49 protein-coding genes and 1 pseudogene (2 of these 50 cut by a window edge) are annotated in these 56702 nt (G+C 72.6%); 34 read left to right on the top strand and 16 right to left on the bottom strand.

Annotation, left to right across the window (positions count from 1 at the left end):
• The 4 genes from ABD241_RS11415 to ABD241_RS11430 form a co-directional block, all read left to right on the top strand.
• Nucleotides 1–120 carry the 3' portion of an exo-beta-d-1,3/1,6-glucosidase gene (locus ABD241_RS11415; protein ID WP_344062204.1) on the top strand. The gene continues 2169 nt to the left of window position 1, outside the view, so 120 of the gene's 2289 nt are visible here — the last part of the coding sequence; its start codon lies beyond the left edge, outside the window; it ends in the stop codon at nucleotides 118–120.
• Between the two features lie 9 nt (nucleotides 121–129).
• On the top strand, nucleotides 130–1101 hold the full coding sequence (locus tag ABD241_RS11420) for an NADPH:quinone oxidoreductase family protein (RefSeq protein WP_344062207.1): 972 nt from the start codon (nucleotides 130–132) through the stop codon (nucleotides 1099–1101).
• Between the two features lie 10 nt (nucleotides 1102–1111).
• On the top strand, nucleotides 1112–1942 hold the full coding sequence (locus tag ABD241_RS11425) for an SDR family NAD(P)-dependent oxidoreductase (protein WP_344062211.1): 831 nt from the start codon (nucleotides 1112–1114) through the stop codon (nucleotides 1940–1942).
• A gap of 124 nt (nucleotides 1943–2066) precedes the next feature.
• Nucleotides 2067–2300 (top strand): hypothetical protein, encoded by a 234-nt coding sequence (locus tag ABD241_RS11430; protein ID WP_344062214.1) that lies wholly within the window; start codon nucleotides 2067–2069, stop codon nucleotides 2298–2300.
• On the opposite strand, the gene ABD241_RS11435 is transcribed toward ABD241_RS11430, so the two are convergent.
• On the bottom strand, nucleotides 2272–2730 hold the full coding sequence (locus ABD241_RS11435) for an acyl-CoA thioesterase (protein WP_344062217.1): 459 nt from the start codon (nucleotides 2728–2730) through the stop codon (nucleotides 2272–2274). The two genes, ABD241_RS11430 and ABD241_RS11435, sit on opposite strands and share 29 nt — an antisense overlap.
• A 94-nt stretch (nucleotides 2731–2824) precedes the next feature.
• Here ABD241_RS11435 and ABD241_RS11440 point away from each other — a divergent pair, with 94 nt between their 5' ends.
• Both ABD241_RS11440 and ABD241_RS11445 read left to right on the top strand, forming a co-directional pair.
• Complete coding sequence (locus ABD241_RS11440; protein ID WP_344062220.1) at nucleotides 2825–6283, top strand: DEAD/DEAH box helicase; 3459 nt, start codon at nucleotides 2825–2827, stop codon at nucleotides 6281–6283.
• Between the two features lie 56 nt (nucleotides 6284–6339).
• Nucleotides 6340–6960 carry a superoxide dismutase gene (locus ABD241_RS11445; protein ID WP_344062223.1) on the top strand — a complete coding sequence of 207 codons (621 nt, stop codon included), beginning with the start codon at nucleotides 6340–6342 and terminating at the stop codon, nucleotides 6958–6960.
• 66 nt (nucleotides 6961–7026) lie between these two features.
• Here ABD241_RS11445 and ABD241_RS11450 read toward each other — a convergent pair whose 3' ends face one another.
• From ABD241_RS11450 to ABD241_RS11470, 5 genes are read right to left on the bottom strand one after another with little or no spacing between them, the layout of a single operon-like run.
• Nucleotides 7027–8463, bottom strand: coding sequence for a carboxylesterase/lipase family protein (locus tag ABD241_RS11450; protein WP_344062226.1), 1437 nt, complete (start codon nucleotides 8461–8463; stop codon nucleotides 7027–7029).
• A gap of 55 nt (nucleotides 8464–8518) precedes the next feature.
• Nucleotides 8519–9703 (bottom strand): galactokinase, encoded by a 1185-nt coding sequence (gene galK, locus ABD241_RS11455; RefSeq protein ID WP_344062229.1) that lies wholly within the window; start codon nucleotides 9701–9703, stop codon nucleotides 8519–8521.
• Nucleotides 9700–10869, bottom strand: coding sequence for a galactose-1-phosphate uridylyltransferase (galT, locus tag ABD241_RS11460; protein WP_344062232.1), 1170 nt, complete (start codon nucleotides 10867–10869; stop codon nucleotides 9700–9702). The genes galK and galT overlap by 4 nt, the downstream gene beginning before the upstream one ends.
• Complete coding sequence (locus ABD241_RS11465; RefSeq protein ID WP_344062236.1) at nucleotides 10869–11645, bottom strand: DeoR/GlpR family DNA-binding transcription regulator; 777 nt, start codon at nucleotides 11643–11645, stop codon at nucleotides 10869–10871. The genes galT and ABD241_RS11465 overlap by 1 nt, the downstream gene beginning before the upstream one ends.
• 2 nt (nucleotides 11646–11647) lie before the next feature.
• Nucleotides 11648–13642: a beta-galactosidase gene (locus ABD241_RS11470; protein ID WP_344062239.1), complete on the bottom strand. Its 1995-nt coding sequence runs from the start codon at nucleotides 13640–13642 to the stop codon at nucleotides 11648–11650.
• A gap of 341 nt (nucleotides 13643–13983) precedes the next feature.
• Here ABD241_RS11470 and ABD241_RS11475 point away from each other — a divergent pair, with 341 nt between their 5' ends.
• From ABD241_RS11475 to ABD241_RS11490, 4 genes are read left to right on the top strand one after another with little or no spacing between them, the layout of a single operon-like run.
• Nucleotides 13984–15336 (top strand): ABC transporter substrate-binding protein, encoded by a 1353-nt coding sequence (locus tag ABD241_RS11475; protein ID WP_344062241.1) that lies wholly within the window; start codon nucleotides 13984–13986, stop codon nucleotides 15334–15336.
• Nucleotides 15337–15352: 16 nt separating this feature from the next.
• Nucleotides 15353–16246 carry a carbohydrate ABC transporter permease gene (locus tag ABD241_RS11480; RefSeq protein ID WP_344062243.1) on the top strand — a complete coding sequence of 298 codons (894 nt, stop codon included), beginning with the start codon at nucleotides 15353–15355 and terminating at the stop codon, nucleotides 16244–16246.
• 1 nt (nucleotide 16247) lies between these two features.
• A complete protein-coding gene (locus tag ABD241_RS11485) occupies nucleotides 16248–17165 on the top strand; it encodes a carbohydrate ABC transporter permease (protein WP_344062246.1) in 918 nt (305 codons plus the stop codon).
• A 1-nt stretch (nucleotide 17166) separates the two neighbouring features.
• Nucleotides 17167–19386 (top strand): alpha-galactosidase, encoded by a 2220-nt coding sequence (locus tag ABD241_RS11490; protein ID WP_344062249.1) that lies wholly within the window; start codon nucleotides 17167–17169, stop codon nucleotides 19384–19386.
• 170 nt (nucleotides 19387–19556) lie between these two features.
• Here ABD241_RS11490 and ABD241_RS11495 read toward each other — a convergent pair whose 3' ends face one another.
• On the bottom strand, nucleotides 19557–20060 hold the full coding sequence (locus ABD241_RS11495; protein WP_344062252.1) for a Fur family transcriptional regulator: 504 nt from the start codon (nucleotides 20058–20060) through the stop codon (nucleotides 19557–19559).
• A 33-nt stretch (nucleotides 20061–20093) separates the two neighbouring features.
• Here ABD241_RS11495 and tdh point away from each other — a divergent pair, with 33 nt between their 5' ends.
• From tdh to ABD241_RS11530, 7 genes are all read left to right on the top strand, one after another.
• Nucleotides 20094–21131: an L-threonine 3-dehydrogenase gene (tdh, locus tag ABD241_RS11500; protein WP_344062256.1), complete on the top strand. Its 1038-nt coding sequence runs from the start codon at nucleotides 20094–20096 to the stop codon at nucleotides 21129–21131.
• Nucleotides 21132–21142: 11 nt separating this feature from the next.
• Nucleotides 21143–21820 (top strand): alpha/beta fold hydrolase, encoded by a 678-nt coding sequence (locus ABD241_RS11505; RefSeq protein WP_344062259.1) that lies wholly within the window; start codon nucleotides 21143–21145, stop codon nucleotides 21818–21820.
• Entirely contained in the window at nucleotides 21817–22206 is a 390-nt protein-coding gene (locus ABD241_RS11510) for a YrdB family protein (RefSeq protein WP_344062262.1), read from the top strand. The genes ABD241_RS11505 and ABD241_RS11510 overlap by 4 nt, the downstream gene beginning before the upstream one ends.
• Nucleotides 22207–22267: 61 nt before the next feature.
• A complete protein-coding gene (locus ABD241_RS11515; protein WP_344062265.1) occupies nucleotides 22268–23845 on the top strand; it encodes a Na+/H+ antiporter in 1578 nt (525 codons plus the stop codon).
• 12 nt (nucleotides 23846–23857) lie between these two features.
• Nucleotides 23858–24418: a dihydrofolate reductase family protein gene (locus ABD241_RS11520; protein ID WP_344062268.1), complete on the top strand. Its 561-nt coding sequence runs from the start codon at nucleotides 23858–23860 to the stop codon at nucleotides 24416–24418.
• A gap of 10 nt (nucleotides 24419–24428) precedes the next feature.
• Entirely contained in the window at nucleotides 24429–25409 is a 981-nt protein-coding gene (locus ABD241_RS11525) for an alpha/beta fold hydrolase (protein WP_344062271.1), read from the top strand.
• 61 nt (nucleotides 25410–25470) lie between these two features.
• Nucleotides 25471–26664 carry a glycine C-acetyltransferase gene (locus ABD241_RS11530; RefSeq protein ID WP_344062274.1) on the top strand — a complete coding sequence of 398 codons (1194 nt, stop codon included), beginning with the start codon at nucleotides 25471–25473 and terminating at the stop codon, nucleotides 26662–26664.
• 13 nt (nucleotides 26665–26677) lie between these two features.
• Here the strand turns inward: ABD241_RS11530 and ABD241_RS11535 are convergent, their stop codons facing one another.
• Nucleotides 26678–27106, bottom strand: coding sequence for a pyridoxamine 5'-phosphate oxidase family protein (locus ABD241_RS11535; protein WP_344062277.1), 429 nt, complete (start codon nucleotides 27104–27106; stop codon nucleotides 26678–26680).
• 128 nt (nucleotides 27107–27234) lie between these two features.
• On the opposite strand from ABD241_RS11535, the gene ABD241_RS11540 reads away from it, so the two are divergent.
• Both ABD241_RS11540 and ABD241_RS11545 read left to right on the top strand, forming a co-directional pair.
• Entirely contained in the window at nucleotides 27235–29277 is a 2043-nt protein-coding gene (locus tag ABD241_RS11540; RefSeq protein ID WP_344062280.1) for an NAD(+) synthase, read from the top strand.
• An 8-nt stretch (nucleotides 29278–29285) separates the two neighbouring features.
• Entirely contained in the window at nucleotides 29286–29798 is a 513-nt protein-coding gene (locus tag ABD241_RS11545; protein WP_344062283.1) for a GNAT family N-acetyltransferase, read from the top strand.
• A 43-nt stretch (nucleotides 29799–29841) separates the two neighbouring features.
• Here ABD241_RS11545 and ABD241_RS11550 read toward each other — a convergent pair whose 3' ends face one another.
• Nucleotides 29842–30903, bottom strand: coding sequence for a zinc-dependent alcohol dehydrogenase family protein (locus tag ABD241_RS11550; RefSeq protein WP_425580746.1), 1062 nt, complete (start codon nucleotides 30901–30903; stop codon nucleotides 29842–29844).
• A gap of 5 nt (nucleotides 30904–30908) precedes the next feature.
• A complete protein-coding gene (locus ABD241_RS11555) occupies nucleotides 30909–31376 on the bottom strand; it encodes an Hsp20/alpha crystallin family protein (RefSeq protein WP_344062286.1) in 468 nt (155 codons plus the stop codon).
• A 127-nt stretch (nucleotides 31377–31503) separates the two neighbouring features.
• Here ABD241_RS11555 and acsA point away from each other — a divergent pair, with 127 nt between their 5' ends.
• From acsA to ABD241_RS11580, 5 genes are all read left to right on the top strand, one after another.
• Nucleotides 31504–33381 carry an acetate--CoA ligase gene (gene acsA, locus ABD241_RS11560; RefSeq protein ID WP_344062289.1) on the top strand — a complete coding sequence of 626 codons (1878 nt, stop codon included), beginning with the start codon at nucleotides 31504–31506 and terminating at the stop codon, nucleotides 33379–33381.
• Nucleotides 33378–34391 carry a pyruvate dehydrogenase (acetyl-transferring) E1 component subunit alpha gene (pdhA, locus tag ABD241_RS11565; protein WP_344062292.1) on the top strand — a complete coding sequence of 338 codons (1014 nt, stop codon included), beginning with the start codon at nucleotides 33378–33380 and terminating at the stop codon, nucleotides 34389–34391. The genes acsA and pdhA overlap by 4 nt, the downstream gene beginning before the upstream one ends.
• 68 nt (nucleotides 34392–34459) lie before the next feature.
• The gene (locus ABD241_RS11570) at nucleotides 34460–35437 is read left to right on the top strand and encodes an alpha-ketoacid dehydrogenase subunit beta (RefSeq protein WP_425580772.1); all 978 of its coding nucleotides are present in this window, start codon (nucleotides 34460–34462) and stop codon (nucleotides 35435–35437) included.
• Nucleotides 35430–36755 carry a dihydrolipoamide acetyltransferase family protein gene (locus ABD241_RS11575; protein ID WP_344062299.1) on the top strand — a complete coding sequence of 442 codons (1326 nt, stop codon included), beginning with the start codon at nucleotides 35430–35432 and terminating at the stop codon, nucleotides 36753–36755. Before ABD241_RS11570 ends, ABD241_RS11575 begins: the two co-directional genes overlap by 8 nt.
• A gap of 5 nt (nucleotides 36756–36760) precedes the next feature.
• Nucleotides 36761–37027, top strand: coding sequence for an acyl carrier protein (locus ABD241_RS11580; RefSeq protein WP_344062302.1), 267 nt, complete (start codon nucleotides 36761–36763; stop codon nucleotides 37025–37027).
• A gap of 16 nt (nucleotides 37028–37043) precedes the next feature.
• Here ABD241_RS11580 and ABD241_RS11585 read toward each other — a convergent pair whose 3' ends face one another.
• Both ABD241_RS11585 and ABD241_RS11590 read right to left on the bottom strand, forming a co-directional pair.
• Entirely contained in the window at nucleotides 37044–39242 is a 2199-nt protein-coding gene (locus ABD241_RS11585; RefSeq protein WP_344062305.1) for a DEAD/DEAH box helicase, read from the bottom strand.
• 278 nt (nucleotides 39243–39520) lie between these two features.
• Nucleotides 39521–40270 carry a VIT1/CCC1 transporter family protein gene (locus tag ABD241_RS11590; RefSeq protein WP_344062308.1) on the bottom strand — a complete coding sequence of 250 codons (750 nt, stop codon included), beginning with the start codon at nucleotides 40268–40270 and terminating at the stop codon, nucleotides 39521–39523.
• A 264-nt stretch (nucleotides 40271–40534) separates the two neighbouring features.
• Between ABD241_RS11590 and ABD241_RS11595 the strand changes: the two genes are divergently transcribed.
• Nucleotides 40535–43858 carry a response regulator gene (locus ABD241_RS11595; RefSeq protein WP_344062311.1) on the top strand — a complete coding sequence of 1108 codons (3324 nt, stop codon included), beginning with the start codon at nucleotides 40535–40537 and terminating at the stop codon, nucleotides 43856–43858.
• Nucleotides 43859–43895: 37 nt separating this feature from the next.
• Here ABD241_RS11595 and ABD241_RS11600 read toward each other — a convergent pair whose 3' ends face one another.
• Nucleotides 43896–44606: a hypothetical protein gene (locus ABD241_RS11600; protein ID WP_344062313.1), complete on the bottom strand. Its 711-nt coding sequence runs from the start codon at nucleotides 44604–44606 to the stop codon at nucleotides 43896–43898.
• Nucleotides 44607–44743: 137 nt separating this feature from the next.
• Between ABD241_RS11600 and ABD241_RS11605 the strand changes: the two genes are divergently transcribed.
• The 4 genes and pseudogenes from ABD241_RS11605 to ABD241_RS20675 all read left to right on the top strand — a co-directional run.
• Nucleotides 44744–45481 (top strand): response regulator, encoded by a 738-nt coding sequence (locus tag ABD241_RS11605; RefSeq protein ID WP_142180872.1) that lies wholly within the window; start codon nucleotides 44744–44746, stop codon nucleotides 45479–45481.
• Complete coding sequence (locus ABD241_RS11610) at nucleotides 45459–47177, top strand: sensor histidine kinase (protein WP_344062319.1); 1719 nt, start codon at nucleotides 45459–45461, stop codon at nucleotides 47175–47177. The genes ABD241_RS11605 and ABD241_RS11610 overlap by 23 nt, the downstream gene beginning before the upstream one ends.
• 220 nt (nucleotides 47178–47397) lie before the next feature.
• Nucleotides 47398–49494: a glycosyltransferase family 39 protein gene (locus ABD241_RS11615; protein WP_344062322.1), complete on the top strand. Its 2097-nt coding sequence runs from the start codon at nucleotides 47398–47400 to the stop codon at nucleotides 49492–49494.
• 5 nt (nucleotides 49495–49499) lie between these two features.
• Nucleotides 49500–49907: pseudogene (locus tag ABD241_RS20675) on the top strand (GtrA family protein); the annotation flags it as partial.
• 18 nt (nucleotides 49908–49925) lie between these two features.
• On the opposite strand, the gene ABD241_RS11620 reads toward ABD241_RS20675, so the two are convergent.
• Together ABD241_RS11620 and ABD241_RS11625 are read right to left on the bottom strand one after the other, a co-directional pair.
• Nucleotides 49926–51023, bottom strand: coding sequence for an MBL fold metallo-hydrolase (locus ABD241_RS11620; protein WP_344062324.1), 1098 nt, complete (start codon nucleotides 51021–51023; stop codon nucleotides 49926–49928).
• A gap of 87 nt (nucleotides 51024–51110) precedes the next feature.
• Nucleotides 51111–52427 (bottom strand): MBL fold metallo-hydrolase, encoded by a 1317-nt coding sequence (locus ABD241_RS11625; protein WP_344062326.1) that lies wholly within the window; start codon nucleotides 52425–52427, stop codon nucleotides 51111–51113.
• A 114-nt stretch (nucleotides 52428–52541) separates the two neighbouring features.
• Here ABD241_RS11625 and ABD241_RS11630 point away from each other — a divergent pair, with 114 nt between their 5' ends.
• The 5 genes from ABD241_RS11630 to ABD241_RS11650 all read left to right on the top strand — a co-directional run bounded on the left by ABD241_RS11630 (nucleotide 52542) and on the right by ABD241_RS11650 (nucleotide 55469).
• Entirely contained in the window at nucleotides 52542–53117 is a 576-nt protein-coding gene (locus tag ABD241_RS11630; protein ID WP_344062328.1) for a toxin-antitoxin system HicB family antitoxin, read from the top strand.
• A gap of 45 nt (nucleotides 53118–53162) precedes the next feature.
• On the top strand, nucleotides 53163–54032 hold the full coding sequence (locus tag ABD241_RS11635; protein ID WP_344062331.1) for a DUF4097 family beta strand repeat-containing protein: 870 nt from the start codon (nucleotides 53163–53165) through the stop codon (nucleotides 54030–54032).
• Nucleotides 54029–54379: a hypothetical protein gene (locus ABD241_RS11640; protein ID WP_344062334.1), complete on the top strand. Its 351-nt coding sequence runs from the start codon at nucleotides 54029–54031 to the stop codon at nucleotides 54377–54379. Before ABD241_RS11635 ends, ABD241_RS11640 begins: the two co-directional genes overlap by 4 nt.
• Before the next feature lie 84 nt (nucleotides 54380–54463).
• Entirely contained in the window at nucleotides 54464–55126 is a 663-nt protein-coding gene (locus ABD241_RS11645; RefSeq protein ID WP_344062337.1) for an FMN-binding negative transcriptional regulator, read from the top strand.
• 40 nt (nucleotides 55127–55166) lie between these two features.
• A complete protein-coding gene (locus tag ABD241_RS11650; protein ID WP_344062340.1) occupies nucleotides 55167–55469 on the top strand; it encodes a hypothetical protein in 303 nt (100 codons plus the stop codon).
• A gap of 53 nt (nucleotides 55470–55522) precedes the next feature.
• Here the strand turns inward: ABD241_RS11650 and ABD241_RS11655 are convergent, their stop codons facing one another.
• Nucleotides 55523–56702, bottom strand: partial view of an NAD(P)/FAD-dependent oxidoreductase gene (locus ABD241_RS11655; protein WP_344062343.1) — the 3' portion only. It continues 521 nt past the right edge of the window; 1180 of the gene's 1701 nt are visible here — the last part of the coding sequence; its start codon lies off the right edge, out of view; the stop codon is at nucleotides 55523–55525.

Genomic DNA, 56702 nt, shown 5'->3' on the forward strand with positions numbered 1-56702 from the left:
GCCGCCGGCCGCCGCGTCGTGGAGCCAGGCGAGTTCGAGCTCGCGGTGGGACGCAGCTCACGTGACTCCGACCTGCTCCGTGCGAGCTTCACCATCACCCCCGTCCGGGCCGCGAACTAGGGTCGGGACATGAGAGCCGCGCGCATCACCAGCCTCGAGGGACCGACCGCCGTCACCGTCGAGGACGTGCCCGAGCCGACCCTCGAGGCCGGCGACGTCCTCGTCGACGTGCACGAGGCCGGGGTCAGCTTCCCCGACGTCCTCATGACCCGTGGGCTCTACCAGATGCGCCCCAACCTGCCCTTCGTGCCGGGCGCCGAGTGCGCGGGCGTCGTGCGGGAGGTGGGCGAGGGGACGAGGTTCCAGCCGGGCGACCGCGTGGCGGCCTTCCCGGTCCTCGGGGCGTTCGCCGAGACCGTCGCCGTCCCCGAGGCCATGGTCTTCGCGCTGCCCGACGACGTGCCGTTCGAGGTCGGGGCGGCCCTGCCGATGAACTACCTCACCGTGCACTTCGCGCTGACCCGGCGCGGACAGCTCGAGCGCGGCGAGGACGTCCTCGTCCAGGGCGGCGCCGGCGGCGTCGGCACGGCCGCCATCCAGCTCGCGCGCGCCATGGGCGCCCGGGTCATCGCCGTCGTCTCGTCCGAGGACAAGATCGAGACGGCCCGGGTCGCCGGGGCCCACAACATCGTCCTGGCCGACGGCTTCCTCGAGGGCGTCAGGGAGCTCACCTCGGGCCGCGGCGTCGACCTGGTCGTCGACCCCGTCGGCGGCGACCGCTTCACCGACAGCCTCCGCTCCCTGGCGCCGGAGGGACGGCTGCTCGTCATCGGCTTCACCGCCGGCCAGATCCCCGAGGTCAAGGTCAACCGGCTGCTCCTCAACAACCTCAGCGTCGTCGGGGTCGGCTGGGGCGCGTTCTGGACGCCCGACCCGTCCTACCTGCGCGAGCAGTGGGAGGCGATCCTGCCCCTCGTCACCAGCGGCCAGCTCGTCCCGCCCATCAGCACGCGCCACCCGCTCGACGACGTCGTGGCCGCGCTCAGCGAGATCGACGAGCGCCGCGCCCACGGCAAGGTGACGCTCACCGTCCGCGGCTAGGTTGGGCCGTATGCCGTCCCGAGCCCGCCGCACCCCCGTTCCCCACGCTCCCCGCCGCGTCCTCGTCACCGGAGGCGCCTCAGGCCTCGGGCTCGCCCTCGTGCGCGCGCTCGTCGCGAGGGGCGACGACGTGCTCGCGACCGACGTGCACGCCGACCGGCCCGACACGCTTCCGGACGCGGCGGCATACCTGGTGCTCGACGTGCGCAGCGACGACGCCTGGGCGGCCGCGCTCGCCCACGTCCGTGAGACGTGGGGCGGGCTCGACCTGCTCGTCAACAACGCCGGCGTCGCCGCGGGCGGCCGCATCGACGTCGCCACGATGGACGAGTGGCACTGGATCGTCGACATCAACCTGCTCGGCGTCGTCCGGGGCTGTCGCACCTTCACGCCGCTGTTCAAGGAGCAGCGCAGCGGCCACATCGTCAACACCGCCTCGCTCGCCGGGCTCGTCCACGCCCCCGGGATGGCCGCCTACAACACGGTCAAGGCCGGGGTCGTCGCGCTCAGCGAGACGCTCTCGCACGAGCTCGCCCCGCACGACATCGACGTCTCGGTCGTCTGCCCGTCCTTCTTCCGCACCAACCTCGGCGCCTCCTTCCAGGGCGCCGACACCGAGATGGAGGACGCCGGCCGCAAGCTGGTGAGCGGCTCGAAGCGCTCGGCCGAGGAGGTGGCCGCCATCGTCGTGCGCGGCATCGACGCCCGCCGCGACGTCATCCTCACCGACCGCGACGGGCACCTCGCCTGGCGCGCCAAGCGCTTCGCGCGACCCGTCTACACCGCGGCGATGCGCCGGGCCGCGCGTCGCACCGCCCGGGCGCCGCTCAGCTCCTCGTGACTCCCTCGGCGCCGACCCCACGGCGGGTTTGACACGAGGCCGCGGGACCCGGATGGTGGACGCGCTCGAAACCAGCGGGCTCGTTCGACCGGACGCACTCGGGCGTCCATCTGGAGGACCTTCGATGACAGCCACCGGACCGGGGCCCAGCGCCCGTGAGCTCATCCTCGAGCTGGTCGAGCTGCAGGACCGGATCGACGAGGTGCGCACCAGCGGCCCCGACGCCGAGCCCGAGTCCACCGCGGCTCCCGAGCCCCCCGAGCTGGTCGAGCTCGTCGAGCGCGAGGAGGAGGTCATCGCCGAGCTGCGCGACTACCGGCAGACCCAGCTCAGGCTTCCGGCACCGCCGCCTGCATGAGCTCGCGCAGGTGCGCGGGGATGGGCGTGGGCCGGCGGCTCACCGCGTCGATCTCGACGTGCACCCAGTGGCCCAGGGCCTTGATGCCCGGGTCCGGGGCAGGGCCCCGCTCCGGGTCGACGAAGAGCCCGAGCTGGTAGGTGACGCTGCTCGTCCCGAGCCGCACCACCCGGATGCCGACGACGAGGGGCGTCGGGAACGCCACCTCGGCGTAGAAGGCGCACGAGGACTCCGCGACGACGCCCTGCGTCGGGTCGGTCATCGGGTCGATGGTCAGGTGCTCGGCCTGCCAGCCGTTGATCGCGGAGTCGAAGAGCTCGTAGTAGACGGCGTTGTTGAGGTGGCCGTACATGTCGTTGTCGGACCACCGCGTCGTCACCGGGCGCTGCACGGGGAAGTCGGCGAGGGTCAGCGAGCGCGGGTCGGCCATGCGCCCATCTTGCCCGAGCCCCCGCGCGAGCTGCTCGGAGCCGAGCCTGTGGAGAGGTGCCGATCGTGTCGGTGCCCGAACGTAGAGTGCTCGGGTGGCATGGAGCGTGGGTCGAGCGACGTGGGTGGCTGACGTCACCGACCCCGACATCGCCCAGCAGGTCGGCTCGCGCACCTTCGAGCGCGGGATGGCGTATGCCGCCGAGCGCCGGGTGCGCTCGCTGGCCACCCGTCCCGACGGGATGATGCTGCTCGGCACCATCCAGGGCAGCGGCACCGAGACCTACCAGACGATCATCGAGGCACGCCCGCACCCGAAGGGCCGCTCGCACCTGTGGAGCGGGCGCTGCAGCTGCCCGGTCGCGGCCGACTGCAAGCACGTGGTGGCCCTCATGGTCACCGCGCGCGACGTCGCGCACGGTCGCGTCGTGGAGCCCCCGACCGGCGCAGACGCGACCGGGGGCGCCGAGCGGGTGCCCGAGCAGCAGGAGCCGGGAGTCGCCGTGCCGCCGCACTGGTCCGACGTCTTCGGCCACGTCCGCCCGCGCCCGGTCGAGGCGCCCGTCGCCTCGCGGCCCGAGCCGCGGGGCGACCTCATGCCGGCCGGGCTGTTCGTCGACACCGTCTACCGCGACCAGCGCGGCCGTCGGGGACTGCCCGAGCTGAGCTACGGCCTGCGCCCGACCCGCTGGACGCGCGCCGGCACGTGGCACCGCACGCTCTCGTGGCACGATGCCCTGCCGCAGTGGCGAGCCGGGATCCGTTTCCTGCCCGAGCACGAGCGCATCATGGGCCGCCTGCACGACGTCGCCCGGCAGGGCTCGGGCAGCACCACCTACTTCTCCGCGACCCCGCCCCTGTCGCTCGACGCCACCGCCGAGGTCTGGCCGCTGCTGCGCGAGGCGCGGGCCGCCGGCATCGAGATCCTGCCCGGCGAGGGCGTCACCGGGCCGGTCCGCATCGCCGACGACGGCGCCTCGCTCGTGCTGCTCGTCAAGCGCGCCGGCGATGGCAGCGGCGACCTCGACCTCGACGTCGAGATCGAGGGCCTGCCCGACGAGGCCGGGCACGACCCGGCCGGCGAGCGGCTCTACCTCGGCGACCCCGTCCACGCGGTGGCGGTCGAGGGCGACGACGGGTCCCTGACCTTCGTCCCCCTGGAGCAGGAGCTCGACCTCGGCCCCGACGCCCTCGCCGCGGCGCTCGCCGGGCTGCGGGTCCCCGCCGACGAGCGAGGGCGCTTCCTGCGATCGGTGGTGCCGGGCCTGCGCGAGCGGCTGCGGGTCCGCTCCGAGGTCCCGCTGCCCGCGCCCGACCTGCCCGCCGAGGCGCGCACCGAGGTCGTGACGGTGCACGTCCGGGTCGTCAGCGACGCGCCCGGGGAGGTGCGCATCGACCTCGGCCACGCCTACGACGGCACGCCTCGGCCCTTCACGACGACCCGGTTCGGCACCATGGGCGGGCGCGACCGTGACGCCGAGGCCGCCGCCGTGCAGGCCGCGACGTCACTGCGCTCGCTGCCGGGGGCGCTGCGCAGCGACATCGCCGGTCACCCCTACCTCGTCCCGCGCGTGGTCCTCACCGGCCTCGACGCCGCCCGGTTCGTCGCCGACGTCCTGCCGCTCCTCGAGGCCGACGAGCACGTCACGGTCGACGTGGACGACGACCTGCCCTCCTACGAGGAGGTGACGTCCGCGCCGGTGGTCCGGCTGGGGGCGACCGAGAGCCGCCACCGTGACGCGCGCACCGGCGACCAGCCCGACCAGCCCGACGACGAGCGCAGCGACTGGTTCGACCTCCACGTCTCCGTCGAGGTCGACGGGGAGGAGGTGCCGTTCGAGCCGCTCTTCGGCGCCCTCGCCCGAGGCGACGACATCATGCTGCTCGACTCCGGCGCGTTCTTCCGCCTCGACCGGCCCGAGCTGCGTCGCCTCCGCGACCTCATCGAGGAGGCCCGCGAGATCGCCGACCCCGACACGGGCGCACTGCGCCTCAGCGCCCACCACGCCGACCTGTGGGACGAGCTCGTGGCCCTCGGCGTCGTCGACGAGCAGAGCGCCCGCTGGGCGGCCAACGTCGAGGCCCTCGGCTCGCTCGAGGAGGGCCCGCTCGCCGAGCCGCCGCCCGACCTGCGCGCGACCCTGCGCCCCTACCAGCTCGACGGCTACCGCTGGCTCGCGCGGCTGTGGGACGCGCAGCTCGGCGGCATCCTCGCCGACGACATGGGGCTGGGCAAGACGCTGCAGGTCATCGCGGCCCTGGTCCGCGCCCACGACCGTGGCGAGCTGGGGGAGAGCGGCCCGCGCTCCCGGGGGCCGGTCCTGGTCGTGGCGCCCACGAGCGTCGTCGGCACGTGGATGGGCGAGCTCGAGACCTTCGCCCCGCACCTGCCCGCTGTAGCCGTGACCGCCACCGAGCGCAAGCGCGGGACGACCCTCGCCGAGACCGTGGCCGGCGCCGAGGTCGTCATCACCTCGTATGCCGTCCTGCGCCTCGACGACGCCGCCTTCCACTCCGTGCGGTGGGGCGGCGTCGTGCTCGACGAGGCGCAGTTCGTGAAGAACCGCCAGGCCAAGACGCACGTGGCCGTGCGCCGCCTCGGGGCGCCCTTCACCATCGCGGTCACCGGCACCCCGCTCGAGAACTCCCTGATGGACCTCTGGTCGCTGCTGTCACTGACGGCCCCGGGCCTCTACCCCCGGCCCGACGTCTTCACCAAGAGCTACCGCAAGCCCATCGAGTCCGGTGAGCGGCCCGAGCTGCTCGACCTGCTGCGCCGGCGCATCCGGCCCCTGATGCTGCGCCGCACCAAGGAGCAGGTCGCGATCGACCTGCCGCCCAAGCAGATCCAGGTCATGGCGCTCGACCCGCACCCGGTCCACCGGCACATCTACGACCAGCACCTCCAGCGCGAACGCCAGCGCGTGCTCGGCCTGCTCGACGACCCCGAGGCCAACCGCGTCGCGATCCTCGCCGCGCTGACCCGGCTGCGACAGCTCGCCCTCGACCCGGTGCTCGTCGACGACGCCCACGGCGGCAAGGCCACCGCCGCCAAGATCGACTTCCTCGTCGACCAGCTGCGCGAGCTCGCCGCCGAGGGGCACCGGGCGCTCGTCTTCAGCCAGTTCACCGGCTTCCTGCGCATCGTCGAGGCCGCGCTGACCCGCGCGGGGCTCGAGACGGCATACCTCGACGGGTCGACGACCGACCGGCAGTCGGTGGTGCGCGGCTTCCGCGAGGGCGAGGCCGTCGCGTTCCTCATCAGCCTCAAGGCCGGCGGCTTCGGGCTGACGCTCACCGAGGCCGACTACGTCTACGTCCTCGACCCGTGGTGGAACCCCGCGGCCGAGGCCCAGGCCATCGACCGCGCGCACCGCATCGGGCAGAACCGCCCCGTCACCGTCTACCGCCTGGTCTCCGCCGGGACCATCGAGGAGAAGGTGGTCGCGCTGCAGGAGCGCAAGCGCGACCTCTTCCAGCGGGTCGTCGACGAGGGCGGTTCGCTCTCCGGTGCCATCACCGCCGACGACGTCCGCGACCTGCTCGGTACGTGATCGTCACTCCGGCATAGAGTGGCAAGGGCCTATTGGTCTCCAGAAAGGAACGACACGTGGCTTACACGCTTCCCGAGCTCGACTACGACTACGCAGCCCTCGAGCCGCACATCAGCGCTCGCATCATGGAGCTGCACCACAGCAAGCACCACAAGGCCTACGTCGACGGTGCCAACGCCGCCGTCGCCAAGCTGGAGGAGCTGCGTGAGTCCGGCGACTACGCCGCGCTCAACGGTGTGGAGAAGAACCTCGCCTTCCACCTCGGTGGTCACACGAACCACTCGGTCTTCTGGAAGAACATGAGCCCCGACGGTGGCGGCCAGCCCGAGGGCGAGGTCAAGGCTGCGATCGACGAGTACTTCGGCGGCTTCGAGAAGTTCCAGGCGCACTTCGACGCCAACGCCAACGCGATCCAGGGCTCCGGCTGGTCCATCTGGGCGTGGGACACCATCGCCGAGCGGCCGCACATCATGCAGCTGTTCGACCAGCAGGGCAACATCCCCGTGGGCCAGATCCCGCTGCTGCAGCTCGACATGTGGGAGCACGCCTTCTACCTGCAGTACGAGAACGTCAAGGCCGACTACGTCAAGGCCTGGTGGAACGTCGTGAACTGGCAGGACGTCGCGCAGCGCCTCGAGCGCGCCAAGGCGACCAAGGGACTCATCCTCCCCGCCTGACCCGGCAGCGAGCGCAAGGTGGTCACCCCTTTCCGGGGTGACCGCCTTCGTCGTCTCCCGGGATGCTCAGACCAGGTCGAGCACCTCCGGGTAGTCCACCCAGACGTCTCGGGACACCTGCTCGGGGTAGTCGACGACGGCAGGCTCGACGTCGAAGATCCGGGTGAGGCCGGTGTCATGGGTGGGCCAGCCCGGATCGCCGTGGGTGGCGAACGCCGTCCAGGCATGACGCATCTGGTCCGAGACGCCCTGCGCCTCCGCGGTCGGCGGCCCCAGCAGCAGGGCCGGCTGGCCGGCCGTGAGGTTGCCGAACACCAGCGGCACGTCGAGACCGTGGCAGGCGCCGAGGCCGCCGCCCATGCCGGGAGCGGGCCAGGTCAGCTCGTAGAGGTATGCCGTGCCGCCGACCTCGAGCTGCGCCTGGGCGAGCTTCAGCGAGGGCATGCGGAAGAGCCAGTCCGAGCGCACGACCTCGTAGAGCTCCCCGGGGTCCGGGAAGCTCTCGCGGTAGCGCTGCGGGTCGGGGGCGAAGACGCGGGCTGTCTCATCGGCCTGCGACCGGGTGACCGCGCCGAGCATGCCGCTCAGAGCAGTCAGCAACCGCTGCTCGTGCCGCGTGTGGCCCACCAGGAGCTGCACCTTCCCGGTGAGTCCCAGCCACGGCGTCGTCGGCAGCACGCCGCCGTCGACGACGGGCGCGAGCGGGGTGGAGGCGTGCGCGGCCCGTCCCCAGCGCCCCACGAGGTCGCCCATCCTCGCCGCGACGGCGTCGGCCGCGGCCGGCAGCAGTCGGCGGTCGACGGTACGCAGCTGCGGCGGCGTGACGCCCAGCTCCGCGGCGCACTCCCGTGCGATGTCGGCCGCCAGCTCCGGCGTGAAGTAGGTTCCCGGGACGCTCTGGGCGATCGCCCGGCGGAACAGCCCAGCTGCCCGCGGCATCGCCAGCAGCGCGGCCACCGACCCGGCGCCGGCGGACTGGCCGAAGACGGTGACGCGACCGGGGTCCCCTCCGAACCCGCGGATGTTGTCCTGCACCCACTCGAGCGCGGCGACCTGGTCGAGGAGTCCGCGGTTCGGGACGGCCCCGTCGACCTGGCCGAAGCCCTCCAGCCCCACGCGGTAGTTGAAGGTCACCACCACGACGCCGTCCCGGGCCAGGTTGCCGCCGTCGTACTCCGGCAGCCCGGACATGCCGAACAGGTAGGCGCCGCCCTGGATCCACACCATCACGGGCAGCGCTCCGCCGAGGTCGGGCGACCACACGTTGAGCGTCAGCCAGTCGTCGCCGTCGTCGGCGGACTGCCGGTCCATGCCGAAGGCCGTCGACTGCGGCGGGGGAGGGCCGAAGCCGATCGCCTCACGTGGGCCGTCCCAGGGGTCCACCGGCCGGGGCGGCTCGAACGGCTCGGGCGGGGCGGCGTAGGGGATGCCGCGGAAGACCGCCAGGTCCTCCTCGGTCCGGCCGCGGACCACGCCACCGGCGACCGCGATGTCGAGGTGCACAGACCGATCATCCTCGCGCACCCGTCGGCCCACCAGCCGCCGCCGGCGGTCGGGTTCAGCGGTCCCGACGGGCGGAGCCGGATGCGGTCACGGCGAACGACGACGGGGCGGTGAAGCCCTGCTCCGCGAAGGCGGCGTCGATGGCCCGCGACACCCCGGCGACCGACTCCGAGCGCACGATCGCGATGCACGACCCACCGAAGCCGCCGCCGGTCATCCTGGCCCCGAGCGCGCCGTGCTGCCGCGCCGTCTCGGTGGCCACGTCGAGCTCCTCGCACGAGATCTCGTAGTCGTCGCGCATCGACACGTGGGAGGCGTCGAAGAGGCGCCCCACCTCCTCGAGGTCGCCGGCGCGCAGTGCCGCCACGGCCTGCTCGACGCGGTCGATCTCGGTGACGACGTGCTTGACCCGCCGCCGCATCTCGTCGGTGGGGAGCTTCTCGAGTGCGGCGTCCAGGCCCGACGCCGGCACCTCACGGAGCAGGTCGACGCCGAGGACCCGGGCGGCCTCCTCGCACGACTCCCGTCGCGAGCCGTACTGCCCGTCGACGAGCTCGTGGTGCGCGTGCGTGTCGGTGACGAGCAGCGCGTAGCCGGCCGAGGCCAGGTCGAAGGGCACCTGCTCGGTCTGCCAGCTGCGGCAGTCGAGCAGCAGGGCGGTGGCCTCGTCGGCCAGCAGCGCCGCCGACTGGTCCATCCCGCCGGTGGGGGCGCCGGCGATCTCGTTCTCGGCGCGGATGCACACCTGGGCCAGACGGGCCCGCGAGTCGGCGTCCTCGAGCAGGCCGAGACCGGCGAGGTCACTGACCGCCGCCGCGACCGAGCACTCGAGCGCGGCCGAGCTCGACAGGCCGGCACCGACCGGCACGGTGGAGTCGACGAACACGTCGAGCCCGGGCACGTCGTGGCCCTCCTCGCGCAGCGACCAGAGGACGCCGGCGACGTAGGAGCCCCAGCCGCCGGGCCGGTCCGGACCGATGTCGGCCAGGGGCACCTCCACGACGCCGTCCTGCTGGGCGGACGCCATGCGCAGGATCGCGTCGTCACGACGGGACGCGGCGGCATACGTCCGGTGCGGAAGGGCGATCGGCAGGCACAGACCGCCGTTGTAGTCGGTGTGCTCGCCGATGAGGTTGACGCGGCCCGGTGCCGACCAGACGCCCTCGGGCTCCTGGCCGTAGCGCTCGGCGAACCCGGCGCGGACGTTCTCGACGACCTCCTCGGGGGTGCGCTCGCTCACGGCGCCACCTCCCGCAGCCTCGCGGCGGCCCGCTCCGGGGCGACGTCGTTGATCCAGCCACCGACGCCCGACTCGGACCCGGCGAGGAACTTCAGGCGACCCGGCCCGCGCAGCACCGACATCACCTGCAGGTGCAGCCGCGACACGTCGCGGCCCGTCTTGGCCGGCGCCTGCTGCCAGGCGGCGATGTAGGGCAACTTGACCGGCGAACCGTCCTCTGCGACGTAGTAGCGGTCGAGGCGCCCGAGCAGGTCGCGGTAGACGACGGCGAGCTCGTCGCGCTCCTCGTCGTCGAGCGCCACGAGGTCGGGCACGTCACGGTGCGGCGCCAGGTGCACCTCGAGCGGCCAGCGGGCCGCGAAGGGGACGTATGCCGTCCAGTGCGTCCCCGAGACGACGACCCTCGAGCCGTCGGCCTGCTCGGCGGCGAGGATGTCGGCGCCGAGGAGCCGGCCGGTGCGCTCGTGGTGGCGCCGAGCCGCCTCGAGGAGGGACTTCGTGCGGTCGGGCAGGTAGGGGTAGGCGTAGATCTGGCCGTGCGGGTGGGGCAGCGTCACCCCGATCTCCTTGCCGCGGTTCTCGAAGGCGAAGACCTGCTCGACCTCGGGGATCGCGCCGAGGGCCTCGGTGCGCTGGGCCCAGGTGTCGATGACGGTGCGCACGCGCTCGACGGGCAGGTCCTTGAACGACGACTCGTGGTCGCTCGTGAAGCAGACGACCTCGCACCGGCCGACCGCGGGCCGCGTGCCGAAGATGCCCGACGGGTCGGGCACGTCGGCGCCGACGGAGGTGACGGCATACGACGGGAAGCGGTTCTCGAAGACGACGACCTGGTAGTCGCGCTCGGGGATCTCCGACGGGACGGAGCCCACGCCCGCAGGGCAGAGCGGGCACTCGTCCTTGGGCGGCATGAACGTGCGGTGCTGGCGGTGGGCGGCCACGGCCACCCAGTCGTCGACGAGCGCGTCGTGACGCAGCTCGCCGGACTGCACCCGCGGCTCGACCGGACGCGGGTCCTCGGCGGTGCGCTCGGGGGTGCCGGGCTCGTCGACGTAGATGATCTCGCGGCCGTCGGCGAGGTGCCTCGTCGTGACGCGGGCGGCCGGGTGCGCGGGGGAGTGCCCGGGGGTGGGGGTCGGGTCGGGAGCCGGGTTGGGCAGGGACATCAGGCCTCCGCGATCTCTAGGGAGCCGACCGTCTCGCGCACGGCCTCGCGGGCGCGCTCCGGGAAGGCGGTGTCGGTGACGAACAGGTCGACGTCGGCGAGGTCCGCGAAGGTGCTGAGTCCGACCGTGCCCCACTTGGAGGAGTCGGCGAGCACGCAGACCCGGCGCGCCGAGGCCACGAGCGCGCGGTTGGTCTCCGCCTCGACGAGGTTGGGCGTGGTCAGGCCGGCCCGGTCGTCGACGCCGTGGGCGCCGAGGAAGAGGATGTCGACGTGCAGGGACCGCAGTGCCGACACGGCGACCGGGCCGACGAGGGCGTCGGACGGGGTGCGCACGCCGCCGGTCAGCACGACGGTCTGGCCGGGGGCCCCGGACTCGTGGAGGAGCTGGGCCACCGGGATGGAGTTGGTGACGACCGTGAGTGCGGGCACGTCCTTGACGGCGCGGGCGAGCTCGTAGGTGGTCGTGCCCGCCGAGACGCCGATGGAGCTGCCGGCCTCGACGTGGCGCGCCGCGGCACGGGCGATCGCCTGCTTCTGCGCGAGCTGGAGCAGCGACTTGGCGGAGAAGCCCGGCTCGTCGCTGCTGCGGCTGCCGTCGAGCGCCAGCGCGCCGCCGTGCACGCGCTCGAGCAGCCCGTCGCTCGAGAGGCGCTCGATGTCGCGGCGGATCGTCATGTCGGACACGCCGAGGCGCTCCACGAGGTCCGACACCTTGACGGCCCCCGACTCCTGCACCAGCTCGAGGATGACGGAGCGCCGCTGACTGGCGAGCATCGTCAGTCCTCCCGGATCACGGCCACGCCACCCGCGACGAGGCGGACCGTGCCGTCGACAGGGGTGTCCGCGACGAGGTCGTACCCGGTCGCGGCCACGGCCTGCGGCTCGTCGGTGTGGTTGAGCAGGAAGAGCCACGAGCGCGAGCCGTCGCGACGGCGCGTGGCCTCGACGCCCGGTGGCAGGCCGGGCGTCGCCGGCTCGACGCCGGCCGCGGCGAGGACGTCGTCGAGGAGGGCTCCCAGGGTGGCGTCGTCAGGGAGGGTGCTGACGTACCAGGCAGCCCCGCCGTCGTGGAGGTCGCGACGCGTGACCGCGGGGCGGCCGGTGAGCGGGCCCGACGCGTACGTGCTCAGCACCTCCGTGCCGGGGAGCGCGGTCACGTCCTCGCTCCACCACCTGCCCGCGCCGTCGGAGAGGGCGACGGTGTCCGTGCGGCCCAGCGGGAAGAACTCCTCGACCCGCACGCCGAGCAGGTCGCGGAAGGCGCCCGGGTAGCCGCCGAGGCGCACGTGGTCGTCCTCGTCGCTGATGCCCGAGAAGTACGTGACCAGCACCTGCGCGCCGGCCTCGGCCGCCGCCGTCACGGCACGCGCGTGCTCGTCGCTGACGAGGTAGAGCTGCGGGACGACGACGAGGGCGTATGCCGTGAGGTCGGCCGACGGGTGCACGACGTCCGCCGTGACCCCGCGCTCCTGCAGCAGGCGGTGGACGGCGTGCGCGGCCTCGAGTGCGTCGAGCTCGGAGCTGGGCATGCACGGCCCCTCGGCCGCCCAGATCGCCTGGTAGTTGTGCAGGATCGCGACCCGCGACTCGACGCGGCTGCCCACGAGCTCGCCAAGCCGCCCGGCGATGCGGCCGAGCTCCTCGACCTCGCGGAAGCGGGCGCTGTCGGGCCCGGCGTGCGGCACGACGGCGCTGTGGAACTTCTCCGACCCGGCCCGCGACTGGCGCCACTGGAACCAGCCGATGGTGTCGGCGCCCCGGGCCACGTGCGCGAGCGCGTCGCGGATGGTCTGGCCGAAGTCCTTGGCGTGGTTGGTCGGCTGCCAGTTCACGGCGCTCGTCGAGTGCTCCATGAGCATCCACGGCGCGCCGCCGGCGAGGCCGCGGGTGAGGTCACCGCTGTAGGCGAGCTCGGCGCGGGGGTGGTCCAGGGCGTCGACGATGTAGTGGTCGGTGCTGACGACGTCGACGGTGGGGGTCCACTGCGAGTAGTCGAGGTGCCGGAAGCCCGTCAGCGTCATGAAGTTCGTGGTGACCGGCACGCCGGGGGAGAGCTCGTCGAGCACGGCGCGCTCGGCCAGCATGTGGTCGAGCAGGGCGTCGGAGCTGAACCGCTTGTAGTCGAGCACGTGGGTCGGGTTGTTGAAGGTCGTCGACCGGCGGGGCGGCAGGATCTGGTCCCAGGCGGTGTAGCGCTGGCTCCAGAAGGCCGTGCCCCAGGCGTCGTTGAGCCGCTCGAGGTTCGGGTACCGGTGCTGCAGCCAGGTGCGGAAGTGGCGGGCGCACTCGTCGCAGTAGCAGGGCAGGTTGTGGCAGGCGTACTCGTTGGACACGTGCCACATCGCGAGCGCGGGGTGCTCGTGGTAGCGGGTGGCCAGCTGCCGGGTGAGGGCGAGCGCGTACTCCTTGAAGACCGGGGAGGTCGGGCACCAGGCCTGCCGGCTGCCCGGCCAGAGGGTGTGGCCGTCGACGTCGACGGGCAGGATCTCGGGGTGCGCGGCCGAGAGCCACGGCGGCGGGGTCGCGTTGGCGGTGGCGAGGTCGACGGCGACGCCCCCCGCGTGGAGCTTGTCCATGATGGTGTCGAGCCACTCGAACTCGTACTCGCCCTTGGCCGGCTCCAGCCAGCTCCACGAGAAGATCCCGAGGCTGACGAACGAGATGTTGGCCCGCTGCATCAGCTCGATGTCCTCGTCCCACACCGACCGGGGCCACTGCTCCGGGTTGTAGTCGCCACCGAGTGCCAGGGTCTTCGTCGGCCATGAGCGCATGGGACACAGGGTGTCGCCTCTGCCGTCGCGATGTCAACATTTTCCAACACCCGAATCGCACGTGACTCGCCACCGCCAGGCTCACGGGAGCGGGGGGGTGGCGGCGCGCGGCGCCCGCCCCTCTGTGACAGACGAATTCCCTGCATCAGCACAAATCGCGTGTGCCTTCGGCGGGAAAGGTCTCGGTTCGGTCGCAGCTCCTCGCCGGTTTGCGGGAAAGCCTTGACACGCGATGGATGCCCCGACATTCTCTGTTTGTTGTTGGAGGATTCTGGTGACGCCTGTTCGACTCTGTCGCCATTCTCGACAACGGACCCGGCAGAGCGTCAAAGGAGATCGCAATGACCCGCCCCTCGAGTGAGGCCGAGTACCTGGCCCGCATGGTTCCCCCCTCCGTCCGCGGCGTCGACCGTCGGACCCTGCTGCGTGGCGCCCTCGGCGTCGGCGCACTCCTCGGGGCCGGTGGCCTCGCCGCCTGCGGCTCCAACAGCAACAGCAGCAGCGGCGCCCCGACTGGGGCTGTCACGGGCACCGTGACCGTCGGCTCCAACCAGTCGGACGCCGTGCCCAAGGCCGCCGTCCAGTCCTACATGGACGCCTTCGCCAAGGCGAACCCCGGCACCACGGTCAAGATCAACACCATCGACCACAACTCCTTCCAGGAGAACATCAACAACTACCTGCAGGGCTCGCCCGACGACGTCTTCACGTGGTTCGCCGGCTACCGCATGCAGTTCTTCGCCGAGAAGGGACTCGTCGGGGACATCTCCGACGTGTGGAAGAGCATCACCGGCATGAGCGACGCCCTGAAGAAGGCGTCCACCGGGGCCGACGGCAAGCAGTACTTCGTGCCGATCACGAACTACCCCTGGGCCATGTTCTACCGCCCGAGCGTCTTCAAGGCGAAGGGCTACCAGGTCCCGAAGACCCTCGACGACCTCAACGCCCTGGGCGCGCAGATGAAGAAGGACGGCCTCGTGCCGATCGCCTTCGGCGACAAGGACGGCTGGCCCGCCATGGGCACGTTCGACCAGATCAACATGCGCGTCAACGGCTACGACTTCCACATCAGCCTGATGGCCGGCAAGGAGTCGTGGACCGACCCCAAGGTCAAGAAGGTCTTCGACACCTGGGCGGGGATCCTCCCGCTGCACCAGCCCGACTCGCTGGGTCGCACCTGGCAGGAGGCGGCGCAGTCCCTCCAGCAGAAGAAGGCCGGGATGTACCTCCTCGGCTCGTTCGTCGCCCAGCAGTTCACCAAGGGTGCCGACCAGGAGGACCTCGACTTCTTCGGCTTCCCGGAGATCGACTCGACGATCGGCACGGACGCGGTCGAGGCCCCCATCGACGGCTACATGATGAGCGCCCGGCCCAAGAACGAGGCCGCCGCCAAGAAGCTGCTCCTCTACATCTCGCAGCCCGAGGCCCAGCTCCTCGCCCTCAAGGCCGACCCCAGCGTCATCGCGACGAACACCACCGCCGACACCAGTGGCTACACGGCGCTGCAGAAGAAGTCGCTCGAGTTCATCAAGAACGCCAAGTCGATCTCGCAGTTCATGGACCGCGACACCCGTCCCGACTTCGCCTCGACCGTCATGATCCCGGCCATCCAGTCGTTCATCAAGAACCCGAAGGACATCGACGGCCTCACCAGCAGCATCGAGGCCCAGAAGAAGAGCATCTTCGGTTCCTGAGCGAGAGGCGAGTCCCATGGCGGGCAAGCGCACGTACAAAGGCATCGACCAGCTCTCGACACGAGACAAGGTCGTCGTGGCCCTGATGGTGGTGGTGCCGACCGTCCTGGTCACCTGGCTGATCTGGCTTCCGGCGATCGGCTCGGTCCTGCTCTCCTTCACCAACTGGGACGGGATCGGGCCGCTCTCCAGCATCAAGTCGGTCGGGCTGAAGAACTACCAGGACATCGCCACCATCTACCCGCCGTTCTGGCCGGCGATCCAGCACAACCTGATCTGGCTGGCGGTGCTCTTCCTGATCGCCACCCCGCTCGGGATGCTGTTCGCGGTGCTCGTCGACCGTGGCGTGGCGGGCACGCGGTTCTACCAGACGAGCATCTACCTACCGGTCGTGCTGTCCGTGGCGCTGATCGGCTTCATCTGGCAGCTGATCTACTCCCGTGACCAGGGCCTGCTCAACGCCGTCACCGGTGGCACCACCGACTGGTACGGCGACCCCAGCGTCAACCTGTGGGCGGCCCTGGTCGCGGCGTCCTGGCGGCACGCCGGCTACATCATGCTGCTCTACCTGGCCGGCCTCAAGGGCGTGGACCCGTCGCTGCGCGAGGCGGCGAAGATCGACGGTGCGAGCGAGACGACGACCTTCTTCCGAGTCGTCTTCCCGGTGATGCGCCCGATCAACATCATCGTCCTCGTCGTCACCTTCATCGAGTCGCTGCGTGCCTTCGACCTCGTGTGGGTGATCAACAAGGGCCGCAACGGGCTCGAGCTCATCTCGACCCTGGTCACGGAGAACGTCGTCGGTGAGGCGAGCCGCATCGGCTTCGGCTCGGCCCTCGCGACGATCATGCTGGCGATCTCCAGCGTGCTCGTCATCGTCTACCTGCGCATCGCCATGAAGGAGGACTGACATGTCCGTCACCGCAGACCCGGTGCAGGACCGGACGGAGGCGCTGCTCAAGCCGCACGAGGGAGGGCCGAAGTCCGGGCGGCGCTGGCTCATGCCAGTGGTGCTGACCCTCATCTCGCTGATCTGGCTCTTCCCGCTGCTGCTCGCGCTCGTCAACTCGTTCCGCGACTACGCGTACACCGCGAAGAACGGCTACGTCTCCTGGGGCGGCTTCACGCTCGACAACTACAAGAACGCCTGGAGCCAGGGCGACTTCGGCCTGCACTTCTGGAACTCGTTCATCATCACGGTCCCGGCCGTGCTGCTGACGCTCTTCCTCTCGTCGTGCGTCGCCTTCGTCGTCGCGCGCTTCTCGTGGAAGATCAACATCGCCCTGCTGGGCTTCTTCCTGGCCGCGAACCTGCTGCCGCCGCAGGCGCTGCTCATCCCGGTCTACCGGATGTTCCGGGCGATCCAGGTGCCGTTCTGGTTCAGCGAGTCGGGCACGCTGCTCAACAGCTTCCAGGGCGTCATCCTCGTCAACGTCGCGTTCCAGACGGGCTTCTGCGCCTTCGTGCTCAGCAACTACATGAAGGCCCTGCCGAAGGAGCTCTACGAGTCGGCCGTCATCGACGGCGCGAGCGTGACACGGCAGTTCTGGCAGATCACCCTGCCGCTGTGCCGTCCCGCCCTCGCGGCCCTGGCCGTGCTGCAGACCACGTGGATCTACAACGAGTTCTTCTGGGCCACGGTGCTGTTCCAGCAGGGCGACAAGTACCCGGTGACGAGCTCGATCAACAACCTCCGGGGCCAGTTCTTCACCGACAACAACCTCGTGGCAGCGGGATCGATGATCATCGCCGTCCCCACGCTGGTGATCTTCTTCGTGCTCCAGAAACACTTCGTGGCGGGCCTCACGCTCGGCGCGACGAAGGGATGACGTGACCGACGACCTGACCGCTGCCGGCCTCCAGTCCGACGGCTCCCAGTCCACCGTCCACGTCGAGTCCGCCGGGACCGCGCTGGTGCTCCAGCCGCGGCCCGGCGGCTCGGGCCTGCCCGAGGTGGTCCACTGGGGCCCCGTGCTCGAGGGCGGGGCGAGCACGTATGCCGCCCTGGCCGCCGTCACGACGGCGCCGGCGCCGCCGAGCGCGCTCGACGAGGCGTGGCCGCTGACCGTCCTGCCCGGCGAGGCCGACGGCTGGTCGGGCACCCCCGGCTGGGCCGGGCACCGTGGCGGTGGCGCGAGCGCCGTCCGCTGGCAGGAGGCCGTGTGCTCCGCCGAGGGCACGACGCTCGTCACGCGCGCGACCTCGCGCGACGGCATACGGCTGGAGCTGCGGCACTCGCTCGACGAGCACGGCGTGCTGCGGGTCGACGCGTCGGTGACGAACGAGGCCGACGGCCCTGCGCCGCTCGACGTGTCGGCGCTGCGGGCGATCCTGCCGCTGCCGGTGCGCGCGGACGAGGTGCTCGACCTCACCGGGCGCTGGTGCCGCGAGCGCTCGCCGCAGCGCAGCCGCCTCGACCACGGCACGCACCTGCGGGCCAGCCGGCGGGGCCGCACCGGCCACGACGCAACCCTCCTCCTCATGGCCGGAACTCGCGGGTTCGACTGGGGCACAGGCGAGGTCTGGGCCGTGCACACCGCGTGGAGTGGCAACCACGAGCACCTCGTCGAGGCGCTGCCCGAGGGCGCAGGACGCCACCACGCCGTCCTCGGCGGCGGCGAGCTCCTCGCGCCGGGCGAGGTCCGCCTCGCGCCGGGGGAGACGTATGCCGCCCCGACCGTCGTCTTCGTCCACTCCACCGACGGCCTAGACGGGCTCTCCCGCCGCCTCCACCGGAGCCTGCGGGCGCGGCCGGGACACCCGTCGCGCCCGCGCCCGGTCGTGCTCAACACGTGGGAGGCCGTCTACTTCGAGACCGACCTCGACCACCTCAAGGCGCTCGCCGACACCGCGGCACGCATCGGGGTCGAGCGCTTCGTCCTCGACGACGGGTGGTTCGGCAGCCGCCGGCACGACCGCGCGGGGCTCGGGGACTGGGTGGTCTCGAGCGACGTGTGGCCGCAGGGCCTCTCGCCGCTCGTCGACCACGTCAAGGGGCTCGGGCTCGAGTTCGGCCTGTGGTTCGAGCCCGAGATGGTCAACGAGGACAGCGACCTCGTGCGCGCCCACCCGGAGTGGGTGCTGCGCCCGGCTGCCGGCTCACCGCGCGAGTGGCGCCACCAGCAGCTGCTCGACCTGACCCACGACGACGCGCGCGAGCAGCTGCTCGAGCGGATCAGCGCTCTCGTGGGCCAGTACGGCATCGACTACATCAAGTGGGACCACAACCGGGACCTGCTCGAGGCGGTGCACACCGTCGACCGGGCGGGCCGCCGGCGGATCGACGCCCCGGCCGTGCACGCGCACACGCTGGCCTTCTACCGCCTGCTCGACGACCTGCGGGCCCGTCACCCGCAGCTCGAGATCGAGTCGTGCAGCAGCGGCGGTGCGCGGGTGGACTTCGCGGTCCTGGACCGCACGGACCGCATCTGGACGAGTGACTGCAACGACGCCCTCGAGCGCGCGGGCATCCAGCGGTGGACCAGCCTGCTCGTGCCGCCGGAGCTGATGGGCACGCACGTCGGGCCGGCGACCGCACACACGACGCACCGCACGGTCGACCTCGGCTTCCGCCTGCTCATGGCCCTGCAGGGACACGCCGGGCTCGAGTGGGACATCACCGGCTGCTCACCCGAGGAGCTGGAGGCGCTGACGCGGTGGACGGCGCTGGCGCGCGAGCTGCGCCCGCTGCTGCACACCGGCGACCTCGTGCGGTCGGAGAGCCCGGACGGGACCGTCCTGGTGACCGGCACGGTCGACGCCGACCGCGGCCATGCGGCATACACCGTCGCCCGTCTGGTCACGGGTCGTGACGCGGTGGCCGGGGCGCTGCCCCTCCCGGGCCTCGATCCCGCCCGGTCGTATGCCGTCCGCGTCCGACCCGAGGCAGGCCTGCCCGCCGTGGTGCAGCAGGCCCCGCCCGCCTGGTGGGAGGCCGCGCTCTCGGCCGACGGTCTCGTCGTCCCGGGCTCGGTCCTGACGGGCGTCGGCCTGCCGGTGCCGGTCGTCGGACCGGCGCAGGGCTACCTGCTCGAGCTCCACGCCCGCTGACCCACCCCCGACCCACCCGTCGAGAGGCCACGTGTGGCCGCCTGGCCATCGTCGAGAGGCCACGAGTGGCCGTCTCGTCACCGTCGAGAGGCCACGTGTGGCCGCACTCCGTGGCCACACGTGGCCACTCGACGTGAGGCAGGCGGCGTGTCGTGGCCTCTCGACGGTTGTCAGGTGGGGCGGCAGTCGCGGCAGGTGCCGAGCAGGGCCGCATGGCCGGTGTCGAGCTCGAAGTCGAGCTCGGCGCGGAGTCGCTCCCGCACGTCGTCGAACAGCTCGGGCGGGACGTCGAGGACGCGCCCGCACTCGTGGCACTGCACGTGCGCGTGCTCGTGCTGGTGGTCGTGCGGCTGCGGGTCCTCCTCGAGGGACGCCGGCTCGGTCAGGTGGTAGATGGTCGCGGTGCCGCCGAGGTGCACGTGCGACAGCACGCCGGTCTCCACGAGCGAGGTCAGGGTCCGGTAGACCGTGGCGCGGTGGACGGCCGGCTCCGCCTCGGCGACCCGCGCCCCGATCTGCTCGGCGGTCAGGTGCTCGTCGGCGCGGTCGGCGGCGTCGACGACGCGCAGGACGGCATACCTCGCGGCCGTGACCCGCTCACCCGCGGACCGCAGCCGGGAGACGGCGCCGGTGACGCGGGCGCTGTCGGTCGGGTGGTCGGCGGAGGTGGCCACGTCCCCATTATCCGCAGTGGCAGACTCTCCCCCGTGCGCGCCCTCACGAAGCTGTCCGCAGGCCCCGGCCTCTCCCTCGTCGACCGTCCGGAGCCCGAGTGCGGGCCTGCCGACGTCAAGATCCGCGTGCTCCGCGCCGGCATCTGCGGCACCGACCTGCACCTCGCCGGCTGGGACGACTGGGCCGAGTCGACCCTGCGGCCGCCGCTCGTCATCGGCCACGAGTTCTACGGTGAGGTCGTCGAGGTCGGCGAGGACGTGGCCGGGGTGCAGGTCGGCGACCGGGCCTCCGGCGAGGGGCACATCGTCTGCGGCACCTGCCGCAACTGCCGCGCCGGCCGGCGTCACCTGTGCATCCGCACCCAGGGGATCGGCGTCAACCGCGACGGCGCGTTCGCCGACTACGTCGTCATCCCCGCGACGAACGTCTGGGTGCAGCCCGAGGACCTCGACCCCGACCTGGGCGCCGTCTTCGACCCGCTCGGCAACGCCACCCACACCGCGCTGCAGTGGCCCATGGTCGGCGAGGACGTCGTCATCACCGGCGCGGGCCCGATCGGTGTCATGGCGGCCGCGATCGCCCGTCACGCGGGCGCGCGCTACGTCGTCGTCTCCGACGCCAGCGACTACCGGCTCGCGCTCGCCGAGCACGCGGGCGCGGACCTCACGATCAACGTGACGCGTGAGAGCCTCGCCGACGCGCAGGCCCACCTCGGCATGAAGGAGGGCTTCGACATCGGCCTCGAGATGTCGGGCGCCGCGCCGGCCGTCACCGACCTCATCACCAACATGAACCACGGCGGCCGCATCGCGCTGCTCGGGCTGCCGCACCAGTCCTACGACCTCGACTGGGGCAAGGTCATCACCCACATGATCACGCTCAAGGGCATCTACGGCCGCGAGATGTACGACACCTGGTACGCGATGTCGCAGATGATCGCCACGTCCGAGCGCTTCCGCTCCGCCGTCACGCAGGTCATCACCCACCGCTTCCCCGCCGAGCAGTGGGAGGAGGCCTTCGACACCGCCCGCTCGGGCCAGTGCGGCAAGGTCCTCCTCGACTGGAGCTGAGGGGTTTCCGTATGCCGTCCGCCCCCGACCCCGACGCCCGGCCCCGCCCGCTGGTCCTCCTCCACGGCCTCGGCCAGTCGCCCATCGCGTGGCAGGACTTCGTGTCGGCCTACGGCGCGGGCCGCCCGATGAGCGCGCCGTGGATGCGCGGGCTCAAGCCCAAGGACCCGGTCGGCTTCGACCTCGGCGCGGCAGCGTCCGGTGTCGCCGACGAGCTCGAGCTGCAGGGGGTGAGGCAGGCCGACTTCGTCGGGGTCTCGGTCGGGGCCAGCGTGGCCCTGCGCCTCGCCGTCGAGCGCCCGGAGCTCGTGGGCCGCCTCGTCCTCGGCGGCGCGCTCGTGCGCCCGTCGAAGGGGGCGCTGCGGATGCAGCGGCTCGCGATGCGGCTCGTGCCCGAGGGCAAGCTCGTCGACGCCGGCGTCTCGCGGCCGCGGATGCTCGCCGTGCTCGACGCGCTCAAGGGCTTCGACGGCACGGAGTCGCTGCGCAGCGTGACCGCGCCCGTGCTCGTGGTCGCCGGGTCGCGCGACAAGGCCGGACTCGCTGCCGCGCAACAGCTCTCGGCGCAGCTGCCGGCGGCGCGCCTGCAGGTCATCGACGGCGCCGGCCCCCTGCTCAACACCGAGTCGGCACGCGAGCTCGCCGACCTCACCCACGCCTTCCTCGACGAGGACCGGGAGACGACATGACGGCGCGGCCGGAGACGCCGAGGCAGCCCGACAACGCCCCGGTCAACGCCAACGACCTCGTGGCCTTCGCCGTCGAGGTGCTCGCCGTCGTTCTGCTCGCCGTCTGGGGCGCCCACCTCGGCCACAGCACCGTCACCCACGTGCTCGGCGGCGTCCTCGTGCCGGGCGCCGCCATCGTCCTCTGGGGCTTGTTCGCTGCTCCTCGGGCCCGGGTCCGCGTGCCCGTCCTCGTCGTCGCCACCAAGGTGCTGGTGCTCGGGGCGGCCGTGGTGGCGGCGTGGTCCCTCCTGCCGCCGGTCTGGGCGGCACTGGTGACCGTGGTCGTCGTCGTCAACACGCTGCTCATGTGGGTCGGGCCCTTCGCCCATCCCCTGGGCAGGGAGTGATCCGCAGGACACGACCCACGGGCCTGCACCACGCCCGCGTCGACGCACGTAGGTTCGGACCGTGAGCACCCTCCTGCTGGTCCTCGTCGTCACGCTCGGCGTCATCGTGCTCACCCCGGTCTCGGATCGCATCCGGGTGCCGCAGCCGGTGCTGCTGACCATCTTCGGGCTGGCCATCGCCCTCGTCGCGCCGGGCAACCCGCTCTCCTTCGACCCCGCGCTCATCCTGCCCGTCGTCCTGCCGCCCCTGCTCTTCGCGGCCACCCAGCGCACGACGGTCACCGAGTTCCGCGAGCACGCCGGCGCGGTGTTCACCCTCGCCGTCGGGCTGACGCTCGCCACGGTCGCCGTGGTGGCCGTCGTCGCGCACGCCGTCGGGCTGCCGTGGTCGGTGGCCTGGGTGCTCGGGGCCATCGTGTCCCCGCCCGACCCGGTCGCGGCGACGGCCGTGGCGCGGCGGCTGCGGCTGCCGCACCGGCTCGTGACCATCCTCGAGGGCGAGGGCATGTTCAACGACGCGACGGCGCTCGTCGCGTACAAGGTGGCGATCGTCGCAGCAGTCACGGGCGGCATCTCCGGGGGGCAGGTCGCCCTCGAGCTCGTCGAGGCGGTCGCCCTCGGCGTGCTGGCCGGTGTCGTCCTCGGCGTCGTGTCGCGGTTCGTCCTCGCGAGGATCCACGACGCGTACGCCGAGACGACCGTGACGGTGCTCGTGCCGTTCCTGGCCTACGTCGGCGCCGAGCACGTCAACGGTTCCGGGGTGCTCGCCGTGCTGGCCCTCGGCCTCTACCTGCGCACCTACGGGCACGATGCGACGAGCTCCGGTGGCTGGCTGCTCGGCCGGGCGGTCTGGAGCTACGCCGACTTCCTCATCACCAGCCTCGTCTTCACGCTGCTCGGGTTCGAGCTCGTCGCCGTGATCCGCTCGACGGGCACGGGCACGGGCACGGGCACCGACACGGCGCGGCTGGCGCTGCTCGTCGTCGTGACTCTCGTCGTCTTCCGTGCGATCTGGATCTATCCCGCCGCCTGGCTCAGCCGGGTCCGGGCCCGGCGCCGGGACCTGCCCGTGCCGACCGGGTGGCGCGAGTCGACGGTCGTGGCCTGGGCCGGGATGCGTGGGGTCGTCACCGTCGCCACCGCCGTGGCCCTGCCCGAGGTGGTGGCCTCGGGGGAGCCGCTGCCCAACCGTGCCGAGGTCGTGACCGTCGCCCTCGTCGCCGTCCTCGTGACGCTCGTGGTCCAGGGCCTGACCCTGACGCCCCTGACGAAGTGGCTGCGCGTCGGCAGCGACGTGGACGAGGCGGCGGAGGTCGCGCAGCTGCGCCTGCGCGCCAGCGGGGCGGCGCTCGAGCAGATCCGCGACGAGGCCTCGACCCTCGACGAGGACGTGCGCGCCGCGGCGCTCGCGCAGTACGAGGGCTACGTGACGGCGCAGCAGAGCATCCACCAGGCGCGGGCCGGCGAGGACGAGGCGAGCGACCGGCGGGCCCTCGAGCTGGAGTCGGTGCTGCGCCGGGCGAGCGACGTCGAACGCCAGCTGGTCCTCGAGGCGCGCCGCCGCGGCGAGGTGTCGGCCGGCAGTGCCGACGAGGTCCTCCGGGACATCGAGAACCGGGCCCTGCGCGACTTCGCGTGACACAGTCGAGCCATGGGCCTGCTCGTCTACACCACCATCGCCTCGCTCGACGGCTACGTGAACGACACGACCGGCAGGTTCGACTGGGCCGCACCGGACCCCGAGGTGCACGCGTTCGTCAACGACCTCGAGCGCGACGTCGGCACCTACCTCTGCGGACGCCGCCTCTACGAGACGATGGTCTACTGGGAGACCGCCCCGGCCGACGGCCCCGGCGATGCCGTGGCGCAGGACTACGCACGCATCTGGCAGGCCGCCGACAAGGTCGTCCACTCCCGCACCCTGACGGCCGTGACGAGCGCCCGCACGCGGCTCGAGCGCGACTTCGACCCCGCGGCGGCGGCCGTGCTCGTGAGGGAGTCCGACCGCGACGTCAGCATCGGCGGCCCGACGCTCGCGGCCGAGGCGCTGCGCGCCGGCATCGTCGACGAGCTGCGCCTCCTCACCGTGCCCGCGCTCGTGGGCGGCGGCACCCGCGCGCTGCCCGACGGCATACGCCTGGACCTCACGCTCCTGGACGCGCGACGCTTCGCGGGCGGGACGACGTACGCGAGGTATGCCGTCAGGCGGTGACGGTGGTCTCGTGGATCTCGTCGATATCGTCCGCCTGCAGGCGCTGCGCCCCGAGCCGCACCGGGGGGCTCGCGCGTGGTTGCATGTGGCCATGCCCAGCCACGACACGCACCTCGTCCGCACCCCCGACGGCCGCGACCTCGAGGTTCTCGTCACCGGCCCGGAGGACGGCCTGCCCCTCGTCTTCCACCACGGGACGCCCCAGGCCGCCGGGCCCTTCGGCATCCTCGAGCGGCCGGCTACCGAGCGCGGGCTGCGCACGGTCTCCTACTCGCGGCCCGGCTACGGACGGTCCACCCCACGCTCCGATGCGGCGACGACCGCGACGGTCGCCGACGACGCCGCGGACACGGCGGTCGTGCTCGACGCGCTCGGCCTCGACACCTTCGTGACCCTCGGCTGGTCCGGCGGCGGTCCCCGGGCTCTCGCCTGCGCCGCGATGCTCCCCGGCCGGTGCCTGGCCGCGACCTCCGGAGTCGGCATCGCCCCGCCCGACGCCGAGGGAATCGACCTGACCGCGGGGATGGGCCCGGAGAACGTCGCCGAGTACGCCGCCGCGGCACAGGGCAGCGAGTCCCTGACGGCCTTCCTCGAGGAGCACGGGACGCCGCTGTTCTCGGCGACGGCCGACGACATCGCCCGCGAGATGGACGGCCTGCTGCCCCCGGTGGACAAGGCCGCGATGACCGGCGAGCTCGCCGAGTACCTCGCGGCCTCCATGCGCCACGCGGGCGCGCAGGGCATCGTCGGGTGGCGCGACGACGACCTGACGCACACCCGTCCGTGGGGCTTCGACCTCGGTGCGGTGCAGGTCCCGACAGCCGTGTGGCAGGGCACCGAGGACCTCATGGTGCCCTTCGCCCACGCCCAGTGGCTCGCGGCCCACGTCGCGGGCACCCGGGCGCACCTCGTCGAGGGCGAGGGCCACGTGTCGCTGCTCATGCGGATGCCCGACATCCTCGACGACCTGCTCTCCCTGGCGCGTCCGTAGGAGCCCGCCGGGCGGCATACGCTGGGGGCGCCAGCCGCCCCGCCACCAGCGAAGGACACCGATGTACGGCTCAGTCAAGGACGAGATCGCCGCGACCCTGCAGGAGATCCGCGACGCCGGCCTCTACAAGAACGAGCGCGAGCTGACCTCGCCCCAGTCGGCGCACGTCACGACGCTCAAGGCGGAGGCGCTGAACTTCTGCGCCAACAACTACCTGGGCCTGGCCGACGACGCGGGCGTCATCGAGGCCTCGAAGAAGGCGCTCGACGAGTGGGGCTTCGGCATGGCGTCGGTGCGCTTCATCTGCGGCACCCAGACGCTGCACACCTCGCTCGAGCACAAGATCAGCGAGTTCCTCGGCACCGATGCGACGATCCTCTACTCGTCGTGCTTCGACGCCAACGGCGGTGTCTTCGAGGTGCTCTTCGGCGCCGAGGACGCGATCATCAGCGACGAGCTCAACCACGCCTCGATCATCGACGGCGTGCGCCTGTCCAAGGCGATGCGCTACCGCTACAGGAACGCCGACATGGCCGACCTGCGCGCGCAGCTCGAGGCCGCCCGTGACGCCGGTGCGAAGCGCAAGGTCGTCGTCACCGACGGCGTCTTCTCGATGGACGGCTCCTACGCGCCGCTCGACGAGATCTGCGACCTGGCCGACGAGTTCGGCGCGCTCGTCTTCGTCGACGACTCCCACGCCGTCGGCTTCGTCGGCGACGGCGGCCGCGGCACGCCCGAGCTCTTCGGCGTCATGGACCGCGTCGACATCCTCACCGGCACGCTCGGCAAGGCCCTCGGCGGCGCGTCCGGCGGCTACGTCTCGAGCCACCAGGAGATCGTCGACCTGCTGCGCCAGCGCTCGCGCCCGTACCTCTTCAGCAACTCGGTCGCGCCCTCCGTCGTGGCCGGTTCGATGGCCGCGCTCGAGCTCGTCGAGAGGTCGGCCGAGAAGCGCGAGACGCTCAAGGCCAACACGGCCCTGTTCCACTCGCTCATGACAGAGGCCGGCTTCGAGCTGCTGCCGGGCACGCACCCGATCCGCCCGGTCATGTTCCCCGGCGAGGACGGGGCCCGGCGCGCGACCGAGATCGCCGACCACATGCTCGGCAACGGCGTCTACGTCATCGCCTTCAGCTTCCCGGTCGTGCCCCGCGGCAAGGCCCGCATCCGCGTGCAGCTCTCCGCGGCGCACTCCGAGGCGGACGTACGAGCGTGCGTCGACGCGTTCGTCGCCGCCCGCGACGCCGTCGGCTGAGCTACGGGCGGGGTCAGCCGGCGGGGAGGTCGCGCAGCCAGGGCCGGGTCAGGTCGAAGCGGCGTCCGGAGATCTCCTCGACCTGGATCGCCACGACGACCGACTTCGGGGTGTCGATCCACGGGCGGACCGGCAGGCGCTCGATGACGTATGCCGCCTGGCCCTCGAGCGTCTTGGCGCGGCCGCGGACGATGACGCTCGTCGCGCGATCCCCGACGATCTCGTCGACCTCGAAGGCGACGTCGCTGTTGGCCGTCACGCCGAAGAGCTTGCTGCCCTCGGCGGTCATGAAGATCAGGCGCTCGCCGTCGAGGGCGTAGTTGATCGGGACGATGTGCACCTCCCCGACGAGGTGGAAGGCCAGTCGGCCGAACTCGTGCTCGCGGAGGAAGCGCCAGGACTCCTCTGGGTGAAGGACGTGGACCGGGTCGCGGTCGGACATGGTGACCTCCTCGAGGACTCGTGAGGCAACCGCCTCGCTACTACCAATGGTAGTAACGCTTGGCCGTCCCTGCGAGTGGGCCGACGCGAGTCCCGCGTCACAGGGTCCCGTGCGATTGACTGTCCCCCATGGACTTCTACAGCTCCTGGGCCCAGGGATTCGCCCGCGTCGCCGCGTGCACCGTGCCGATCGTCGCCGTCGACCCGGAGCGCAACGCCGACGCCGTCCTGGCCCAGGTGCGCGAGCTCGACGAGGAGGGCGTGGGCCTCGCGCTGTTCCCCGAGCTGTGCCTGTCGGGCTACGCCATCGACGACCTGTTCCTGCAGGACCCGCTCCTGGACGCCGTCGACGACGCCCTCGCCCGCCTCGCCGAGGCCACCGCCGACCTGCGCCCGGTCGTCATCGTCGGCGCGCCCCTCGAGAAGGGCTCGCGGGTCTACAACTGCGCCGTCGTCATCCACCGCGGCCGGATCATCGGCGTGGCCCCCAAGTCCTACCTGCCCACCTACCGCGAGTTCTACGAGCGACGCCACTTCGCTCCCGGCGACGACCAGCGCGGCCAGACCATCGATGTCGCCGGCGACCGGGTGCCCTTCGGGCCCGACCTGCTCTTCCGGGCCACCGACGTCCCGGGTTTCGTGCTGCACATCGAGGTCTGCGAGGACTTCTGGGTGCCCGTGCCCCCAAGCCACGAGGCCGCCCTCGCCGGAGCCACCGTGCTGACCAACCTCTCCGGCTCGCCGATCACCGTGGCGCGCGCCGACGACCGCCACCTGCTGGCCCGCAGCGCGTCCTCGCGCTGCGTCGCGGCCTACCTGTATGCCGCAGCCGGCGAGGGCGAGAGCTCGACCGACCTGTCGTGGGACGGCATGACGATGGTCTACGAGAACGGCGCGCTGCTCGCCGAGAGCGAGCGCTTCCCGGACGGTGCGCGGGCCTCCGTCGTGGACATCGACCTCGACCTGCTCCGGCAGGAGCGCAAGCGGATGGGCACCTTCGACGACAACCGCCGCACCCTGGCGGCGCGGGTGGACGGCTTCCGCACCGTCGAGCTCGAGCTCGCCCCGCCCACCGGCGACCTGGGACTGCTCCGCAAGGTCGACCGGTTCCCGTTCGTGCCCGACGACGAGAGCCGCCTCGCCCTCGACTGCTACGAGGCGTACAACATCCAGGTCTCCGGGCTCGAGCAGCGGCTGCGCGCGATCGGCCAGCCGAAGGTCGTCATCGGCGTCAGCGGCGGTCTCGACAGCACGCACGCCCTCATCGTCGCCGCCAAGGCGATGGACCGGCTCGACCGGCCGCGCAGCGACATCCTCGCCTTCACGATGCCGGGCTTCGCCACGAGCGACCACACGAAGAGCAACGCCATCGCGCTCATGGAGGCGCTCGACGTGACGTGGGAGGAGCTCGACATCCGGCCCGCGGCCACCCAGATGCTGCAGGCGATGGGCCACCCGTTCGGCCGCGGTGAGCAGGTCTACGACGTCACCTTCGAGAACGTCCAGGCCGGCCTGCGCTACGACTACCTCTTCCGCATCGCCAACCAGCGCGGCGGCGTCGTCCTCGGCACCGGTGACCTGTCCGAGCTGGCGCTCGGGTGGTGCACCTACGGCGTCGGCGACCAGATGAGCCACTACGGCATCAACACCGGGGTGCCCAAGACGCTGATGCAGCACCTCATCCGCTGGGTCGTCTCGTCGGGCCAGTTCGAGGAGCACGTCAACGAGACGCTCACCTCGATCCTGCTGACCGAGATCTCGCCCGAGCTCGTGCCCGCCAAGCAGGGCGAGAAGCCGCAGAGCACGCAGGCCAGGATCGGCCCCTACGCGCTGCAGGACTTCACGCTCTACCACGTGCTGCGTCGCGGGTACCGGCCCTCGAAGATCGCCTACCTCGCGTGGAACGCCTGGTGTGACAGCGAGGCGGGCGACTGGCCCGCCGGCTACCCCCTGGCCGAGCGGACGGCATACGACCTCGCGGAGATCCGGCACTGGCTCGAGGTGTTCATCCGGCGCTTCTTCGCCAACCAGTTCAAGCGCTCCGCGCTGCCCAACGGCCCCAAGGTCGTCGCGGGCGGCTCGCTGTCGCCGCGCGGCGACTGGCGCATGCCGTCCGACGCCACACCGGTCACGTGGCTGAGCGAGCTCGACGCGAACGTCCCCGAGAAGTGAGGCACCGCATGACGGCACGGGTGACCGTCCGCGACTACGACGACGCGGACTGGCCACACGTCTGGCCGGTCATCGAGCAGGTCGTCCGCGCGGGCGACACGTTTCCGTTCCCGGCCGACCTCACCGAGGCCGAGGCCCGCTCCATCTGGCTGGAGAACGGCCCCGGCGGCCGCGTCACCGTCGCCGTCGACGGTGACGATGACGGCGCCCCGATCCTGGGCACGGCGAAGATGGGGCGCAACCGGCCCGGACCCGGATCGCACGTCTCGACCGCCAGCTACATGGTGGCTGCCGAGGCCCGGGGCGTCGGCGTCGGGCGTGCGCTCGTCGTCGACTCGCTCGACTGGGCGCGCGAGTCCGGCTATGCCGCAATGCAGTTCAACGCCGTGGTCGAGACCAACACCGGCGCGGTGAAGCTGTACGAGAGCCTCGGCTTCACGGTCGTCGGCACGGTGCCGCGTGCCCACGAGCTGCCGAGCGGGCAGCGCGTGGGCCTGCGGATCATGCACGTGGACCTCTGAGCCGAGCCCTCTGGCCCGAGCCCTCTGGCCCGAGGCCGGCGGGTCAGCTCGAGACGACCACCTTGAGGGCTCCGGTGTCGGCGGCCCGGGAGAACGTGTCGTAGGCCTCGAGGAAGTCGTCCATCGGGAAGCGGTGCGTCACGAACCGGGCGAGGTCCACCTGGTGCGTGGCGAGGAGCTTGAGCAGCGTCGGCGTGGAGTACGTGTCGACGAGGCCCGTCGTGATGGTGACGTTGCGGATCCAGAGGTTCTCCAGGTCCAGGCTGGCGGGACCACCGTGGACCCCGACGTTGGCGACCCGGCCACCGGGCCGGACCAGCGCGGCACACAGCTCGAAGGTCGCTGCGACCCCGACCGCCTCGATGGCGACGTCCGCGCCCAGGCCGTCCGTCAGGCCACGCAGGACCTCGACGGCGTCCTCGCGGGCGGGGTCGATGGTCAGGTCGGCCCCGAACTGCTTGGCCGCCTCACGTCGGGCATCGGCCAGGTCGATGGCCACGACGTGTGAAGGACTGAAGAGCTTGGCACCCATGATGGCGGAGAGCCCGACCGGGCCGGCGCCCACCACCGCTACGACGTCACCGGGCGAGACCCGGCCGTTCAGCACACCGACCTCGTAGCCCGTGGGCCCGATGTCGGCGAGCATGAGTACTTCCTCGTCAGTCACACCTTCGGGGACGGGATACGTCGAGGTGTCCGCGAAGGGGACCCGGACGTACTCCGCCTGTGTGCCGTCGATCCTGTGGCCGAGGATCCAGCCGCCACCGCCGATGCACTGGCCGTAGCTGCCCTCGCGGCAGAATCGGCACGAGCCGCAGGCGGTGATGCAGGAGACGAGCACGCGGTCGCCGGGACGGACGTTCTTGACGCCCGAGCCGACCTGCTCCACGGTGCCGACCGCCTCGTGGCCGAGGATGCGGCCGTCGGTCACGGCGGCGACGTCGCCCTTGAGGATGTGCAGGTCGGTGCCGCAGATCGTGACGCTGTCGACCTTGACGACGGCGTCGGTGTCCTCCTCGATGACCGGCTTGGGCACCTCCTTCCAGGCCTTCCGGCCGGGGCCGTGGTAGACGATCGCGTGCATGAGGGATCCATTGGCGGCCATGGGATTCAGCTGATCTCGATGTGGGTGGTCTTGGCCTCGCCGGCCTTGGGCATCGTCACGACCAGGACGCCGTCGGACAGCGACGCCGTCACGGCCTTGTCGTCGACGGCGACGGGCAGGATCGCCTCGTAGGCGAACGAGCCGGACGTACGCGTGGTGTGGCGCAGGGTGCCCTTGCCCTCCTTCTCGGTCGTCTTCGTGCCGCGCACGCTGAGCCGGCGGCCCGAGAACTCGATGGTGATGTCCTTCTTGTCGACACCGGGCACGTCGAGCTCGAGCATGAACGCGTCGTCCGTCTCGCGCAGCTCGCCACCGGGCGCGAAGTCGGTGCCGCCCATGACGGGCGACCACATCTGCTCGAAGAAGTCCTGCATCCGGCCGGCCCAGGGCGCCAGCTCGCTCCACGGCGACAGCTCCTCGCGCCGCTGCACGGAACGCCGTTCGGGGGCCTTCGCTCCTGAGTTCGTGGTCATGTGCTCCTCCTCCTGGGGACAGCCGCACGCCTCCTGCGGCTCCACCTCCAGTGGACGCCGGCAGGGCTCCCGGCAACAGGGCCGTTGGTCCCTACTGCCCCCGGTCCGGCCGCGGGATCGTGGTCCCATGGCCGAGATGGCAGTGCAGGGCAGCGCCCGCGACCGGCAGATCGAGCACGCCCCGGCGCTGCCACCGCTCGTCGGCGACTACGAGTCCCGGCGGCGCACCTTCAGCTGGGAGGTGGCGCGGTCGTGGCTGCAGGGCGACGAGGCGGGCCACCTCAACCTGGCGCACGAGGCGGTCGACCGCCACGCCTCCGGGCCGCTCGCCGACACCGTCGCCATCCGGTTCCTGGACCGGGCGGCGCCCACGACCGAGCTGACCTACCGGCAGCTGGGCGAGCGCAGCGACGTGACCGCGACGGCCCTGCGGCTGCTGGGGATCCGTCCTGGCGACGGGGTCTGCACCCTGCTGCCCCGCTCGCCCGAGCTCTACCTGACCGTCCTCGGCACCCTCAAGGCCGGCGCCGTCTACTGCCCGCTCTTCCCGGCCTTCGGCCCCGAGCCGGTGGTGGAACGCCTGCGGCTCGGGCATATCCGCCTGCTCGTCACCGACTCGCTGTCCTACACGCGCAAGGTGGCGCCGCAGCGGGCCTCCCTGCCGGACCTCGAGCACGTCCTCGTGACCGACGCCGACCAGTCCGGCGAGGACGGTGCCCCCGAGGGGACGACGGCCTGGGCGGACGCGCTCGGAGCCGGCGAGACGGCATACGACCCGGGCACCTTCGCGGTCGCGCCCACGCGGCCGGACGACCCGGCGCTGCTGCACTTCACGAGCGGCACGACCGGCAAGCCGAAGGGGGCCGTGCACGTGCACGAGGCGATCCTCGCCCACCACGTCACCGCGGAGTTCGCGCTCGACCTGCGCCCGGGTGACGTCTACTGGTGCACCGCCGACCCCGGCTGGGTGACCGGCACGTCCTACGGCATCCTCGGCCCGCTCAGCTGCGGCGTCACCATCGTCACCGACGCTGCCGACTTCGACGCGCGCCGGTGGTTCCGGATCCTCCAGGACGAGCGCGTCACCGTCTTCTACACCGCCCCGACCGCGCTGCGGATGCTCATGCGCGCCGGCGTCGGCCTGGCCCGGGAGCACTCGTTCCCGCAGCTGCGCCACGTCGTCAGCGTGGGGGAGCCGCTCAACCCGGAGGCGGTCGTGTGGGGGCTCGAGGCGTTCGGCCTTCCGGTCCACGACACGTGGTGGCAGACCGAGACCGGCGCGATCATGGTCAGCAACTTCCCGGGTATGCCGGTGCGCCCGGGCTCGATGGGACGTCCCGTCCCCGGGGTCGACGTCGCAGTCCTCCGGCAGGGAGCCGACGGTCGCGCGGAGGTCGTCGACGGCACGGTCCGGGTCCTCGGCCCGGGCGAGGTCGGCGAGCTGGCGCTGCGGCCCGGCTGGCCCTCGATGTTCCGCGCCTACCTCGACGACCCCGACCGCTACGCGAAGGCCTTCGCCGACGGGTGGTACCTCAGCGGCGACCTCGCCCGCACCGACGCCGACGGCTACGTCTGGTTCATCGGCCGCGCCGACGACGTCATCAAGTCGGCCGGCCACCTCATCGGTCCGTTCGAGGTCGAGAGTGCCCTGATGGAGCACCCCGCCGTCGCCGAGGTCGGCGTCATCGGCAAGCCCGATCCCCTCGCCGGAGAGATCGTCAAGGCGTTCGTGACGCTCAAGGTCGGGCACGAGCCGAGCCCGGCGCTGGCCCGCGAGCTCATCGCCTTCGGCCGGCACCGCCTCGGGTCGGTCGCCCCGCGCGAGATCGCCTTCGACCAGGCACTGCCGCACACCCGCAGCGGCAAGGTGATGCGTCGGCTGCTCCGGGCGCGCGAGCTCGGCCTGCCCGAAGGTGACCTGTCCACGGTGGAGACGAGCGTGTCGACCAGCGCGTCGACCAGTGCGACGACGAGCGCGTCGGCGAGTGGGGAGCCGCCGTCATGACGCGCGAGCTGTTCCTCGAGCTCTACACCGGCCTGCTCCGCGAGATGCTGCGGATCCGCCGCTTCGAGGAGAAGTGCGCCGAGCTCTACAGCCTGACGAAGATCCGCGGCTTCCTGCACCTGTGCATCGGCGAGGAGGCCGTCGCCGTCGGGGTCGTCGGTGCGCTGTCGGAGACCGACGCGATCGTGTCGACCTACCGCGAGCACGGCCACGCCCTCGCGCGCGGTGTGCCGATGGACTCGGTCATGGCCGAGATGTTCGGCCGGGCGACCGGCTGCAGCGGCGGGCGGGGCGGCTCGATGCACCTCTTCGACGCCTCGCGCCGCTTCTACGGCGGCAACGCCATCGTGGCCGGCGGCCTGCCCGTCGCCGTCGGGCTCGGCCTCGCCGACCACCTCACCGGCGACCCGGCCGTCACGGTCTGCCTCTTCGGCGACGGCGCGTTCGCCGAGGGCGAGTTCCACGAGAGCGCCAACCTCGCCGCGTTGTGGCACCTGCCGGTCCTCTTCTGCTGCGAGAACAACCGCTACGCGATGGGCACCGCCCTGGCCCGGGAGCACGCCGCCACTGACCTCGCGACCCGCGCCGCGGCATACGGCATGGTCGCGTGGTCGGTCGACGGGATGGACGTCCTCGCCGTGCGCGAGGCCACCGAGCGGGCGCTGGCCTACGTGCGCAGCAGCGGACGGCCGTGCTTCCTCGAGCTGCAGACCTACCGGTTCCGCGCCCACTCGATGTACGACCCCGACCGCTACCGCGAGAAGGTCGAGATCGAGCGCTGGAAGGAGCGCGACCCCATCCCGGCGCTCGGGGCGCGGCTCGTCGGCGAGGGGCTCATGAGCGCGGCCGACGTCGAGGCGTGGCAGGAGCAGGTGGAGCGCGAGGTCGACGCGGAGATCACCTCCGCCATCGCGTCCGCCGACGCGGCGCCCCTGGAGCCGGTCGAGGACCTGACGCGCTTCCTCACGACGCGCGAGGGCGACCCGGGCCGGATCGAGGCGATGTCGTGAGCAGGCACACCACGACGAGGGAGAAGTCGGCGGCGACGGCGCCGGTCGGGACCGTCGAGGACACGGTCGTGACGACGTACCGCGAGGCGCTGCGCGAGGCCCACCGGGAGGCGCTGGCGGCGGACCCGCGGGTGTTCCTCATGGGCGAGGACGTCGGTCGCTACGGCGGCTCCTTCGCCGTCAGCCTCGGCCTGCTCGAGGAGTTCGGTGACGAACGCGTCCGCGACACGCCCCTGTCGGAGGCCGCCTTCACCGGCGCCGGCATCGGGGCGGCCCTGCGCGGCCTGCGCCCGATCGTCGAGATCATGACGGTCAACTTCAGCCTGCTGGCGCTCGACCAGATCCTCAACAACGCGGCGACCCTGCGGCACATGTCGGGAGGACAGCTCTCGGTCCCGCTCGTCATCCGGATGACCACCGGCGCCGGCCGCCAGCTCGCCGCGCAGCACTCGCACAGCCTCGAGGGCTGGTACGCCTCGATCCCCGGCATCCGCGTGCTGGCCCCCGCCACCGTCGAGGACGCCCGCGGCATGCTCGCGCCGGCGCTCGCCGACCCGGACCCGGTGGTCGTCTTCGAGCACGGCTCCCTCTACAACCTCTCCGGCACGCTGCCCTCCGGCCCCGTGACCGTCGACATCACGAGCGCCGCCGTACGCCGTCGCGGCACCGACGTCACCCTCATCGCGTATGCCGGTGGGCTGGGCAAGGCGCTCGCCGCCGCGGACACGCTTGCGGCAGAGGGCATCTCGGCCGAGGTCGTCGACCTGCGGGTGCTGCGGCCGCTCGACGACGCGACCGTCATGGAGTCCGTCTCGCGCACCCACCACGTCGTCGTCGTCGACGAGGCCTGGCGCACCGGCAGCCTCGCCGCGGAGGTGTCCGCACGGATCACCGAGCAGGCGTTCTACGAGCTCGACGCACCCGTCGAGCGGGTTTGCGGCGCAGAGGTTCCCGTGCCCTACCCGCACCACCTCGAGGAGGCCGCGCTGCCGCAGGCTGCGGACATCGCGGCCGCGGCCCGACGGGCGGTGGGCCGGAATGGCTGAGTTCCGGATGCCGTCGCTCGGGGCCGACATGGAGTCGGGCACCCTCGTCGAGTGGCTCGTCAAGGTCGGGGACCCGGTGCACCGGGGCGACATCGTCGCGGTCGTGGAGACCCCGAAGTCGACCGTCGAGGTCGAGTGCTTCGACACGGGCACCGTCGAGGAGCTGCTCGTCGACGAGGGGCGGAAGGTGCCGGTCGGGACGGTGCTGGCAAGGCTCGCGGAGGGAGCGCTCGTCGGGGCGCCGCCGCGCCCGGCCCCCGAGCCGCTGGCGCCCGAGCGGATCTCGCCCGAGCCTGTGCCGCCCGAGCCTGTCGTCCCCGTCGCTGCGTCGCCCGAACCCGCTGCGCCCGCATCGGTGTCACCGGTGGTGGGCCACCCCAACGGGGACCGGGCCTCGGCTCGGGCCCGGGTGTCGCCGCTCGCGCGCCGGATCGCCGAGGAGGAGGGCGTCGACCTCTCGACCGTCACCGGGACCGGGTTCGGCGGCGTGATCCGCGCGGAGGACGTGCGCCGGGCCGGACGGCATACGGCTCCGGAGGCGACGACCGCAGAGGCGTCGGCCGGGCGGACGGCCGAGCCGCCGGTCCGGCCGCCCGTCGAGGCGCTGGGCGAGGCGGTGGGCGAGGCGGTGGCGCGCGCGCCGGCGGCGCAGCAGGCGGCCGACATGCGCAGCAGCATCGCGGCGCTCATGACGGTGTCGAACCGCGAGATCCCGCACTACCACCTCACGCACACCATCGACCTGCAGCGGAGCATCCGGTGGATGAAGGAGCGCAACCGCGAGCTCGAGATGTCCGAGCGGCTCGTGCCGGCCGTCCTGCTGCTGGCGGCGACCGCCCGGGCAGCACGTGCCGTCCCCGAGCTCAACGGGCACTGGGTCGACGGTGACTTCCAGGCGGCCGCCGGCGTCGACCTCGGGCTCATCCTGTCGCTGCGCAGCGGCGGCCTCCTCGTGCCGGTCATCGCGGGCGCGGACCGGCTCTCCGTCGAGGAGACGATGGCCCGCACCAAGGAGCTGACGCGGCGCGCCCGCTCCGGGAGGCTGCGCGGCTCGGACCTCGCCCGACCGAGCATCTCGGTGAGCAACCTCGGCGACCAGGGCGTCGAGAGCGTCCTCGGGGTCATCTACCCGCCGCAGGTCGCCCTCGTCGGCTTCGGCGCCGTCGTCGAACGGCCCTGGGCGGTGCACGGGCTGCTCGGCATCCGACCCGTGGTCACGGTGACGCTCGCCGGGGACCACCGGGCCACGGACGGGGCGACGGGGTCGCGCCTGCTCAAGACGATCGACCGCCTGCTTCAGGCGCCTGAGGAGCTCTGAGAGCCATGACCGACACTCCGACCGAGAACCCGAGGACGATGCTCGAGTCCGTCCTGCGCGAGATCGTGCCCGACGCCAGCCTGGAGGGGCTGGACGGCGGCGCCGACCTGCGCGAGACCTTCGAGCTGGACTCCCTCGACTTCGTCGAGCTCGTCGAACGGCTCGGCAAGCGGGCCGGCTTCCGCATCGAGGACGACGACGCCGACCAGCTGCGCACGATCGACTCGGCGACCGCCTTCCTCGCCCGCGGGTCGGCAGCGGCGAGCCGCTGACCGGCACGGAGCGGGCTCAGCGGGCGCCGACCTCCGTGAGCGCCGACCGCAGCAGCTCGACGAGGGCCTCGAGCTGGAGCGTGTCACCGGCGCTGACCTCCTCGTCGCTGCCGTCGAGGGCCCGAGCGGCGAGGCCCTGCTTGGCGTCGATGAGCTCGGCGATCTTCGAGTCGATGGTTCCGGACGCGAGGATGCGCCAGGCGGTCACGGGCTCGTCCTGGCCGATGCGGTGCACGCGGTCGATGGCCTGCTGCTGCTCGGCGGCCGTCCACGACAGCTCGGCCAGCACGACGTTGGAGGCCGCATGCAGGTTGAGGCCCACGCCGGCGGCCGTCAGGGAGCACACCGCGACGGCCACGTCGGGGTCCTTCTGGAACGCGTCGATGGCCTCCTGCCGCTGCTTGGAGGTCTGCTCGCCGCGCACCGACACGGTGCGGAGGCCGGCTGAGGCGAGAACCCTCTCCGCCGCGTCCATGACGTCGATGTGCTTGGCGAAGAAGACGACCTTGCCCACCGAGTGCGACAGCTGCGCGGCGTAGTCGGCGGCGAGCGTCGCCTTGGCCTGGCCGATGCGGCGCACGAGCGAGAAGACGTTGTCTCCGCCCTTGTCGGGCGAGGCCGACCGCAGCTCGGCCGCGGCGACGCGGCGCATGAGCGCGGCGTCGGGCTCGCCGTCCTCCTCGTGGCCATCGCCCTGGGCCAGCAGGGCACGGTAGCGCTCGGCGAGGCGGCGTCCGAGCGCCCGCTCCGCCTCGCGGATCGAGCGGCCCAGGTCGTCGTCGAGCTCGACGGTGATGTCGGCGATCCGCTTGTCGGGCAGGTCCTTGGCGACGTCGACCTTGCGGCGGCGCACCATGCCCATGTCGATGACGGCCCGCCGGGCCTCGGGGTAGAAGGGGCGGTCGGCGGGGGTGTAGCCGGTCTCGTCGAGGCGGCGCACGATCTCCGCCGACGGCTTGCCGTCCTTGATCCAGCCGAGGAAGCGCCAGATGGCGTCGAAGTCCTTGACGTCGTTGATCAGCGGCGTCCCGGTGAGGGCGATGAGCAGCGGGTTGCCACCGGGTGTGCCCTCGCGCAGGCGGTCGGCGAGCGCGAGCACCTGCTGTGAGCGCTGGGAGGTGAGGTTCTTGATGAAGTGCGCCTCGTCGACGACCATCGAGCGGAAGCCGAAGCTCGAGAGCCAGCCGAAGTGCCGGTCGAGGATCTCGTAGTTGACGACGAAGACGTCGGCGAACGCGTCGACGTCGTGGCCGTCGCCGTGAATCACGGTGACGCGGCGCTGCGGCGTCCACCGCTCGACCTCGCGGGCCCAGTTGATCTTCACGACGTTGGGCACGACGGCGAGCATCGGGTACGCGTTGGCGATCGAGGCCGCCATGACCGACTGCGCTGTCTTGCCGAGGCCCGGCTCGTCGGCGAGCAGGAAGGTGCGGTGGCCCTCCTGCACGCTCTGCAGGAACCGGGACTGGTGGACCATGAGCTGCGAGCCGGGAGGCGAGAACCGGTCGATGAGCGGCTTCGGCGGCAGCTCCATCGAGGCCGCCTCACCACCCGCGCCCTGCTCGAAGGCCCGGTAGAGCGGGCTCAGCAGGTCCCAGCCGGCGAGGCGGCCGGGGAGGTACTCGTCGTGGACGCGCGTCAGGTCCGGGGTGAGGAACGGGTTGGCGAGCGCGCGGGACGGGACGGACTGCGGCATGACCTGCCGGGCGGCGATCTGCGGCGGCACCACCGGCCGGGCCGGCTCGGGAGCCGCGATGACGAGGTCCTCCTCGGCGAGCTCGGCGCCGGACTCGACCAGCCAGTCGCGACGCATCTGCTGGGCCGCCGGGCCGGGCTTGGCGTTCGCGTCGAGGAGCGTCAGCAGGCTCGTGTCGCGGGCGGCGATCTGCGCCAGGATCGTGGCGATGCCGTCGAGGCGCTTGAGCAGGTCGGCGCGGGTGGCCGACGGGAGCGAGGCGTCCTCGCGGACGCGGGAGCGCTCCGAGCGCATGAGCAGCGCCACGACGAGGAACTTCGTGCGGTTGGTCGGGCTGGCCTTGCCCTTGCTGGAGACGCGGGCCTCCACCTCACGCACCCGGCGGGCGAGCACGGGGATGAGCGGCGCAGGGTCGTCCTTGCGGGGGCTCGCCTTGCGCTGTCGCGAGGCCTGCCCCTGCTTCTGCTCCTGCTTCTGGTCCAGGCCGTCGGTCGGACGGCGGCGGACGCGCGTTGCCATGTTCCTCCTGATGACGCGGCGGACGTGGAGCGGGGCCGGCTCGCGAGGACACCGTGGCGCGATGGCTCGGTGTCGGCGGCGGACTCCGCTCGAGTCCCGGTGGACGCGCCATGGCGCGCCCTGTGTCCCGTGCGCCGGACCGGCGCGTACGCCTGAAGAAGGGCGGGTGGGACACCACGACTCTACCGCCCGTTCACGGCAGATCGGGCCGTACGCCGCGTGGCGAGCCGGACGTCCGCGCACCGGAGGAGCGTGGCGGGCGTGCCCCGACCGTCCGCTCAGCCCAGGTTGACGCCCACCAGGGCACCGATCGCATACGTGACGCCCATCGCCAGCAGGCCCCCGGCGACGTTGCGGAAGATGGCGCGCTGGGCCGGGCTGCGGCCGAGGCGGGCGCTGATCCAGCCGGTCAGGGCCAGGGCGGCCGCGACGCTCACCACGGTGACGTGGATGCGGATCGAGGCGGGGCTGAAGGTGATGGTGAGCATCGGCAGGATCGCGCCGACGACGAAGGCGAGCATCGAGGCGCCGGCCGCGTGCCACGGGTTGGTCAGGTCGTCGGGGTCGATGCCGAGCTCGGCCTCGGCGTGCGCAGCCAGGGCGTCGTGGGCGGTCAGCTCGCGAGCCACCTCAGCCGCGAGCTCGCGCCGCATGCCCTTGGCCTGGTAGATCTGGGTCAGCTCCTCGAGCTCGCCGTGCGGGTCGTCGCGCAGCTCCTGGGTCTCGAGCTTGATCAGGGCCCGCTCGGAGTCGCGCTGGGTGCTCACCGAGACGTACTCGCCGGCCGCCATCGACATGGCACCCGCCGAGAGCGCGGCGATCCCGGCCAGCACGATCGCGCCCTTGTCGCTCGTCGCGCTCGCGAAGCCGACGACGACACCGGCTGTGGACACGATGCCGTCGTTGGCCCCGAGCACGCCGGCGCGCAGCCAGTTGAGGCGGCTACCGACCCCGGCGCCGTGCGGCTCCTCGCCGGAGTGGCTCGTGTCGGGCGGGTTCGACTCGCCGGACGCGCGGACCTCGGACATGGCTGCTCCGATCGACGGTTGGGGATGTCCCCGATCGTGACACCCCGGCACACCGGGTGTCACCGTAGGTGAGGCTTCCCTGCGCCCCGCCGGGCCGGCCCCACGAAACTGCGCCACGGCGCCGTTGCAGGCCCAGTCCGGTCCCGTCCATGGCCGAGACTGCGCCAGGGCGCGGTTGCCGACCAGCCCGATCCCGATCCCGTGCAGGGCAGAAACCGCGGGCGCCTCTGGGCCGAAGCGGCCGGCATACGCGAGGATCGTCACATGTCGGACGTTCCGGGCGTGCACGACGTGCACGGCGTGGCGGAGGAGGACCTCTTCCGGTGGATGGTGGCTGCCTCGCCCGACGGCCTCTGGGTCTTCGACGAGCACGGCCGCACGGTGTTCGCCAACGAGCGCATGGCGCAGCTGCTCGGCCGCGCCCCGGACGAGATGGTCGGCTTCTCGGTCTTCGAGGCGGTCGACGACGTCGGCAAGGAGCAGTTCCGCCAGCACCTCGCGGAGCTGCAGACCGAGGGGATCCCGGGCGACAACCTCGAGTGCAGCCTGCTCGATGCGAAGGGCAACCGGTTCTGGGCCCTGGTCTCGCACACGCCGCTCCTCGACGACGCCGGCGTGCGGCGCGGCTGGATGCACCGGGTCAGCGAGCACAGCGCCCAGCGCAAGCTGCTCGACCAGCTCGCCGAGGCCCAGGCGATCGCCCGCATCGGCAGCTGGGAGTGGGACGTCGTGAACGACCAGGTGTCGTGGTCCGACGAGCTCTCGCGGATCTATGGGTTGGCCCCCACGGAGGAGATGCCCACCGTGGCGGCCTTCATCGGCCGGATCCATCCCGACGACCGCGCCGAGGTGACCCGGACCATCCGGGCGGCCCTGGACTCCGAGGACTCCTTCGAGTTCGAGGCCCGGCTCGTGCGTGCCGACGGCGAGACGAAGTGGATCCGCGGGGGCGGCCGCGTGACCCGTGACCCGGACGGGCGCCCCGTGCGGATGGGCGGCACGACTCAGGACATCACCGAGCGCAAGGACGCCGAGGTCGCGCTCGCGATGGTGACCGCCATGGCGACGGCCGCCAACGAGGCCGCGACGCTGGACGAGGCACTGCCCGTGGTGCTCGAGCAGATCGCCACGCACACCACCTGGCGGCCCGTGCTCGCCTGCCTCGGCGCCGCCGACGGTGGGCTCCGGGAGCCGGTGCTGCCGCCGGAGGGCGTGGAGGCCAGCCCGCTCCCCGTCGAGGCCGGGGTGGCCCTCGCCGCCCGAGCGGCCGCCGAACGGGCCGTCGTCGTCGAGCCCTCGCCCGATGGGGCGCTGCTCGTGGCCGTCCCGGTGGTGAGCCACGACCGGGTCGCCTGCGTCGTCGTCCTCGACATGCGCACCTCCGCCCGGCCCGCCGAGTCCGACGTGGCGGCGATCGACCAGATCACGGCCCTCTTCGGCCGGGTGGCCGACCGCGAGCGCATCGCCGAGCACCTCGCCCAGGCGCGCGACGCGGCCATGGAGGCCTCGCGCGCGAAGTCGCAGTTCCTCGCCACGATGAGCCACGAGATCCGGACCCCGCTCAACGGCGTCATCGGCCTCGCCGAGCTGCTCGGCCGCACCGAGCTGACGCCGCACCAGCGGCGCCTGTCCGACGGCATCGACCAGGCCGGCCGCGTGCTGCTCGCCCTCGTCAACGACATCCTCGACCTGTCCAAGATCGAGGCCGGGCGGCTGGACCTGGAGTCGGTCGACTTCGACCCGACCGCGGTACTCGAGGGCAGCGTCGGGCTGCTCGCCGAGCGGGCCCGCGCCAAGTCGCTCGACCTCTCCGTGAGCCACGGGCCGAATGTGCCCGCGCTCGTCTCCGGCGACCCGGTGCGTTTCGGCCAGGTGGTCGCCAACCTCACCACCAACGCGGTCAAGTTCACCGACTCCGGCAGTGTCGTCGTCCACCTGGAGGTCGAGGACGGGGACGCCGGGCAGGGCGGCGCCCGAGGGCCGGTGCTGCGGGTCGAGGTGCGTGACACCGGGACCGGCATCACCCCGGAGGTGCGCTCGCGCCTGTTCCAGTCGTTCTCGCAGGGCGACTCCTCGACCACCCGCCAGTACGGCGGAACCGGCCTGGGCCTGGCGATCAGCCGGCAGATCGTCACGGCCCTCGGTGGCCGGATCGGCGTCGAGAGCGAGCCGGGGGAGGGCAGCACGTTCTGGTTCACCGCTGCGTTCGAACCGGCCACCACGCGAGCGCTGGGGCGCGGGACGGCATACGCGGCGTCGGTGTCGGGGCTGAGGGCCCTCGTCGTCGGGGCCGGTGGCTCCCACCTGGAGCGGCTCGTGGAGCAGCTGGACACGTGGTCCGTGCAGGTGGAGCCCGCCGCGACCGGCGTCGAGGGCCTCGTCCGGCTCGACCGGGCCCACCGGGACGGTGGTCCGCTCGACGTCGTGCTGCTCGACGACCCCGGCACGGGTGAGGGCGGCCTGCAGGTCGCGCGGATGATCCGCTCCGACAAGCGGTTCGATGGCGTACGCGTCGTACTCGTCTGCGCGAAGCTGCCGCCTCCCGATGCGGTGGCGGTGACCGACGCCGGCGTCGACGCCGTGCTGACCGCCCCCGTCATGCCGTCAGCGCTCTTCGACGCGATGGCCGACGTGGCCGGGCGCCACCTGGCGGCCGCCGGCACCGCAGGTGCGGGCCCGTCCGAGGCCGACCGCACAGCTGCGGACGAGGCGAGCGGACGGGGGGCGAGGGCCTGGGCCACCTCGACGACCTCGACGGCCTCGAAGGGCACGGACGCCGACGCCACGCTGGGGACGGTGCTCGTCGTCGAGGACAACGAGGTCAACCAGCTCGTGGCCCAGGGCATCCTCGAGAGCCTCGGCTACCCCGTGCGCCTCGCGGCCAACGGCATCGAGGGCGTCGCCGCCTACCGCGGCCACGGTCAGGACATCGTGGCCGTGCTCATGGACTGCCAGATGCCGCGCATGGACGGCTACGAGGCCACCCGCGCGATCCGCGCGCAGGAGGAGCCGGGCCACCGGGTGCCGGTCATCGCGATGACGGCGTCGGCGATCGCGGGCGAGCGGGAACGCTGCCTCCAGGCCGGGATGGACGACTTCCTGACCAAGCCCATCGACGTCGCGTTGCTCGCCGCGACGCTCCAGCGCTGGGTGCCCTCGGGGCCGGTGGCGGGTGCGGCCGTCGGGCGCGGGAGTGAGGACGAGGCGGACACTGCGGTGCGGGTGGATCCCGAGGTCCTGGATGCTCCTCGGCTCGAGGAGCTGCGAGACCTCGAGCCGGGCGACCCGTCGATGCTGCTGCGGTTCATCGACCGGTTCGGGACCGGTTCGCGCCAGCGGCTCGGGGAGCTGCAGGCCGCCCACCGCGACGGTGACGCCGCGGGGCAGGGACGGATCGCCCACGGGCTCAAGGGGTCTGCGTCCAACCTCGGCGCCGTGACGCTCGCCGCGGTGTGCAAGCAGGTCGAGGACCTCGGCAGCGCCGGGTGCCTCGCCGACGACGCGCTGCTCGAACGCGTCGCGAGCGAGGTCGACCGGGCGACGCAGGCCCTCGAGGAGTACGCCGCGGCCCTGCGTCGCTCGGCCTGAGCGCCGCTTCGCGGCCGGTCGTTCCGAGCGCCCCCGGTCAGGTGGTGTGGACGCCGCCCGTCGTGCCGGAGCCGCCCGAGCCGTCCGGCGCGGTCCCGTCGTGGTCGTGGTCGGGGTCGAGGCCCTGGTCGTCCTGGCCGAGCTGCTGCAGCTGCTGGAGCAGCTGCTGCGGGCTGAGCCCGCCCAGCTGGTCGGGGTCGATGCCGTTCAGGCCCTGCCCCGAGCCTCCGTCCTGCAGGTTCGGCAGCTGCTTCGGGAGGGTGCCCTGCTGGTTGGGCAGGCCCTGCTGGTTCTGCTGGTTGGGCAGGCCCTGCTGCCCACCTCGGAGGCCGAAGCCGTGCCGTCCACCGACGCCGCCGAACCCGCCGGGCCCGTGGAAGTCGCCGTCGTCGCCGACCGCGCCCTGGCGCAGCGCCGCCGCGGCCCCGACCGCGCCGACCGTGCCCAGCACGACGGCAAGACCGGCGGTCAGGGCGGTCCTCCGGCCGCTCCAGCGCCGGCTCTGCCTCCCGGCACCGCTGGGCGGCGGGGTGGACGCGGAAGCGGGCGCGGCGGCATACGCGTAGGGAGTGGTCGGCGGTGCCACGGGGTGGTCACCCGGGTGCGTGGCCCAGGCGGACGGGAGCAGCTGGGTGTCTCCCGGGCGCGGCTCGCCCGTGCGCGTGCCGGCCGGAGCGTCGGGGTCGAACTGCGGAAGCCCGGACCGCGCCGGCTCGGTCGGGCCCTGGTGCGTGGACTCGTTGCTCATGGCTCACACGGTCGGACCCGTGCCTGTGCAGCGGCTGTGGCGCAGCCGTCGGCGTGCTGGGACTGTGTGCCCAACTGCACAGGATCCGCACAGGAAGCCACTGGTCACGGCACAGGGGCGGGGGTTTCACTGGGACCATGAGCGAGAAGACCAAGCCGGCAACAGCGCGACTCCAGCGACTCGACGGCTCCCCGGTGCGGGTGCTCGTCGTCGACGACGAGGCGAACCTCACCGAGCTGCTCGGGATGGCCCTGCGCTACGAGGGCTGGGACGTCCGCGCGGCCGGCACCGGGATGGAGGCGGTGCGCGCCGCCCGCGAGTTCGACCCCGACGCGGTGGTGCTCGACATGATGCTCCCCGACTTCGACGGGCTCGAGGTGCTGCGCCGGATGCGCGCCGACAACAGCAACGTGCCGGTCCTCTTCCTCACCGCCAAGGACGCCGTCGAGGACCGCGTCTCGGGCCTCACGGCCGGTGGCGACGACTACGTCACCAAGCCCTTCTCGCTCGAGGAGGTCGTGGCCCGCGTGCGCGCCCTCATGCGCCGCACCACCGTCGCGGTCTCGTCCTCCGACTCGATGCTCGTCGTCGGCGACCTGACGCTCGACGAGGACAGCCACGAGGTGATGCGCGGCGGCGAGGAGATCCGCCTGACGGCGACGGAGTTCGAGCTGCTGCGCTACCTCATGCGCAACCCCAAGCGCGTGCTGTCCAAGGCCCAGATCCTCGACCGCGTGTGGAACTACGACTTCGGCGGCCAGGCCAACGTCGTCGAGCTCTACATCTCCTACCTGCGCAAGAAGATCGACGCCGGCCGTGAGCCGATGATCCACACCATGCGAGGGGCGGGGTATGTCCTCAAGCCGGCCGTCTGACCACGCCGAGCTCACCCACCCCAACCCGCCCGGCGACCAGCCCGACCCGGCCGACCTGCCCGACGTCGCCGCGACCGAGCCGGACGTCTTCGCACGCGGCGTCGGCTTCTCCGACGCCTCCGGCAGCTCCAGCGACTCCGGGAGTGCCAGCGACTCCGGGAGCCTCGGAGAGTCCGACCGGCCGACGATCCAGGACCGCCTCGCCGAGGTGCGAGGACGCATCCGGCCCTGGTCGGCCTGGACCCTGCGGGCCAAGCTCGTCGCCTCGATGCTCGCCCTCTTCACCGTGCTCAGCCTCGCCACGAGCGCGTTCACCGTCGTCGCCCTCGACCGACAGCTCATGAGCCAGGTCGACGACCAGCTGCGCACCTCGGTGTCGCAGCTGGTGAACGGCCGGCCCTTCGACACCGGTCTCGGCGACCGTGACGGTGGAGGTCCGCGGGGCCCCGGCGACGAGGGCCTCATCGCGTTCTTCCCGACGAGCCCGACGGCCGACGTGCCCGCTCCTGCCGGAACCGCGTCCGCCGGCGGACACGACCGCACCCCGCTGTCGTCGACGCAGCTGACCGACCTGAGCGCGGCGGGGGTCGGCATGGAGCCGACCACGGTGAAGCTGGGGGGCCTCGGTCCCTATCGCCTCGTCTCGTCGACCGGGTCGCTCGTCAACCCCCAGACCCGGACCGTCACCAGCGGCACGTTCGTCGTCGGCCTGCCCATCGAGCAGCAGCAGCACACCGTGCAGCGCATGGTCTTCCTCGCCATCAGCACGCTGTTGGGAGGCATCCTCCTCGTCGCGGTCCTCGGCACCTGGCTGGTCCGGCGCAACCTCGAGCCGCTGCGGCGGGTGGCGGCCACGGCCACCAAGGTCTCCCAGACGCCGCTGGCCTCCGGGTCGGTCGCCATCGCCGAGCGCGTCGACCCCGTCGACACCGACCGGCGCACCGAGGTGGGCCAGGTCGGCGCCGCGTTCAACGACATGCTCGACCACGTCGACGAGGCGCTCAACGCGCGGCACCGGAGCGAGCAGCGGGTGCGCCAGTTCGTCGCCGACGCCTCGCACGAGCTGCGCACCCCCCTCGCGTCGATCAAGGGGTATGCCGAGCTGTCCCGTCGCGAGCCCAACGCCGTCCCGCCCACGGTGACCCATGCGATGGGGCGCATCGAGTCCGAGGCGAACCGGATGGGCTCGCTCGTCGAGGACCTGCTCCTGCTGGCCCGGCTCGACGCCGGCCGGCCCCTCGAGGAGGCGCCCGTCGACATGTCGATGCTCGTCATCAACGCCGTGAGCGATGCCCACGCCGCCTCGCCGGGCCACCACTGGGACCTCGACCTGCCTCCCGAGCCGGTCGAGGTCAGGGGCGACAGCGCGCGCCTGCACCAGGTCGTGACCAACCTGCTGGCCAACGCGCGTACGCACACCCCCGACGGCACCCGGGTCACCACGTCGGTGCGTCCGGAGGGTGAGTGGGTGCGCGTGGCCGTCCACGACGACGGCCCCGGCGTGCCGGAGTCGCTGCAGCCCAACGTCTTCGAGCGCTTCGCCCGCGGCGACGACGCCCGCAACCGGGCGAAGGGGAGCACCGGGCTGGGACTGTCCATCGTCGCGGCCGTCAGCAAGGCGCACGGCGGCCGGGTCGAGCTCGACAGCCGTCCGGGCGACACCACCTTCTCGCTGCTGCTGCCCGCCGCGTCCTGACCCGAACCGCGCCGTGGCGCAGTTGCAGCCCGCTCCGGAATGGGTGCGCGACCGGAAGTGCGCCACGGCGCAGTTGCAGCCCGCTCCGGGGTGCGTGCGCGACCGGAGGTGCGCCATGGCGCAGTCTCAGCCCGGGATGGCGGGGGTGGCGGGATCCACTCATTCCCGTACCAAAGTCACGTCATAGGAAGGGCACAGAGCGGGACACGACGGTGTGGGCATGGACACGATGACCCTCACCTCACCGGGCGCGGCGGCGGACCCCCGCTCCACGACCCAGCAGCCGCCCCGCGCCCGCGCGGGTCGTCCGACGTTCGCCCGCCTGTGGCGCGGAGCCGAGGCCGACCCGTCGTGGGCCCGTCCTGCGCTCCTCGGCCTCCTGCTCGCCACCCTCGTGCTCTACACGTGGAACCTCACGGCGAGCGGCTACGCGAACTCCTTCTACTCCGCGGCGGTCCAGGCTGGCAGCGAGAGCTGGAAGGCGTTCTTCTTCGGCAGCTCCGACGCGGCGAACTCGATCACCGTCGACAAGCCGCCGGCCTCCCTGTGGGTGATGGCCCTGTCGGTGCGCCTCCTCGGTCTCAACTCGTTCGCCATCCTCCTGCCGCAGGCTCTCATGGGGGTCGCGACGGTCGGCGTCGTCCACACGACGGTCAAGCGCCAGTTCGGCGCTGCGGCGGGCCTGATCGCCGGGGCCGTCCTCGCGCTGACGCCGGTCGCCGCGCTCATGTTCACCTTCAACAACCCGGATGCGCTGCTGACGCTGCTCATGGCGCTCGGTGCGTGGGCGACCCTCAAGGCGATCGAGCAGGCCTCGCCGAAGTGGATGGTCATCGTCGGCGTCCTCATCGGTCTCGGCTTCCTCACCAAGACCCTCCAGGTGCTCCTCGTCGTGCCGTTCTTCGGCCTCGCCTACCTCGTCGCGGCCCCGACCACGCTGCGCAAGCGCATCGTCCACTCGCTCCTCGCAGTCGGCGCGATGGTGCTGTCCGCGGGCTGGTGGGTCGCCGTCGTCGAGCTCATCCCGGCCTCGGCCCGCCCGTACATCGGCGGCAGCCAGACGAACTCGTTCCTCGAGCTGACCTTCGGCTACAACGGCCTGGGTCGCCTGAGCGGTGACGAGACCGGCTCCGTCGGCGGTGGCGGCCCGGCGGGCGCCGGCGCCGCAGCCGGTGGCGGAATGTGGGGCTCGACCGGGCTCTTCCGCATGTTCTCCTCCAGCGTCGGCGGCCAGGTCTCCTGGCTCATCCCGAGCGCGCTGATCCTCCTGGTCGCAGGCCTGTGGCTGCGGGGCCGACGCCTCCGGACCGACCTGCGCCGCGCGGCCTACCTCGTCTGGGGCGGCTGGCTCGTCGTCACGATGCTCGTCTTCTCGTTCATGGCCGGCATCTTCCACGAGTACTACACCGTGGCCCTCGCCCCGGCGATCGGCGCCCTCGTCGGCATGGGTGCGGTGGAGGCGTGGGAGCGCCGCTCGAGCGTCGTCGCGATGGTCGCGCTGGCCGCCTCGGCGGCGGCGGCCGCGGTCTGGGGCTTCGTCCTCCTCTCGCGCACGACGGCATACGGCGACTGGCTGCGCGTCTCGGTGCTCGCGGTCGGGATGGCGGCGGCCGTGCTCCTCCTCGTGGTGCAGCGGCTGCACTTGCGGGCCGTGCCCATCGTGCTCGCCGGTGCCCTCCTCGCGGGGCTGGCCGGACCCGCCGCGTATGCCGTGTCGACGACCGCACAGGGCCACAGCGGGTCCATCGTGACGGCCGGCCCGGCCGGCTCGAGCCGCGGACCGGGTGGGTTCGGTGGCGCTGCGCGGGGCGGTGTCGGTGCCGCAGTCCCCTTCGGCGGACAGGCACCGCAGGGACAGACCGGCCAGCAGGCCGGTCCCCAGGGCGGACTCCCGGGCGGCTTCCCGGGCGGGACCCCGGGCGGCGCTCAAGGTGGCGGCGGCATGGGCGGCCTGCTCGACGCCTCGACGCCGAGCACCGCCGTCGTCGCGGCCCTGTCGGCCGACGCACAGAAGTACACGTGGGTCGCCGCGGCCGTCGGCTCGCAGACCGCGGCGGGGCTGCAGCTCGGCACGCAGCTGCCGGTCATGGCCATCGGCGGGTTCAACGGCTCGGACCCGAGCCCGACGCTCGCCCAGTTCCAGCAGTACGTCGCCCAGGGCCAGATCCACTACTTCGCCGGCGGCGGAAGGGGATTCGGCAACCAGAACGGTGGCAGCAGCTCCTCGTCCGAGATCAGCTCGTGGGTGCAGGCCAACTTCGCCCCGGTGACGATCGACGGCTCCACGTTCTACGACCTGACCCAGCCCCTCCGGTGACGACCATGACGACCAGTGCGCCGACGCGGCCCACGTCCCGGGTCCGCCTCTCGCAGCAGCTCGTCCGCTTCGCCGGCGTCGGAGTGCTCTCCACCGCCCTGCACCTCGGCCTCTTCGCGGCCGCGGTGCGGGGCGGTGCCCCCTCCCAGCTCGCCAACGGGGTCGCGCTCGTCGTCGCGACCGTCTTCAACACGGCCCTCAACCGGGCGTGGACGTTCGGGGTCTCTGGGCGTCGCCGGCTCGTGGCCCACCACGGCCAGGCGCTCGTCATCTTCGCCATCACGTATGCGGCGACGACCCTCGCGCTCGCGATCCTCGGCGCGCTCGTGCCCTCGGCGAGCACGCTCGTGCAGACCTGCGTCGTGGCCGTGGCCAACGTGCTGTCCACGGCCGTTCGGTTCGTCGCGATGCGGCGCTGGATCTTCCGCCCGTCAGTCGCGGTCGAGGGGAGCGGCGCAGGCCTCCCACCAGGGGTCCTGGTGGGCGGCGACGACCTCGTCGATGTCGTTGTCGCTCAGCTGGATCCGCGTGCCGACCCGCGGCGCGACCAGGCGCACGCCTCGGGCGGCGGCGGCGCGGCGGGCCCAGCGGATCGGCTCGCTCCACCAGTGCGTCGCGAGGTTGAAGGTCGCCCAGTGGATCGGCAGCAGCACTGACTCCGTGCCGCCGCGGTTGACCTCGACGTGAGCGTCGACGGCCTGCTGCGGGTCGAGGTGGATGTCGGGCCAGTGGACGCTGTAGGCGCCGATCGGGATGAGGGTGAGGTCGAAGGGGCCGAGGTCGGTGCCGATGTCGGTGTAGCGGTGGGTCGGGCCGGAGTCCCCGCCGAAGAAGACGGAGTGACGCGGGCCGTGGAAGGACCAGGCGGCCCACAGGGACTGGTTGCGCACGAAGCCACGGCCCGAGAAGTGCCGGGCCTCGGTGCAGGTGAGGCGGATCCCCGCGATCTCGGTCTGCTCGCGCCAGTCCAGGCTGGTGATCCGGCCGGCCGGCACGCCCCAGGCGCGCAGGTGCTCGTCGACGCCGAGCGGGACGACGTAGTGCGGCCGGTGCGTGCGCTCGAGCTGGCGGATCGAAGGCTCGTCGAGGTGGTCGTAGTGGTCGTGGCTGATGACGACGGCATCGAGGCGCGGGATCTCGGCGATGCGAGCCGGCACGGGATGCAGGCGCTTGGGCCCGACGACGGCCGAGGGCGAGGCGCGGTTGCCGAACACGGGGTCGAGCAGGAACCTCCTGCCGTCCAGCTCGAGCACGCTCGTGGCATGGCCGTACCAGGTGACGGCGAGGTCGGCCGGCTCGTGCGGGTGCTGCGGCTTGACGACGGGCACGGTCCCCTTGGGGCGCCCGCGGCCGAACTCCCGCAGCATGGTCAGGGCCAGGTTGCCCGGGCCCTCGGCCTCGGACGTCGCCACCACGTGGGTCGGCTCGTGCGAGCGGAACTCGCCGTCGCGGTAGTGGGGGGAGGCGGTGACGCGCTGGCGCACCATAGAGGGGCTGGCGCCCATCCGGCGCAGGATCGGGAGCTGCACGGGCTTCTCCTGGAGGTCAGGGGTCGTCGGTCGCCCTCGGGACGTCCGCGTCGGTCACCGCGTCGTGCGCGGCTCGTCCATCTTCGCTCAGTCGCGGTCCTGGAGTGCCGCGCACTCCTCCCACCACGGCTCGGCGTACGCGGCTGCGACGGCCTGCGCGTCGCTGGAGGCGAGGTCCACGCGCTCGCCGACGCGGGGGAACGCGACGGGAACCCGGGCCTCGGCCGCGGCACGGCGCACCCGGCGTACGGGCTCGGCCCACCAGTGCATCGACAGGTTGAAGGTCGCCCAGTGCACCGGAACCAGGAGCGAGTCCTTGGCGGCCGTCGCGACTGTGCGGCTGGTCTCCGTTCGCTCGCCCTCCTCGTGGGTCCCGCCGGGGGTGTCGATGCGCTGGTCACCCTCGATGAAGTCGTCGGCCACGCCCGCCTCGTCCTCGGTGAGGGCGTACATCTCGTCGCCGATGCGGTTGACGTCACGGTGGGCGGCGACGGCCTGCTCGGGGTCCATGTGGATGTCGGGCCAGAAGGGGTCGTAGGCGCCGACCGGCATCAGGGTCAGGTCGAAGGGGCCGAGGTCGGCACCGATGGCCGCGAACCGCTTGGACGTGCCCGAGTCGCCCGGGAAGTAGGCGCTGTGGCGGGGCCCGCGCAGCGCCCAGCCCGCCCAGAGCGTCTGGCTGTCGACGAGGCCACGACCGGAGTTGTGGCGCGCCTCGGTGCACGTGACGCGGATGCCGGCCACCTCGGTCTCGTCGCGCCAGTCGAGGGCCGTGATGCGCTGCTCCGGGACTCCCCAGGCGAGCAGGTGCGCGTTGACGCCGAGGGGCACCACGTAGTGCGGCCGGTGGGTCTCCTCGAGCCGCACGATCGAGGGCTGGTCGAGGTGGTCGTAGTGGTCGTGGCTGATGAGCACGGCGTCGATGCTCGGGATCGCCGCGATCGAGCCGGGGACGGGGTGCATGCGGCGAGGGCCCACGTGCCGGACGGGGGAGACACGCTCGCTGAAGACCGGGTCGAGGAGGAACCGCGCGCCGTCGACCTCGAGGAGGCTGGTCGCGTGGCCGTACCACGTGACGGCGAGCTCGCCCGGTTCCACCGGGGGCTCGGCCGCCACGACGGGCACCCGGCGGACGGGCCGGCCCCGGTCGCCGACCCGGATCGCAGCGACCATCGCGCTCGTCTGGGCCCGGATGCGCGGACGCAGCGATGGCTCCTCGCCCTCGAAGCGACGGTTCTTGAAGTTCGGCGAGTCCTTGACGAGAGGGAGGATCGCGGCCGGGGAGGCACCCATCCGGTTCATGACCCGGACGAACTGTCGAGACCGGGTCCGTGAGGAGACCTTCTCGATGACGGAGGAGACCGTCCGCACGCTCGGACGGTCGGAGGTTCCGAGGCTGCGCATCGGGCACCTTTCGGGGGGTTGAGGGGTGAGGAGAACGTACCCGCTCGCGCTCACGGAGCCGCGCGCCAAGTTGGCGGCGCAATGGTGTTGACGTGACGTCACTATGGTGTCACCATGATGCGCATGGACATCACCGAGTACGTCGACGCACTGCGTCGGGATCTGGCCCAGGCGGCCAGGGCGATGGGGCCGGAGACCGAGCAGGCCGCAGAGCGCATCGGGTTCGCCCTCGACTCGTCCGCCCGGCTGGCCCTGATGGACGCGCTGTCCCACGCCGCGGCCGAGATCACGAACGAGCTCGACGGCGCCTCCGTCGAGGTGCGGCTGCAGGGCCGCGAGCCCGTCTTCGTCGTCGTCGGAGCCGGCCCGGCCGCCCTGTCCGACGACACCCAGGCCATCCGCGCCGATGACACCACCGTGATGTCACCGGACGAGGAGGGGGCCGAGACGTCCCGCATCACGCTCCGCCTCCCCGAGGCGCTCAAGGCGCGGGCGGAGGAGCTCGCGGCCGGACGCGGCCAGTCGCTCAACACCTGGATCGTGGGCGCCGTGCGGGCCGCCACCGCGACCGTGCCCGGCCCGCCCCCGGCGCCCGGGTTCCCGCCGGTGCCGCCCGGCCCCGGCTTCGGCCCCGGCGCGCCGGGCCGCAACCGCTCCTCCAACAAGCGCGTGCAGGGCTGGGTCCGCTGACCCGGCCGACCGACACCGACCACCTGCCTTCAGAAGGGACATCCCATGAGCACCACCCTCGAATCCCGTCTCGAGACGACGGGACCGATCAACCTCAAGGTCGAGCTGCTCGTCGGCGACGTGACGCTCACCGCCGGCGACGCACCGACCACCACCGTCCGGCTGCACCCGCACGGCAAGAACGGCGCCGAGCTCGCCGAGAAGTTCACCGTCGAGGCGCACGGCAACGACGTCGTGGTCCTCTCGCCGAAGATCCGCGACAGCTTCTTCGGACTGGGCACCAAGGGGTCCGTCGACGTCGAGGTCGAGCTTCCGTCCGGGAGCACGGTGGACGTCAGGACCGGCTCCGGGGACGTCGGTGCCACCGGCCTGCTCGACGACGTGCGAGCCACGACCGGCGCCGGCGACCTGGCCTTCCACGAGGTCGGCACGGCCCAGCTCAAGTCGGGTTCCGGCGACATCAGCCTGCAGTCGACCCGCGGCGACGCCTCCGCCAAGACCGGTTCCGGCGACATCTCGGTCGGTTCGGCAGGCGGACGCCTCGACCTGGTCTCGGGCAGCGGCGACATCGAGCTGCGGCGCTCGGACGCGGCCGTCAAGGCTCGGACGGGCTCCGGCGACCTCCACATCGGAGCCTCGACCGGTGACCTCGAGCTCGTGACCGGGACCGGTGACGTGGACCTCAGGGCCGTGCACGGCGGGCAGGTGCGCACCAAGACCGGCACCGGCGACGTCAGCATCGCGGTCGCGGCCGGCGTGGCCGCCTACCTCGACCTCAACACCGTCACCGGCGACGTCGACATCGACCTCGAGCAGACCTCCGGCCCGGGCGACGCCGAGGCCCAGGCGATGCTCGTGGTCCAGTCGGGCAGCGGCGACATCCGCGTCAAGCGGGCCCAGGTGAGCCTCGCATGAGCACCCGGACCGTCAGCCTGACGCCGCAGGAGGCACTGGCCCGCGACCTCATCGTCGAGCGCGTCGCCACCCGGCACCACGCCCCGAAGGCGCAGGGCAGCCGGCGCCACTCCCGTCGGCACACCCGTGCAGCACTGCTCCTGCGCCGGCTCGCCGAGCGGCTCGACCCCTCGGTGGTCCGCGACGCTCGCGACGCCCGCGAGGGTCGCGGGGCCGGAGGTGCCGCCGGTGCCGTCGCCGGTGCCGTCGCCGGTGCCACGCCGGGGCGCCTGGGCGGGGCGCCTCACGCGGGCCGCCCGCGTCCCTGGTCGGCTGCACCCCGCCCGGCCCAGCACCGGCGGAGCTGAGCGCCGGCCCCGCCCGTCGCTCCGACGGAGCCCGCCGACCCGATCGGCGGGCTCCGTCCGTCGTGCGCGTGCGACGATCTCGTCATGTACGTGCCCGGGTCCAACGCCATGGCCGACGTCGATCTCGACGAGTTCATCGCGCGGCGCGCGGCCGGCCACCTGGTCACGGTCGGGCCGGACGGCATACCCGACGCGACGCTCCTGCCCGTCCTCCTCGACGGCCGCGGGGGCGTCCGCGACGGCGCACGGCCCCGGGTGCTCGGCCACCTCGCCCGCGCGAACCCGCACTGGACCCGCATCGCCCCCGGCTCGCCGGGGCTTCTGGTCCTCACCGGCGCCGACGCGTACGTCTCGCCGTCGTGGTATGCGAGCAAGGCCACGCACGGCCGGGTCGTGCCGACGTGGAACTACACCGAGGTGCACGTGCGCGGTGCGGTCACGGTCCACGACGACCCGGACTGGGTGCTCGACGTCGTCACCCGGCTCACCGAGCGGCACGAGGACCACCGTGAGAGGCCGTGGGCCGTGCGGGACGCCCCGGACGCCTACGTCCGCGGCCAGCTGCGCGGCATCGTCGGGGTCGAGGTGCTCGTCGAGTCCGTCGAGGGCAAGGCGAAGCTGAGCCAGAACCGCTCGGACGCCGACCGCGACGGAGTCGTCGAAGGCCTGCGAGCAGAGACGGACCCCTCGTCGCACGAGGTGGCCGACGAGATGGAGCGCGTGTCCTCATCCCGCTCGCATCCCTGAGCCACAGAGGAGGCACAGGCGGCGACCCGACGGTGAGGTCATGGACACGACATCCCGCCCCGAGACCCCCGGCCCCGCCTCCTCCTCCATTCGTTCGGCGCTGCGACGCGGCCTCGGTGCCGCGGGCGCTGCGGTCGCCGTCGCGTTCGTCGGCACCGCGGCGCTCGGTGCCGGGCAGGGCCACGCCGCAGGCATCTCCGGCGGGCTGACTCCCGTGCCGGCCTCGGCCCCGTCGGCGCCCCACCCGCACCGGCACCACGCGGCCCACCCGGCGAACCTGCCGGCGGCCACGTCGACGGCATACCGCTACTCGTTCCGTGAGGGGCAGCTCATCCGGGTCTGACGAGCCGCGGGAGGGCGGCCCTCAGCCGGGGGGCCTCGGCGAGAGGGCGACCGTCAGCGGGTCTGCTCCAGCCACGCGTGCACGAGCGGCACCACCGACGCCCCCTCGCCGCTCGCGGCTGCGACGCGCTTCATCGAACCCGCCCGGATGTCGCCCGCGGCGAAGATGCCCGGGACCGTGGTCTCGAGGCTCTCGGGCGGCAGCCCGCCACGCCAGCGGTCCGACGGCACGTCGCGACCGGTGAGGACGAAGCCCCGGCCGTCCCTGGCCACCTCGTCCGGGAGCCAGTCGCAGTACGGCTCGGCCCCGATGAGGACGAACAGCCCGCGGCACTCGCGGCGCTCCTCGCCGCCGGTCCGGGTGTCGCGCACCGTGACCCACCCGAGGCGCCCGTCCTCGTCGGGACCGCCCTCGACGACCTCCGCGCACCCCTGGACCGTGATGCGGGGGTTGTGCTTGATCTCCGCGACGAGGTAGCTCGACATCGTCGCGGCGAGCGCCTCGCGACGCACGAGGATCGTGACCGATCGCGCGAAGCGCGCGAGGTGGATGGCCGCCTGCCCGGCGGAGTTGCCCCCGCCCACGACGACGACGTCGGAGCCCTCGAGCTCGCGGGCAGCGGTCATGGCGCTGCCGTAGTGGACGCCGAGGCCGACGAGGCCCTCGATGCCGGGGGCGCCGAGGCGGCGGTACTTCACGCCGGCCGAGACCACGACGGCGCGGGCGCGCACCTCCCCGCCGTCGGTCACGAGCACGTGCGGCCCCGGTGCGCCGTCGTCACCGGGCGTTCCCGGGACGAGCGAGGTGACCGGCCAGCCGGTGAAGAACTTGGTGCCGAAGCGGACTGCCTGGTTGCGCGCCCGCTGCGCGAGACGCATACCCGAGATGCCTCGCGGGAAGCCGAGGTAGTTGCGGATCATCGACGAGGTGCCCGCCTGGCCGCCGATGGCCTCCGACTCGAGGACGACCGTCGAGAGCCCTTCGGACGAGGCGTAGACCGCCGCCGCGAGGCCGGCCGGGCCGGCGCCGACGATCGCGACGTCGACGAGCCGGTCGACCACCACATCTGCGGGTCGGCCGTAGATGCGCGTGGCGACGTCGCGCACGTTCTGCGCGGGGGCCACGCGCTCGCCGAGGTCCATGACGAGCGGGTAGGTGACCTCGCCCGCCTCGCCGGCGCCACCGTCGGCGAGGTAGCGCTCCAGGACGTGACGGCCCTTGTCGCTGTCGGGG

This window comes from Terrabacter lapilli, assembly GCF_039531305.1.
Lineage (GTDB): Bacteria > Actinomycetota > Actinomycetes > Actinomycetales > Dermatophilaceae > Terrabacter > Terrabacter lapilli.

What these genes read in the sequence shown, in the direction of transcription:
- ABD241_RS11650 (WP_344062340.1), top strand. Translation starts at nt 55,167, where the DNA reads ATGGACACGACATCCCGCCCCGAGACCCCCGGCCCCGCCTCCTCCTCC.
- ABD241_RS11610 (WP_344062319.1), top strand. Translation starts at nt 45,459, where the DNA reads ATGTCCTCAAGCCGGCCGTCTGACCACGCCGAGCTCACCCACCCCAAC.
- ABD241_RS11510 (WP_344062262.1), top strand. Translation starts at nt 21,817, where the DNA reads ATGACGGCGCGGCCGGAGACGCCGAGGCAGCCCGACAACGCCCCGGTC.
- ABD241_RS11530 (WP_344062274.1), top strand. Translation starts at nt 25,471, where the DNA reads ATGTACGGCTCAGTCAAGGACGAGATCGCCGCGACCCTGCAGGAGATC.
- ABD241_RS11420 (WP_344062207.1), top strand. Translation starts at nt 130, where the DNA reads ATGAGAGCCGCGCGCATCACCAGCCTCGAGGGACCGACCGCCGTCACC.
- ABD241_RS11585 (WP_344062305.1), bottom strand. Translation starts at nt 39,242, where the DNA reads ATGGCAACGCGCGTCCGCCGCCGTCCGACCGACGGCCTGGACCAGAAG.
- ABD241_RS11605 (WP_142180872.1), top strand. Translation starts at nt 44,744, where the DNA reads ATGAGCGAGAAGACCAAGCCGGCAACAGCGCGACTCCAGCGACTCGAC.
- acsA (WP_344062289.1), top strand. Translation starts at nt 31,504, where the DNA reads ATGGCCGAGATGGCAGTGCAGGGCAGCGCCCGCGACCGGCAGATCGAG.
- ABD241_RS11555 (WP_344062286.1), bottom strand. Translation starts at nt 31,376, where the DNA reads ATGACCACGAACTCAGGAGCGAAGGCCCCCGAACGGCGTTCCGTGCAG.
- ABD241_RS11640 (WP_344062334.1), top strand. Translation starts at nt 54,029, where the DNA reads ATGAGCACCCGGACCGTCAGCCTGACGCCGCAGGAGGCACTGGCCCGC.
- ABD241_RS11615 (WP_344062322.1), top strand. Translation starts at nt 47,398, where the DNA reads ATGGACACGATGACCCTCACCTCACCGGGCGCGGCGGCGGACCCCCGC.
- ABD241_RS11435 (WP_344062217.1), bottom strand. Translation starts at nt 2,730, where the DNA reads ATGGCCGACCCGCGCTCGCTGACCCTCGCCGACTTCCCCGTGCAGCGC.
- galT (WP_344062232.1), bottom strand. Translation starts at nt 10,869, where the DNA reads ATGTCCCTGCCCAACCCGGCTCCCGACCCGACCCCCACCCCCGGGCAC.
- ABD241_RS11475 (WP_344062241.1), top strand. Translation starts at nt 13,984, where the DNA reads ATGACCCGCCCCTCGAGTGAGGCCGAGTACCTGGCCCGCATGGTTCCC.
- ABD241_RS11470 (WP_344062239.1), bottom strand. Translation starts at nt 13,642, where the DNA reads ATGCGCTCATGGCCGACGAAGACCCTGGCACTCGGTGGCGACTACAAC.
- ABD241_RS11505 (WP_344062259.1), top strand. Translation starts at nt 21,143, where the DNA reads ATGCCGTCCGCCCCCGACCCCGACGCCCGGCCCCGCCCGCTGGTCCTC.
- ABD241_RS11485 (WP_344062246.1), top strand. Translation starts at nt 16,248, where the DNA reads ATGTCCGTCACCGCAGACCCGGTGCAGGACCGGACGGAGGCGCTGCTC.
- ABD241_RS11480 (WP_344062243.1), top strand. Translation starts at nt 15,353, where the DNA reads ATGGCGGGCAAGCGCACGTACAAAGGCATCGACCAGCTCTCGACACGA.
- ABD241_RS11550 (WP_425580746.1), bottom strand. Translation starts at nt 30,903, where the DNA reads ATGGCCGCCAATGGATCCCTCATGCACGCGATCGTCTACCACGGCCCC.
- pdhA (WP_344062292.1), top strand. Translation starts at nt 33,378, where the DNA reads ATGACGCGCGAGCTGTTCCTCGAGCTCTACACCGGCCTGCTCCGCGAG.
- ABD241_RS11430 (WP_344062214.1), top strand. Translation starts at nt 2,067, where the DNA reads ATGACAGCCACCGGACCGGGGCCCAGCGCCCGTGAGCTCATCCTCGAG.
- ABD241_RS11580 (WP_344062302.1), top strand. Translation starts at nt 36,761, where the DNA reads ATGACCGACACTCCGACCGAGAACCCGAGGACGATGCTCGAGTCCGTC.
- ABD241_RS11545 (WP_344062283.1), top strand. Translation starts at nt 29,286, where the DNA reads ATGACGGCACGGGTGACCGTCCGCGACTACGACGACGCGGACTGGCCA.
- ABD241_RS11630 (WP_344062328.1), top strand. Translation starts at nt 52,542, where the DNA reads ATGATGCGCATGGACATCACCGAGTACGTCGACGCACTGCGTCGGGAT.
- ABD241_RS11645 (WP_344062337.1), top strand. Translation starts at nt 54,464, where the DNA reads ATGTACGTGCCCGGGTCCAACGCCATGGCCGACGTCGATCTCGACGAG.
- ABD241_RS11595 (WP_344062311.1), top strand. Translation starts at nt 40,535, where the DNA reads ATGTCGGACGTTCCGGGCGTGCACGACGTGCACGGCGTGGCGGAGGAG.
- ABD241_RS11535 (WP_344062277.1), bottom strand. Translation starts at nt 27,106, where the DNA reads ATGTCCGACCGCGACCCGGTCCACGTCCTTCACCCAGAGGAGTCCTGG.
- ABD241_RS11575 (WP_344062299.1), top strand. Translation starts at nt 35,430, where the DNA reads ATGGCTGAGTTCCGGATGCCGTCGCTCGGGGCCGACATGGAGTCGGGC.
- ABD241_RS11590 (WP_344062308.1), bottom strand. Translation starts at nt 40,270, where the DNA reads ATGTCCGAGGTCCGCGCGTCCGGCGAGTCGAACCCGCCCGACACGAGC.
- ABD241_RS11635 (WP_344062331.1), top strand. Translation starts at nt 53,163, where the DNA reads ATGAGCACCACCCTCGAATCCCGTCTCGAGACGACGGGACCGATCAAC.
- ABD241_RS11540 (WP_344062280.1), top strand. Translation starts at nt 27,235, where the DNA reads ATGGACTTCTACAGCTCCTGGGCCCAGGGATTCGCCCGCGTCGCCGCG.
- ABD241_RS11465 (WP_344062236.1), bottom strand. Translation starts at nt 11,645, where the DNA reads ATGCTCGCCAGTCAGCGGCGCTCCGTCATCCTCGAGCTGGTGCAGGAG.
- ABD241_RS11625 (WP_344062326.1), bottom strand. Translation starts at nt 52,427, where the DNA reads ATGCGCAGCCTCGGAACCTCCGACCGTCCGAGCGTGCGGACGGTCTCC.
- ABD241_RS11425 (WP_344062211.1), top strand. Translation starts at nt 1,112, where the DNA reads ATGCCGTCCCGAGCCCGCCGCACCCCCGTTCCCCACGCTCCCCGCCGC.
- ABD241_RS11600 (WP_344062313.1), bottom strand. Translation starts at nt 44,606, where the DNA reads ATGAGCAACGAGTCCACGCACCAGGGCCCGACCGAGCCGGCGCGGTCC.
- ABD241_RS11520 (WP_344062268.1), top strand. Translation starts at nt 23,858, where the DNA reads ATGGGCCTGCTCGTCTACACCACCATCGCCTCGCTCGACGGCTACGTG.